This is a genomic window from Clostridium sp. Marseille-P2415 (assembly GCF_900155545.1).
Classification (GTDB): Bacteria; Bacillota; Clostridia; order Lachnospirales; family Lachnospiraceae; genus Lacrimispora.
Map to the genome: position 1 here is coordinate 199155 of NZ_LT732525.1, position 57671 is coordinate 256825.

Here is a 57671-nt window from a genome sequence, read left to right on the forward strand (position 1 = left end):
CCGCCATATCCTGTGACATCCCGCACACCACCTGCAGCACGCCGGGAACAGCCAGCAAATGGTCCTATCTGTTCGTGGATATGGGGGAACTTCTACACCCGTTTTTTACCGGAACGGACCTCCGTAATGTGGATCTGTTTTCCATATCCGAACACCATTTAAGCCGGATCATGGGGAAGAAGGAATACCCGGTGATCCATTCCCTTGTAACGGAGATCATAGAAGAGATGAAGAGAAAAGAGTCGGGTTATGAGCTTATCGTCCGCGGCCTTTTTCTTGCTCTGGCTTCAAACCTGATGCGGATCGCTGCCGCCGGAAGCAAAAAAGAAGACCAGCAGCCGGAAAACGCTCTGGTCATTGCACCGGCACTGGATTTTATCCGGTACCACTATATGGAGGATTTCCCAATGGAAAACCTGGCCGGCTTATGCGGCTTAAGCCCGACTCACTTCCGCAGGCTGTTTTCCTCGGTCATGGGAACCCGGCCTCTGGAACACTTAAATGCTACCCGGATCCGGAAGGCCGCCGACTTGCTGCGCATGACAGAGGAATCCGTCTTAAGCATTTCCGAACGGGTGGGATTCCATTCCATATCAAGCTTTAACCGGCACTTTCTTTCCATCATGGGACAGACACCGCGGGATTGGCGCAGGCAGATGTCCATTTTAAAGGACCAATCGGTATTTAAGTACAACGGATGGATGTACGCAGAGATATTAAAGAAAAAATAAAAGGCAGGTAATCTATGGACCGGGAACAAAGAAACTTTAAAATGGACAATACAAAGGCGCTTTTGATCTTCCTTGTTGTGTTCGGACATTTTCTGGAACTTTTTAAGGGAGATATCAGCGCTTTTCTTTCCCTTCTCATCTATTCCTTTCACATGCCTGCCTTTGCATTCTGCTCCGGATATTTTGCAAAATGGAATCCCAGGCACCTGATTCAGAGAATTCTTTATCCTTATGTCTGTTTCCAGGTCCTTTACCTGCTGTTTGGGAAATTCTTTCTTGGGGATCCCTTTTCCCACCCCTTTACCCGTCCCTACTGGCTGATGTGGTACTTAATGTCCCTGTTTTTCTGGTATTTGCTCCTGCCGGTAATTGACCGGTATCAGCATTTCAGGCTCTGGTTCATTACCGGAGCAGTGGCTCTTGCGCTTTTAATCGGCTTTGTGCCATGGGCCGGATACCGGTTCAGCTTTTCCAGGACCGTTGTCCTTTTTCCTTTCTTTCTAACGGGATACCTATGCCGCAATGTGTGGGAATCCAGCTTGCAGGCTTTGAAAAAAAGGGGTTCTATGGCCGGCTCTCTGTTATGTCTCGTCATGCTGGGATGCATCCTATTGCTGTGGTCAAACCGGTTAAGCATAAAACCGGAATGGCTCTACCATTCCACGTCTTACGCTCTGGGCGGTTATTCCATCCGGATAAGGGGACTGCTCCTCTTAAATGCCGGAATCTGGACCTCATGGCTTCTTTTTTATCTGCCCGGACGCAGGATCCCCATTGTCTCTGCTCTGGGAAGACATACAATGGCCGTTTACCTTTTGCACGGCTTTTTCTTAAAGCTGGCAAAGGCAAACGGCCTCTTATCCGGCAGCCAGGCTGTCAACCTGACGGCCTCCTTCCTTCTGTCACTGCTTCTTTGCTTACTGCTTGGGAATCCTATGACGGAACGGCTGTTTCATTTTCTTTTCTCAGCGGAATGGCAAAAGCATTAAACCTCTGCCTTATTGAAGATTTCCATAAATTCTTCCCCTGTAATTGTCTCCCGCTCCAGTAAGTATTCCGCTATTTCATGAAGCTTTTTCTCATGGTCTTTCAGTATCTGTAAAGCTTTCTGGTGCTGCTCTCTTATAATCCTTATCACTTCACCGTCAATCTGCCTTGCCGTCTCAGGAGCACAGGCAAGGGATGTGTCACCGCCCAGATACTGATTGGTCACGGCTTCCAAAGCCACCATATCAAACTCATCGCTCATGCCATAGCGGGTTACCATGGCCCTGGCGATCCTGGTGGCCTGCTCAATGTCATTGGAAGCCCCGCTGGTAACCGTGTCAAAAACCAGTTCTTCCGCTGCCCTACCTCCGGTAAAGGTAGCAATCTTACTGAGGGCTGCGTCCTTTGTCAGAAGATGGCGCTCTTCCTCGTCTACCTGCATGGTATAACCGAGAGCCCCGGAAGTTCTTGGTATAATGGTGATCTTATGGACCGGTGCCGAATGATTCTGGGAAGCGGCGACCAGCGCATGGCCCACTTCGTGATAGGCAATGATCTTTCTTTCCCTGCCGCTCACAGAAGCGTCCTTCTTCTGGTACCCGGCGATGACCACCTCTACGCTTTCCTCCAGATCCTTCTGTGTCACGGTCCTCCTGCCCATGCGGACTGCCCGGAGCGCTGCCTCATTGACCATGTTGGCAAGCTCCGCACCGCTGGCTCCGACCGTAGCCAATGCGATTCCATGAAAATCCACGTCATCGGATAGTTTTACATTTTTGCCGTGAACCTTCAATATGGCTTCGCGGCCATTTAAATCGGGAAGCTCCACCGGTATCCGGCGGTCAAAGCGGCCTGGCCTTAAAAGTGCCTTATCCAGAGAATCCGGGCGGTTGGTCGCCGCCAGAATCACCACGCCCTTTCTTCCGTCAAATCCATCCATCTCGGCAAGCAGCTGGTTTAAAGTCTGTTCCCGTTCGTCATTGCCGGTAAAGCCGCCTCCGTCACGCTTCTTTCCTATGGTATCAATCTCATCGATGAACACGATGCAGGGTGCCTTATCATTGGCCTGTTTAAACAAGTCCCTGACCTTTGCGGCTCCCATGCCCACGAACATCTCCACAAATTCCGAACCGGATATGGAAAAAAACGGAACATGGGCCTCCCCTGCTACCGCTTTGGCAAGAAGTGTCTTACCGGTTCCGGGAGGGCCTACCAGCAGGGCGCCCTTGGGAAGAGAGGCTCCGATATCTGCATATTTCTGCGGCTTGTGCAGGAAATCCACGATCTCCTTTAAAGCTTCCTTTGCCTCCTCCTGTCCGGCCACATCCCGAAAGGTTTTCCCTGTCTCGGATTCCGCATAGATCTTCGGGTTGGACTTCCCAAAGGTCATGGCATTGCCGCCGCCCATTCTCTTCTGCATCTGCCCGGATAAAAAATTCCCCAGAAATACAAAAATCAGAATTGGAAGGATCCAGGTGATCAAAACGGAAATAATGGGAGACGTCTGTACAACAATGGTCTTTTCAAACTGAACATTATGGGACAGCAGTCTCTCCATCAGCGTATCATCCGGCCAGGGCCCTGTCTTATAAACCTCATACACAGGCTTGCCTTCCCAGTCCTTCTTTCCGGTATCGGATTTAAACTGGATCTCAGTTTCGGTCTTTGCAACCGCCTGGACCTTTCCCGCATCCACCATTTCCAAAAATGTGCTGTACGGAACCTCCGTTACCGATTTTGACTGGATCCAGGGAACCGCCATTGCATTAAACAATACCATGAGAATTAAAACAATTGCATAATAAAAAATAAATGGCTTTTTCGAATCTTTTTGCGAATTGCCACCGTCTTTCAAGCCCATAATGCTCCTCCTTTTCCTCTGTTACTTTTTAAGAGCTGATTCTGCAAATTCACAGGCATTCTGAAAATCCTGCTCATTTGGATGAAGCATTGCGTCCTCATATGCGGATATCAGGGCCCTGATCTGAGGGGTATCGTTTATTACCTGCATCTGTCTGTATTTTTCAAGGATCTGGGGTGCCATCTTACCGCCGCACAAAAAACAGCCCAGATATTCATTATCATCCGGTATAAAAACAGCTACCTGCTTTTCTACCTGTTTAAAATATTCTTTATTTCCGGAAAGCCCGCAGGTTCCAAACAAAGCCACCCGCTTGCAATGCAGCTCCGAAAGAAAATCTATCACTTCCGTTTTGCAGGTTCCGCGGTTGTTCCAGAATCCTACAAAATATGTCTCCGCTTCCTCACCATGCAGTTCCTCCAAGCTGACAATGTCCTTGGATTTTCCAGGAAGCGCTTCAAAAATCTTCATGGCTACCTTCTGAGTATTTCCGGTTTTGCTTGTATACACAACTAAATAGTCCATATATTCAGCCTCCTCTAAGAATAAAATATACCCAATTGGCTTATTTTTCAATAGATAATCGGAAATGTTAATACAATTTATGTAACTTTTATATTTTATACTGTAAAATTTATGACTTAAAACTCCGTAAAAAAACAAAGGCCGGAAAACAGCCGCTCACCGGCCATTCTCCAGCCTTATTCATCTGTACTTAATCCAGGATGCCTGCTGCTTCCTTTATGACCCCGCAGGTTTTTTCAATATCCTCATCCGTATGGACTGCGGACAGGAACAGAATCTCAAACTGGGAGGGAGCCGTGTAAATACCATGCTCCAGCAGGTAATGGAAATACTTTGCATATTTGACCGTATCAGAAGTCAGCGCGGTGTCATAATCCACCACCGGATTTTCTGTGAAAAATACGCTGAACAGGGAACCTGCCTGATTTACCTGGACGCGGGGAAGGCTTTCCTGCAGAGCCTTTACAAGCCTCCCGGCCTTCTCTTCCAGAGAGGGATAGATTTCCGGATGCTCCATCAGGGTCTTTATGGTCACGATTCCCGCTGCCGTAGCAATTGGGTTGCCGGAAAGTGTACCGGCCTGGTAGACCTTCCCTGCCGGGGAGACCACCTCCATGATTTCCTTCCGCCCTCCGTAAACTCCCATGGGCATACCGCCGCCCACGATCTTCCCCAGGGTCGTCATATCAGGCGTAACGCCGTAATAACCCTGGGCTCCGCCAAGTCCCATACGGAAGCCGGTTATGACCTCATCAAAGATGAGAAGTGCCCCATACCGGGTCGTGATATCCCTTAAGAATTCCAGAAAACCGGCCTTCGGAGCTACAAGGCCCATATTGGCGGCTACCGGTTCTACCACCACAGCCGCTATTGCATCCGGAAATTCTTTAAAAAGCTTCTTTACGGATTCCTCACTGTTATACTGGGCGAGCAAGGTGTGTTGGGTATAGGATAACGGTACTCCGGCACTGTCCGGCGCGGAGCCCGTCAGCGCACCGGAACCGGCCTTTACCAGAAGTCCGTCGGAATGGCCGTGATAGCAGCCTTTGAATTTGATGATCTTATCCCTTCCGGTGTAGCCTCTTGCCGCACGGACCGCACTCATGACCGCTTCTGTCCCGGAGCTTACCATACGCATCATTTCTACGGAAGGAATGCACTCCTTGATGAGTTTACCCAAAACCAGCTCTTTTCCGGTGGGCGCTCCGAAAGACAGGCCGTCAAAGCATGCCTCTCTCACAGCTTCCACCACCGGCCCCCAGGCATGTCCAAGGATACATGGCCCCCAGGAATTCACGTAATCAATGTATTCGTTGCCGTCTTCATCATAAATATGGGAACCTGCCGCCCGTTTTACGAATACCGGAACCCCTCCAACGGAACCAAAGGCACGGACCGGGCTGTTTACTCCGCCCGGAAAATACTCCCTTGATTCCTCAAATAATGCGCTCGACTCTTCTATCTTCATTTTGACTTACTCCTTTCTTTATTATTGCCTTTATTTTCCCGGCATAAAGGGATACCCGCAGGGTGTTTCCTTATTATTGCCCTTATTTTCCGGACATAAAGGGATACCCGCAGGGTATATCCTTATATTTCCTCATTCCAGTCCCGGCATATGGCATCCGCCATGCCGCGGATACTGTATGCCTCTGCTATGATATCAGCCTTCTTTCCTTGTTCCATAAGCGCTTTGGCCGTGACATCCCCGATGCATACCACCTTAAGGCCGGAAAGGGCTTCCGTAAGCTCCTCATCCGCATCCGCAAAAAATGCTTTCACTCCCGAGGCACTGGCAAAAGTCAGATAGTGGATGCGACGCAGGGCTTCCTTCCAATGGTCCGTCTTTTTCCTGCTTAAGACCACATCGTACAGCACAACATCATCATAGGATGCCCCAGTCCCGTCCAGAACCTCATTAAGCTCCTTTGAACCTCCGGAAGACCTGGGAATCAAAAGCCTGTCGCTCCGTGATATCAGATCCTTAAGGCCGGCAGCCAGATCACTTACCTGATATTTTCCCGGCGTATAATCGGCACGGAATCCATATTGGAACAGTTCTCCCGCCGTTCCCTTCCCGACCGCAGCGAATTTCACATGGCCCAATGCCCGGAAATCATGGCCGTATTCCAAAAGACCGTGAAAGAATTCCCGTACTGCATTGGCACTGGTAAAGACGACCCAGGTATAAGATGCCAGTTTTTTATAAGCTTCCTTCATGGGCTTACCCGTCCGGCAGGATTCCACCCGAAGGTTTTGCAGACATTCCGTCCACCCGCCAAGGGATTCCAGCTGTCTCCTGAGTTTTCCGGTAAAGGAATCCGTCCCCGTTACTCCGATCCGGCACCTTTCCAAAGGGTATTTCACAGTGGAAGAAAAATCAAGGGAAGCCGCCTCTCCCACCGCAATGATGGCAGGGCTTTCGATTCCTGCCTCCAAAACCTTCTGCCCGATATCTTTTAAGGCACCCCGGACCGTTTTCTGCTCCGGAAGGGTTCCGCTGTGAATGACTGCGGCGGGCGTCTCCCCGGATTTTCCCTGTTCCAGAAGCCCCTTTACGATGAGAGGAAGATTTCCAAGTCCCATAAGGAAAATAAGAGTCCCGGAAAGCTTTGCAAATGCATCAAAATCAGGCGGCAGCGTCCCTCCCTCTGAAAGAGTATGGCCCGTCATGATGTGAAAGCTCCTGCTCAATGCCCGGTGGGTTACGGGAATCCCTGCACTGGCCAGGGCCGCGACCGCAGAGGTGACACCGGAAACCACTTCAAATGGGATCCCTGCCTCAGTTAAAGCCAGGATCTCCTCTCCCCCCCGTCCGAACACAAACGGGTCCCCGCCCTTTAACCGGACAACTGTAAGGCCCTCCCCTGCAAGCTCCACCAACAGCCGGTTTATTTCCTCCTGCTTCATGGAATGGCAGCCGGCCCGTTTCCCCACATAGATTTTCCTGCAGCCGGACCGGACTGAATCCAGAAGGCGTTCCGAAATAAGGGAATCATAGACCACCGCGTCACATATCTCAAGTCTTGACAGTCCCTTTACAGTCATGAGTCCCGGATCTCCGGGACCGGCCCCTACCAGATAGACGACTCCTGTTTTCTTCATTGCATCCTCCTTTTCACACAAGGCCATCGGCAGCCTCCTGTGCCAGTTTATCCAGTTCCTCTGATTTTCCCCACAGGTGGATCCTTTTTATCTCTTCCCCTCTTCTGTTTATCCCAAGAACCTCCATCTGTCCGTCCTTTAACTTGGAATACACTCCGACAGGCTCATGACAGCCGGCATTTAAAAGCCTTAAGATCTTACGCTCCAGCGTCAGGCACATTCTGGCTTCCCCATCCTCAAGATGCTTTACGATATCCTCTGTCCCGGAATCCAGCCGTCCTTCCACGGCAAGGATCCCCTGGCCGCCTGCCGGGATAAAGGTTTCACAGTCAAAATAATGGAAATCATACCGGCCGTCGTCCTGGAGCCCCAGCCGTTTTAAGCCTGCAGCTGCCAGAATGATCCCGTCGAAATCACCTTCCATAAGCTTAAAAAGCCTGGTCTGCACATTGCCCCTTAAATTCTCACAGCGCACCCCAGCCTCCGGCCACATGGTCTTTCCGATTTCCTCTATCTGGATTTTTCTTCTTAAGCTGGAGGTTCCGATTACGATTTCTTTTTTCCCGGAAAATCCGCTTCCGGCCGGTGTCACCAGAACATCTCTGGGATCTCCTCTCTCCGGAACTGCCACGATTCCCAGGCCTTCTTCCAGTTCCACAGGCAGATCCTTGGCGCTGTGAACGGCGAAATCGATCTCTCCCCGCAAAAGGGCCTGCTCGAATTCCGTAACGAATACACCCTTTCCGCCGAATTCCAGAAGCGGCCTGTTAAGAATCCGGTCCCCTTCCGTCTGTTTTAATACCAGTTCTGCGGACAGTCCGGTACCGGCCTTATTTAAGGCTTCCGCCACCAGTTCTGCCTGGACCACCGCCAGAGCGCTTTTTCTTGTTCCGATTCGGATGGTTTTACTTCTCATGCTCAGCCAGCTTCCTTTCTATCAGTTTCTTTGCCTGTTCCCTGGTAAAGGTCCCTCCCTGCCGGATCCCCTCTTCTGCCATGGTTTTAAAAATCTCCATCCGGACAGGCTGGGAATCTGATTCTTCCTTTACCATATCCCGGTACGAACCAAGCTGTTTCGCCAGGCCGCCGAATCCGGGAGGAATGGCCTGCTTGAAAATTCCTTTCAGATACTTGGCAAGGGTCGGGGCGCTTCCTCCCGTGGAGATCCCCACCGTAATATCTTCGTCCTTTATCAGGGCCGGAAAAATAAAACTGCATTCCTCCTGCACATCCACTACATTAACCGGAATTTTCCGTTCCCTGCACAGGAGGGATATCCGCCTGTTTAAGGCTTCATCCGAAGTTCCGGCCACCACGAAATCCATATTTTCAAGGTCAGATTCTTTAAAATCCCGGTGCTCCAATAACACCCTGCCTTCCTTCTCCTTTGACAGCCGTTCCAGTTCATGTGTCATTTGCGGCGCCACTACCGTAATATCAGGCCCATAATCTTTTAAGATCAGAGCCTTCCGGTAAGCAACCGGCCCCCCGCCGGCAATCAGACATTTTTTCCCTTCAATGTCTACGAAAAAAGGAAAATAAGCCATGGTCATCCCTCCTTAATCCAGTTTTCCAGGCCATCCAGTGTTTTTAATACCACCTTTAATTCCTCACTGGAAACATGATCTCTGATCTGATACAACAATGTATCCAGACGCTTCCCCGAAAATGTCTCTTTCAGTTCATCCATTCTCCGGATATACGGGTGGAATACCACTTCCTTGACCGCCCCATCCAGATCCTCTTCCATGATCGCCCTGGCCCGGTCCAGTTCCTTCAGCTTCATTTCCGTATTATTCTTTGAAAGGGTTTCAAAATAATCAATATCATAAAGCGTCAGACCTTCTGCTTTCCGAATGGCCGGATCCATATCAACCGGTACTGCCACATCGATGAACAGCCGTTTCTTCTTTTCGGAAAGCTTACCGGACAATTCCTCATAAGTCACCGTATAATGGGGACCCAGAGTCGCGCTGATGACGATATCCATCTCATCCATATACCGGTAGCGGTCCTTGTAATCTATTATTTTTACCCGGTCGCTTTTCACCTCCAGGGTAAAGTCCGACTTATGGCTTCTGACCGTCCCAATGACTTCAATGCCAGGTTTGCTTAAAATGTTTTTCGTTATGGTATTTCCCATCTTGCCGGTCATACCGATCACCATCACCTTTTTTTCCCCGCCTTCTTTCTCAAAATGGAATACCTCATTGGCCACAAGTGTGGCGATCGAGAGCGGAGTTCTGGACAAGTTGGTGTCTGTCTTGATCCGTTTGGCAGAAGTGACCGCCTTTTGGAACAGCACATTGAGTTCATAATCCACCGCGCCCTGGTCTTTGGAAATCTGGTAGGCGTCCTTTACCTGCCCCAAAATCTCATCTTCACCTAAAACCATGGAATCAAACCCGCAGGCAACCTTAAAGAGGTGGCCGATGGCGCTTTCTCCACTGTAAATATTTAAGTATTTAAGCAGCTTCTCCAGCCGGATCTGCTTAAAATCGGCCACCTCCTGCTGAAGCTCCCTGATTGCATTCTTCTCTCCTGAAACATAGATCTCACTGCGGTTGCAGGTACAAAGCACAACAACTCCTGTCACCGCTTCCTTCCTACTGATCCGCTTTATAAATTCCGTCTTTTCCTCCGCACCGAAGGAGAATTGTTCCCGGATATTCACAGGAGCCTTTTTATGGCTCACACTCATACAATACATCATTCTTCCAGCCTTCTTATCATTAAAATCTGAATCAATCAAGCGGATATTCGCAATCCGCTTCGCTACTTACCTGATTCGGTTAAACTCTTCCTTATTCTATCACACCCGCGCCGAAAAGAGCAATGTGCTGTTTCGGATCTGTGAAAAGAAAAAGAAAAAAGAGGAAGAAATGAGATTCCGGTCCATTCCCCGACTCCCATATCTGCCTCCCAGCCTTTTTACTTATTATCTTCAATTAATTTAACAATAACAGGTTTCTGCTGTAACCCCTGAAGACGGCCGGCCTCTTCCCCGTTCTTAAAAAGGATCAGTGTGGGATATCCGGTCACGCCGTACTCTTCTGTCAACTCCCTGTTCTGGTCAAAATCAACCTTTAATATCGTCAGATTGTCACCGAATTCTTTCTCCACATCTCTTAAAACAAATCCGAGCATCTTGCAAGGCCCGCAGGTTGTTGAGAAAAAATCCGCAAGCACAAGGCCCCTGCCTGCCAATTCTTTAAATTCTTCGCGGTTCACTTCTTTTATCATATGGATAACACCCTTTCTGTCTTTTATTATATCAAAAAATGGTGATAAATTAAATTCTAAATATTTATTTATCGATAAATATCAGTTATCATAAGTCCTTCCGGCTCCGCACAAAATGAGCCGCCTCCTGGGCCGCAACAGCACCGTCGGCACATGCCGTGATCACCTGTCTTAAATTCTTTGTCACACAATCCCCTGCACCAAAAATGCCTTTCACTCTTGTATGCATCTTTTCATCCACTTCCAGATAGCCATCGGAATTTAATATATTAAGATCTCTTAAATATTCCGTGGAAGGTGTAAGTCCGATGTACTCGAACACGCCGTCACAGGAAACCGTATGCTCCTCTCCGGTTTCGGCGGATTTAAAATGAACACCGGTCAGCTTCGTATCCCCGGCAAAACCCAGGATTTCCTGGTATGGATAAATGGTCACATGATCCATGGAATGAAGCTCTTCACAGGCTATGGGATCCGCCGTTAAATCAAGCATGGTAATAATGGTTAAGGATTTAACAAAGCCTGCTAAAAAAATGGATTCCTCCACCGCTGAGTTCCCGCCGCCGATCACCACCACATCCTGATCCCGGTACCGGGGCCCGTCACAGATGGCACACCAGCTGATGCCATTTCCGCAGAACCGGTCCTCTCCGGGAACCTCCAGCCGTCTCGGCCTTGTTCCGGTCGCCAGGATCAATGCTTTTCCGGTAAACTCCTTGTCTTTCTCAACGCAAAGAACCTTTTTCTCACTTCCAATGCCTTGAATCTCTCTGACTGTCCCATAATCAAATGTGATGTTGTCAAACTGCCGGGTATGCTCAAACATCTGATAAGCCAGCTCTGCACCATTTATGGTACCGACGCCCGGATAATTCTGGATCTCGTTGGTGTTGATGATCTGTCCGCCCGGTGCCAGCTTATCCAGCAAAAGCACGCTCTGGCCTGCCCTGGCCGCATAAATGGCTGCCGTCATGCCGGCCGGACCGGCCCCCACGATTATAACATCGTATTGTGCCATTTTAAGATTCTCCTTTCTCCGCAGATATGAAAACAAAGAGAGGCGCATCCAGGCTTCCCTTTTCTCTATTTTATCATAACTCTGCTTTCATAAAAAATAACATTCGATATATTTCTAAATATTCTGAGTATTTTATCACAACAACAAAAATGCTCCCCTGGCCATAGATCGGTCACCAGGGGAGCTGCCGTTTCAAAGCACCTTGCTTAAAAACAGTTTCAGTCTGTCATTCTTGGGATTTGCAAAAAATTCCTTAGGTTCGTTTTCCTCCAGGAAATAACCGCCATCCATAAACATGACCCGGGTCGCCACTTCTTTGGCAAAACCCATTTCATGGGTAACCACCACCATGGTCATCTTCTCTTCGGCTAACTCCCGCATCACATTCAACACCTCGCCCACCATCTCCGGATCAAGAGCAGAGGTGGGTTCATCAAACAGCATCACATCCGGGTTCATGCAAAGGGCGCGGACAATGGCGATGCGCTGCTTTTGCCCGCCGGATAACTGATTGGGATAAGACTCAGCCCGGTCGGCAAGCCCTACCTTATGAAGAAGCTTTAAAGCCTGCTCTTCCGCTTCCTTCCCGCTGCGTCCCTGAAGCTTCATTGGCGCAAGGGTCAAATTCTTCAAAATCGTCATGTGGGGAAATAAGTTAAACTGCTGGAATACCATCCCCATTTTCTGGCGGTGCCTGTCAATGTCGGTCTTCTTATCGACAATGTCAACGCCCTCAAACAGGATATGGCCTCCGGTCGGTTCCTCCAGGCGGTTTAAGCAGCGAAGGAATGTGCTCTTTCCGGAACCGGAAGGCCCGATGACACATACCACATCTCCTTTATAAATGTCAACGGAAATGTCCTTAAGCACTTCCATATCACCAAATTTCTTTCCCAGATTCTGTACCTGAATCAGAGGTTGTTCCATATTGTTAATGCTCACTTCTGTGCAGCCTCCTCTCCAGTAATTTTACGAGATGTGAAAATACCATAACCATAACCAGATAAATAATTGCCACTGCAATCAGAGGCATAAACGCGGAATAGGTACGGCTCTTAATGATATCGCCGCCCTTTGTCAGATCCTGCAGTCCTATGTAACCTGCCACAGAGGTTTCCTTTAAAAGAACGATAAACTCATTGGCAAGGGTAGGAACCACGTTCTTAAATGCCTGGGGCATGATGATGAACCACATGGTCTGGGCGTAATTAAAGCCCAGGCTGCGGCCTGCCTCAAACTGTCCTCTTTCGATGGAACTGATGCCGCTTCGAAAGATTTCCGCCACGTAGGCGCCGGAGTTGATTCCGAACGCCAGAATCGCTGTGAACACCTGGCCCGGATCATGGAACGAAAAGATGACAAAATACATGATCATAAGCTGTACAACGACCGGCGTTCCACGGATTACCGTCAGATAAACGCTGCAAATGGCATTTAACAGTTTCAGTTTATGGGTGTTTTCATAGGTTGAACGTATGATCGCAACCAGAAACCCCAGCACAATACCGATCAATACTGCAAAAAACGTGATCTTCAACGTGTTCTGCAGACCGTCGGTAATGTATTTCCAACGGTCATCTATGATAAAATTCTGATAAAAATCATCTCTTAGGTTTTCCCACATGGCACTCTTCCTTTTTTTATTCTGCGGTGATGTATTTATCTATGATCTTCTGTAATTCACCGGATTCCTTTAATTCTTTGATGGCACCGTTCATCTTCTCCACTAATTCCGTGTTGCCTTTTTTCACTGCGATCGCGTACTCTTCCTCTGTAAATGCCTCATCTAAGATCTTTAATCCTGCATTTTCTTTTACAAATACCTTTGCCGGCTCGCGGTCAATGATAACCGTATCAATTTTTCCCTGGGTAAGAGCCATGACGGCATCCATTCCCTTGTTGAAACGCTGGATTTCAGCTCCATCAATATCAGCCGCATAAATATCTCCGGTGGTACCTGTCTGAACGCCGATCTTCTTACCGGTCAGATCATCCGGAGCTGCGATCTCACTGCCTTCCTTTACGATGATAACCTGAGCTGCTTCTGCATAGGTATCCGTAAAATCCACATTCTTCTTACGGTCTTCATTAACGGTCATACCGGCTGCGGTAAAGTCAGCCTTACCGGACTGAACGGCCGGAATCAGGGAATCAAAAGCCATATCCTGGATTTCCAGTTCCATGCCTAACTTGTCTGCGATCGCTTTTGCAATATCCGCATCAATTCCTACGATTTCATTATTTTCATGGAATTCATACGGTGGGAATTCCGCATTGGTCACCATTACCAGCTTTCCGCCTGCTGCTTCGCTTTCGGCAGTTTTTGTTTCGCCTGCTTTCGTTTCTGTGCCTGCATTTCCGGTTGCTGCTGCCGTTGTCTCCGTCTTGGTACCGGAACCGCCGCAGGCAGTTAATACAGCTGCCATACAAACGGCTGCTGCTATCATGATCAAATTCTTTTTCACAATGATTCCTCCTCTTATATGCACAAACCTGCATAATTATAAAATAAAGTATCAGTTATACATTATATAGCATTTTCGGAATTAATCAAGTACTTAAAAAGAAGAAGATTCTTATTTTTCCAAGGTAATTCCAATTGTCTTGCATGTTTTCAGACAATCCTATATAATATGATTTAAATAGAAGCAGCATAGAAACGAAGGAAATGACTTATGAAGGATATTCTTGAAAAAACAGCATGGCCCATGAGCCCGCCGGAACCTTATTCCCTTTTTCATATCTCATTTATTGCCATAGGGCTTGCTGCTGCGGTTTTGTTGTCTTATTATACCGCCAGAAGAATAAAAAGCATGAAGCTTCCCTGCCTGCTTTTTTTCTGCGGTATTCTTCTGGCCGCCACCGAATGCTGGAAACAGCTTTTTTTATATTATGTGGTAAACCGGCAAACCTACAACTGGTGGTATTTTCCATTTCAGCTGTGCAGTCTTCCCATATATTTCTGCCTGGTCCTCCCGTTTGTCCCTTCTAAGGACAAAAAAACGGTCCTCTATACCTTTATGCAGGATTTTAACCTGTTAGGAGGCATCATGGCACTGGCAGAGCCGTCCGGACTTTTCCATCCCTACTGGCTTTTAACGCTTCACGGGCTGGTCTGGCACCTGCTGTTAATTTATATAGGACTTGTCATCGCATTTTCCCATCTGTCAGATAACTCGCTTATGGGATTCGTACGAACGCTTCCCCTGTTTTTTGCCTGCTGCATCATTGCTTCTATTATAAATAGAACTGCAAAGCCTTTGGGGCAGGCGGATATGTTCTATATATCGCCTTACTATCCTTCCGCCCAGATCGTTTTTCATGAGATCGCTTTAAAATACGGGATATCCGCAGGCAATGCCGTTTATCTTTTTGCAACCTGCCTGGGCGGCTTACTGTTTCACATTATCTTTGGAAAATTTCATTTACACCCTTCCCAGGCCGAAGCATAACGGCGGGGAACATTCACATAAGATCTAAGGAGGAATATTTACATGTCAGATACAACATCAAAAAGAGTGGAAGAAGCACTTCACAGGCACACAAAGGGTTATAATTGCGCGCAGGCAGTTTCCTGCGTTTTCTGCGATAAGGCAGGCATTGATGAGGAAACCATGTTCCGTTTTACCGAAGGCATGGGCCTTGGTATGGGCGGAATGGAGGGCACCTGCGGCGCCATCGGAGCTGCCGCCATACTTTCCGGCTTAAAGAACAGCTCTGCCCATTTGGACCGGCCGGACTCCAAGGGAGTCTCCTATAAAGCGTCTAAAAAATGCCTGTCAGATTTCAAGGAGCAGAACGGCAGTGTAGTCTGCAAGGATTTAAAGGGCGTGGAGACTGGAAATGTCCTCCGTTCCTGCAATGACTGTATTGCCGATGCAGTTAGAATCATCGCGCAGGAATTGTATGGGGAAGATGATTGAATATAGAATATCTGCTATGACCAAAACAGGAATTGTTAAAAAATTCAGGGCGGATCCGGAAAACCGGTTCCGCCCACATTTCATTTTAATCCTGTCATGGATTGGTTTTTGCACACATCAAATAAACATTAATCCGGCAGCTTCCTTGCCTTCTTTACATCTTTTAAGAACCTTTCCCATTCATCCTCATGAGCCACAAAGTACCGCGGACAGTCCTTTCCCGTGGCATCGTAATGCCGGATCACATCCTTTTCAGTCAGTCCCAGATTCTTACAGAGCCAGGCTGTCAGCTTCACCAGCGAATCATAGGTCGCATCATTGAACTTCCCTGTCTCATCCGGATGGCAGCATTCGATGGAAACCGTATCCACATTTTTTTCCTTTGAAGTGGAATAAGCCATCTCGTAGATGGGGATCCCCTGAAGGACCTCTCCATCCAGCCCTATAATAAAATGGCTGCTGGCTGATATCTTCCTGATCCCGGTCTGATCCTTCAGACTGTTGAAATAATTCATGTTCTGCTTGGCTGTGGTCCCCGGATTCGCCACATAATGAATCACAATTTCATTGACCCGCTTCATTTCCGTTCCGGGCCTGGAATAAGGATTTGGATCCAGGAAATCCTGTTCCACCCACTCCGGCATCCGGATTCCTTTTAAATCCACATAATTTCTTGCAAACAACTGGCTCATCGCCCATAGGATCCCGGCTAAAACAATAGTCAGCACAAGAATCCTGGCCCCTATGTAAAGCAACCGCTTTCTTTCCTGCTTCTTCTTTTGCTTCTGCCTCCGGTCTCTGGCACGGCGGCGGCGTTCCAGATCATCCTGGCTTTCTTTTGCTTGATTTTTCATGTCTTGACTCCTGATTTGCCCTTTTCTTAAGTTTACGTCTTTCCTTAAGGAAAAGTCAACCCAAAACAGGGCATTCTTATCCCACTCTTAAGCTCCGGGGCCCATCCGGACAGTCTCACATACATCCTGCAGCACCCGGTGAAGCTTCCCCTGTGCGGTTTCATCACACAGAACTACGATTTTATCTCCTGCCGCAAGCTTCGTCTCTCCTCCCGGAACAAACTCAGCCTCTCCCCGCATCAACGATACCAGAAGGCAGGTCCCGGGCCACTGGATTTCGGAAACCTTCCGGCCCTCCGCCTCGCTTCCATGAAAGATCATGCCTTCTACCAGAACCTTTTCCCCTGTAAGGTATGACATTTTATCCGGATTCAGCCTCGAAAGGAGGCGGTGAAGAAGCTGGTCGTATACCGGCGCGCAATGGACCAGGTCCGGAACCACATAAGCAGCCAGGGACACCATGGACAGGGTCAGCAAATGGGAAAAGGAGCCCGTCATTTCACTGATCAGAATGATTCCCGTTATGGGCGCACGGACTATGGCAGAAAAATATCCTGCCATTCCCAATATGATGAAATTCCCCAGAAGCCCGTCTAACGAACCGGACACCATTCCGGCTGCACTGTAATAAATGTTTCCGATCACAGCCCCCAGCACCAGAAGGGGGAGAAAGATTCCACCCGGAGCACCGGAGCCAAAGCTTAGCATGGAAAAACCGAATTTTAAAACCAAAAGCAGGCACAGAGCTCCAAACATCATCTCACCTGACGCTAAAGCCTCCACAAGAGTATGACCGCCGCCCAGTACGTAAGGATAGAAAATACCAAACACCCCGGCTAATAAAAACGGGACCATAAGCCTTACGGTCTGACTGGGTATCTTCCGGTACAGATCCTGTGTTCCGGAAAGACAGGTGTTATATACTATGCCCAGCCCTCCCATGACCACACCGAGAAGAATGACATGTCCATAGATATGCAGTGGTATCATCCGGGTGACCTGAAAATCAAAAACAGGCCGCAGTCCAAAGACATTTCTGGAAACGAAATCGGCCGTGATGGAGGATGCCATGGTAGACAGCAGGACCTCCGGTGAGAAATGTTTGTGAATCTCTTCCAGGGAAAACAGAACTCCTGCAATGGGCGCATTAAAAGCGGCAGAAAGCCCTGCACTGGCACCGCAGGTGATCAGCAGCTTTTCCTCTGTTTTCGCCCTCCCGGCCAGACGGGAAAATCCCTTGGCAGCCATAGCGCCCAGCTGAATACTTGGGCCTTCCCTTCCCAGAGATAGCCCGCAGCCCAGAGACAACAGGCCGCCGGCCAGCTTGGCAGCAAGGACCTTCCACCAGCAGGGATCCAGTTCCCCGTTCATTTCCCCTTCCACCTGCGGAATTCCGCTTCCTGATATAAATGCCTCCCATTTAAGCAAAAGGGCCACAACAAATGCCGCGGCTGCCAGAATAAGAAACCATACCGGGATAAACCAGGTATGAGCCTTTCCGTAATTTAAAACCGAGTGCAGCAATCCATCCGCATAGCTTAACAGATACCGGAAAAACACAACTATGGCACCTGATATGGCTCCAATAACAATGCCTTCCAATATTAATGCATAACGAAAACTGCGGTAACGGTTTATGGTTTTCTTTACCGTATGACCTTCAGTTTGCATCTTTTTCCTCCTAGTATTTGATTCCTTGGTAAACAATTACCCTATAGACAATATAAAATTATATCGCCTGAAATTCCTGATTGCAAGGAAAAAGCCATATTTTTATAAAATAAGCCGGCTCTCGCTTCCTGTCATAAAAAGCGGGGGCCGGCTTATTCTGTTCTATTTATGCCTGGCATTCAGGCTACATGACCTACTAATTCCTCGGGGGAAGCTGCTGCATTATGGCAGACGATTTCTACCTGCCTTCCAATGCCGATGATCATGACGCCCATCAGTGATTTTCCGTCAATAACCAATTGGTTATATTTGACTTCAATATCAAAGTCGCATTTTTCTGCTCTTGCTACAAATGCAACCAGCTCTTCTACTGTGGAAAATGTATATTTCATATGTCTCATCTTAAGCACCCCCTTTCCCTTGATACTATCATTCTATCTCTTTTTTTAACAAAAAGGAATGAACTTTTCCGAAAAAAATATGCACTTTTTCAGATACATTCCTATTATTTCCATAGTATATGAGCCTATACGAGAAAAATTTAAAAATTTTGTTAAAACTACTACACAAATCTGCATTTATCGTGTATAATCGTATCGTTCGCTTTTTATCAAAAAGCAATATTTAATAAGGAAGCGTATCGAAGTGGTCATAACGAGCCGCACTCGAAATGCGGTAGTCCGCAAGGGCTCGTGGGTTCGAATCCCACCGCTTCCGCTAACAAAAATCCCGCATAAGCCAAAGGTTTATGCGGGATTTTTTATGCCTTTTTGTGGTGCCCGGTTTGGTTGACCGAATATCCATTTACTATTAATTTCTTCATTAGCGCCTGTATATTGAACAGGCAGTCGATTTTATTTACCTCCGCACTGGTCTGATATACTTGAAAAACCGTTCCGGATCGTGATACATGTAAATGATTCTGCCGGGGGAGGTATCAAAGCAGTAACCTGTGCCTGAAAAATCAAAAGTTGACATTGCTTTTTCTATCTTTTCCTCCACACTGCGATTTTCCTGCTCATAATCAAACGGCCCATGTTCAAAGACAATATACTCGGCTTCTGGAACATCGATCATAAGCATTTGTGTCGGTATTTCACCTTCATAATCAATAGAAAGTCGTACACCATAACACTCTGTACGTGGAATACCCCAATCGCAGAGCCTGCCCTCCGGGTCATTGATGTACGCCATAATCTGGCCGCTGCCGCTGTTAACTTCGCTCCCGCCATCGTCATCCAATTTACCCTTGATACTATCAAGCAGGCCGCAGATGGTTTCGCAGTCCTGTCCCGGAATCAGACTTTGCTTTTGCCAAAAATCCCAATACCCATTACTCTCATAGTTTTTAATGTGTAAAAATTTGTGTGGGGGAATGGTTACAAAATAAATTTTAACATCATCTGTAGATTTCAACATACCAATCTCTCCTAATCCGAAAAAGTAGCGGTCGAAAGGGTTTATTTTTGTACGAAGAACGACAGGATCAGGCTTTTTTCGGTATTCACTTGGAGTTACACCATATGTTCCCTTGAAAGCTCTGGTAAAAGCTTCATGTGATGAAAAACCATAATCAAAAGCAATATCCAAAATGCCTTTTTCACTATCCCGCACCTCTTTTAGTGCAAAGGCTAATTTTCTATGCCGCAGGTAATCCCTAAATTGCATACCCGATATTTCTTTGAATTTCCTCGTTGTATAAAATTCGGAATAACCCAGCCTGCGGGAAAGAAAGCGTAGTGTTAAGGCTTCATCATTATAATTTTTAATACATTTATCAATTTCATCAACGATTATTTGAATTTGTTTCTGCCACTCGTACATTCGTCTGTTCACCTCGTTTCGACCACCCTACATTTATTATAAAGAAATAGAGACGTTACTGCTTGATTTTACTTGCTGTTATTTTATTATTATCTTTTAAGTTTTGCATCTTATCGTCTGGCTTACAATATTACATTATATCACATAAGCTTGACATCACTTACGGACAATTTTGAATAGCGCCCTCTGCAAAACAGATGGCCATCTCCCCTCGCCGTCAGCAAGAGCATTTCACACCAAGTTAAAATTTTGAATTTATATTTGAAGAAATGTAAAAAATAATTTTAGAAAACTATAAGAATTGAATATCGTCTTCATTAAGGATATTGATTTAATATATAATCCTCTGATATTTTATCTACAGTTTAAGTTGAGTTTAAACTGCTTGCTTATACTGGCTTTGTTACCGGACGGCAGACGACTTTCCATCTTATCAGAAAGGTATACTCAATTATGAAAATATTAATTACAACAGACTGGTATGAGCCAACCATCAACGGAGTGGTGACTTCCGTGTTAAATTTGCGAAAAGAGCTTGTGCGGCGCGGACACGATGTCCGTGTCCTTACCTTGTCACAGACCATTCATTCTTTTGAAGTGGATGGCGTGACATACATCGGCTCAGTGGATGCCGGAGTTATCTATCCCGGGGCTCGTATAAAGGCAGCTTTATTTAGCAGCTTCGTGCAGGATCTTATCAATTGGCAGCCGGATATTATACACTCCCAGTGTGAATTCTCCACCTTCCTTATTGCCCGGCGGATTTCTAAAAGCTTGAATATTCCTGTTATCCACTCATACCACACCGTTTATGAGGACTATACCCATTATTGCCTGCCAAATAAAAAATGGGGACATCTCCTGGTTGCCTCGTTGTCGCGCTGGGTCATCAGGCAAACGGCAGGTGTGATTGCGCCCACGGAAAAAGTGCAGACACTTTTAAACCGATATGGTATTAACCATAACATCCATGTGGTTCCGACGGGAATTGATATAGCGCAATTCTCGAAAGCCCCCTCCTTCCAAAGATGTCTCGAAATCAAAAAGCAACTCGGCATTCCGTATGAAAACCGGATTTTGCTCTATGTCGGCCGCCTTGCTAAAGAAAAGAACCTTGAGGAACTGCTGCAATATTACGCCAAATGCAATATTCCGGAGATGACCTTTTTAATCGTAGGCGACGGCCCTTATCGTGATATATTGGAACACTTATCATTGGAACTTGGCATTCGGAATTCTGTTCAATTTACCGGTATGATTCCCCCGGAGCTTGTCAAAGATTACTATCATCTCGGTGATCTGTTTATCAGCGCTTCTACCAGTGAGACTCAGGGGCTTACGTACATTGAAGCCCTGGCTTCCGGTCTGCCGGCTCTTTGCCGCAAAGACAAATGTCTGGACGGTGTCATATTAAATGGATGCAATGGCTGGCAATATGAGGATGAAAATGATTTTTTCGAAAAACTGACTTCTTTCTTTGCTGATACCAAAATACAAAAAAATATGAAAATAAATGCCGCCGGATTGGCTCATCAGATATTTTCCTCAGCAACATTTGCCGAAAAAGTCGAGCATATCTATTTTGATGTGCTTAGAGATTTTCCTGAGAGTTGGAAAATCACCCGTCAGAAGGCGTTATCATGAAAATGAGCTTAGTCAAAAAAACCATCGGTATTATTTCTGCCGTCAGCCTGTTTATCTGCATAATTTTTTCAGTTTACGCCATTCATAATAACCTCTTTACCTCCATTGACGCTCTGCAGGAATACCTTGCCGGCTTTGGCGCCCTAAGCGCATTGGTTTTTATCGGCTTCCAAGCAGTTCAGGTCGTCATGCCTATTCTTCCGGGCGGGCTTGGCTGCCTTGCCGGTGTCTTGCTTTTTGGACCTTGGCTTGGCTTTCTCTATAATTATATCGGCATATGTATTGGTTCTCTTGCGGCGTTCGCCATAGCCCGTACCTTCGGAAAGCCCATTATACATGCTCTTTTCAATGAGAAGATAATTACGAAGTATGACGCATGGACAAACAAAGAAAGCCAATTTGCAAAATGGTTTGCCATTGCAATCTTTTTTCCGGTAGCTCCCGATGACTTTTTGTGTTACTTAGCCGGGACCACAAAGTTGAGCTGGAAAGAATTCACGGCCATTATTCTGCTCGGCAAACCGTTCTCAATTGCCCTTTATAGTTTGGGGCTCAATGTAATTTTGCAGTCTATTGTATCTATCGTGCAATAGGAAAGGAGTTATTCATGCTTATCACCTTATATTCCGGCTGCCTTTCGCTGGTACAAAAAAGCGGTGTCGGACGGGCAGTCCTACACCAAAGGGCCATGCTGGAGCGCATCGGCTTTAAGACAACAGATAAATTCACCAAAACCGCTTCGGTTGTGCATATCAATACCGTATTTCCCGATTCTTTTGCTGCGGCATGGCTGGCCCGTAAACGGCATAAGAAAATCATTTATTACGGGCATTCCACCATGGAAGATTTTAGAAATTCATTTAAAGGTTCTAATATTTTCGCACCCTTGTTTAAACGGTGGATTATCCGCTGTTATGAACTCGGGGATGTTATTATAACTCCCACTGTCTACTCAAAAATGCTGCTTAAAAGTTATGGAATCAAAACCCCGATCTATAACCTGTCCAATGGAATTGACACGGACTTTTTTGCTTACAGTCCGACTAAGCGTGCCGCATTTCGGGCAAAATACCATCTCCTTCCTTCTGATAAAGCGGTTATCTCCGTTGGCCACTATATCGAACGCAAGGGCCTTTTAGATTTTATAGAGCTTGCCCGCAGCATGCCAAAGGTGCGCTTCTTTTGGTTTGGATATACAAACCTGAATCTCGTTCCAAAGCATATCCAAACCGCTATTAAAAGCGCACCTGAAAATTTGAGTTTCCCCGGATATATAGAGCGCGATGAACTCCGGGATGCCTATTGCGGCTGTGACTTGTTCACCTTCTTCTCTTATGAAGAGACCGAAGGAATTGTTGTGCTGGAAGCTCTCGCCTGCGGTATCCCTGCTCTTGTCCGGGATATTCCTGTCTATGAAGGATGGCTGGCTGATGGAAAAAACATCTACAAAGCGAAAGAATTCAAGCAATTTGCCGAGAAAGCAGCTGGCATTTTAGATGGTACTTTACCTGACCTTACAGCTTGTGGCCTTCGCGTCGCTCAGGAACGCAATCTGACAGCGGTCGGCAAAAAGCTTATAAAAATATATCAAAATGAGAACATTTTACCTCGCCTTTAAACTATCAGTTGTACAAAGCACTGCCCCTGTCCCACGCTCCAAGGTGGCTTTATCAATAACCCCAAACACCCGGGTAAGCTGGCTCTGCGGGGTGGCCGTTTTCTTGATTTCCATAGGGTACAGCTTGCCGCTGTCCTCCATCAGAATGTCGATCTCCTTGGTATCCTTATCCCGATAGTAATAAATAAAGGCTTCCCGACCGCAGTTCTGATAGCTCTTGACAATCTCCGATACCACAAAATTTTTAAGAATCGTACCGCTCATGGCGCCGTTCATCAGGGTATCTCTGTCGCTCCATTTGGTCAGGTATGCCACCAAGCCACAGTCATAGAAATAGAGCTTGGGCTTGGTTACCATGCGTTTAAGCATATTGTTGGAATAGGGATGAAGATAAAACACAATGCCCAGTCTCTCTAAAATACCAAGCCAGTTTTTGGCGGTGACCTGATCGATACCGGCAGCGTCAGAAATGGTCTTGTAATTAAGCATCTGCCCGCACAGGGCTGCAGCAGCCGTGATAAAATCCATAAACCTGAGCGAATCTATGGCACCGGAAATCTCTTTTCTGCCCACTGACAAGGGCAGGCATACCGCCTCTGAAAATACGCTCAAAGAGTGCGGGAGTATCAACGGAACTGCGCTCCTTTATTCGCTGTGACAGTTGCTCCAGATCCAGTACAAAAGGTGCAGTGGCACCACCGTAGATTTCCGCCTGTGACATCGGAGCCATATGGAGCAGGCAGACACGCCCGGCCAGCCTATTTTGGTTGGTTCAACTATTCGAAGTTGACTTCATGGAAAAATATGTTATAATAATTACTGATCACTCGGAGGGCGAGTCATTCATCAGAAATGACAAGCTGGATAAGATGGCAGGATGGAACACCTGTTATCTTATCCGGCTTTTTTTGTTTTTAGAGAGGAGGAACTAATGGATTTACTAAATGGAAATGTAAAACAAATTTATTTGAAATATTTAACGGCTTCTTTTGGAAGCGCTTTAATCACATCCGTCTATGGATTGGTGGATATGGTAATGGTCGGTCAATACCACGGCCCAACCGGCTCTGCAGCCATGGCGGTGATTGCGCCTGTTTGGAATATTATATATAGCTTTGGTCTTCTTACGGGCATAGGCGGCTCCATTCTTTTTAGTTCAAGCCGGGGGAAAAGCAGTGATTCCGGCAAAGGAAATGAATATTTCTCAGCGGCGGTTATTCTCACAGCGTTGTTTGCTGCAGTACTGTGGTGTTCCCTCATCTTTTTTGAGGATCAGCTATTGCTTTTATTTGGCGCCGATGAGACACTTATTCCTTTAGCGAAAAGGTATCTGTTTCCTGTAAAGTTCTGCGTGCCGGTGTTTCTTTTTACCCAACTGCTATCCGCCTTTTTACGAAATGATTCCAATCCCGGACTCGCAACGAAAGCCGTTATGATCGGAGGTGTTTTCAATATTATCGGAGATTACTTACTTGTATTCACCTTTGATTTAGGAATTATCGGCGCGGGTATCGCTACGGTTGGAGGCGCCAGTCTGTCGCTTGCGGTGATGATAACGCATTTTTTCAGCGCCGGAAATACGCTGAAGTTCGTATGCCCACCCCGTTTGCCTGCAAAGGCAAAACAAATTCTCATGACAGGCTTTTCAACATTCTTCATTGATATCGCCATGGGAATTCTGACCATGCTGTTCAATCGGCAGATCATGAGATATTCCGGGGCGAATGCTCTCGCTGTATATGGAATCATTGTAAACATCAGCACATTCGTACAATGCTGCGCTTACGGCATCGGCCAGGCCGCTCAGCCGATTCTATCCATAAATTTCGGCGCGCAGAAGCTTGATAGAATCCAAAAGCTGATCCGCTACAATTTGATCACTGTGGGAGTTGTAAGCGGCATCTGGACCTCGCTTACCATGGCGGTTCCCAACTCGTTCGTCTATTTATTTATGACTCCGACTGAGGAGGTTCTTCAAATTGCCCCATTGATCATACGCTGCTACTGTCTGTCGTTCCTGCTGCTGCCTTTCAATATATACTCTACATATTATTTTCAATCTGTTATGAAGCCGGGTACCTCATTTGTGATTTCCGTCGCACGGGGCATGGTCATCAGCGGAACTCTCATCCTTATTCTACCAATATTTTTTGGTGGAAATGCTTTGTGGGCCGCCATGCCGGTGACAGAATTGATTGTGGCCGCTTTTGTTATGTATTCCATGAGAAGGATTTTAAAGAGCGAAAAAGCGGTAAAATAATCTGGGTACTGCAAAGCGAAGAGCAGACCGAATCCTGCAAAAAGATCCGGTCTGCTCATTTTTTCTGCTTTTGGCTGCGATAATAACAATATTGAAAAGTATTATATCCTGCATCTTTACGGGTATCTCACCTTATTCCCCCGCAGGCAATGGACAAACCGATTTCCGCTCTATCAGCTCCCCTTTCAAAATCATCCGTACCGCCGCCTTTCCATTTTCAATCTGCCCGGTCAGGCACTCCACACACTGTTGTGCCAGACGGTCAATGGGCGCATTGTAAGTAGTCAGTGACGGCGTCATGTATTGGGTCATGAAAATGTTGTCAAATCCCACTACGGATACATCCTGTGGGATCACAAGTCCGCTTTCAATGATGCCACTGTAAATTCCGATTGCCAATATGTCCAGGCTGGCAAAAAAGGCTGTGGGCCTGTCCTCTCTGGAAAGTACATCCTGGGTACACTTATAAGCTTCCTCTATCGTATTCACATCGTAGATAAAATACTTCTTATAATTTTCAATCCCGTACTCTTCCATGGCCTTCTTGCAGCCATTATACCGCTCCCTGAACCTCTGCCGGCTGAAATCACCAAACATCCCGGCAATCTTTCTGTGCCCCATGTCAAGAAGGTATTTCGTCATCAGGTATCCGCCATATTCATTATCAACAGTAATGCAGCTGATGTCCTCGGTAAAATTCCTGTTCACGAGCACCACCGGCACTTTATTTTCCTTCTGAAAATGCACTAAATGACGGATATCATCCTCCACGCTCATGCACAGAACTCCATCGATCCCCCTGCTCCCCAACATTTCCATATTGCGTTTTTCACATTCAATATCCTCATTGTTGTTATACAGGATTATGGAATATCCTTTTTGTGCGGCATACTTCTCAATGCTTTTCATGATCATCGGATAGAAGAGACTGTTGATATCCGGAACCAGAAGCGCTATGGTGTAAGTCTTTCCTTCCCTAAGGGCCTTGGCCATAATGCTGGGCTTATAATTCAGTTCCTCCACCGCCTTCAGTACCTTTTGACGTGTCTCTTCTTCTACAAATATCCGGTTTGACAAGGTTCTGGATACTGTGCTGGGCGATACCCCGGCTAATTTCGCAACTTCTTTAATTGTACTCATGATTGTCTCCCTTTTTCTCAGCTATACAATACTATATAACAGAAGATGCTTCAAAATCAAGTATATAGGGATCAAAAATTCGTACAAATCATGAGTTCTTCCCGGAATCCATATCCGGTTAATAACCGGCCAGACCTGGCAGCCACATGGAAACTGCCGGAATAAAGGTGACAAGCATAAGAACCACAAAAATTACGGCATAATAGGAGAACAGTGGCTTCATGACGCCTTCCAGTCTGAGCTTAGCCACCTTGACTCCTACAAACAGGATGTTTCCAACCGGAGGTGTGATGGTTCCGATACACAGATTGTAGGTTATCATGATACCAAACTGCAGAGCACTCATTCCAAAGGACTGGCAGATTGGCAGGAAAATAGGCGTGAAAATCAGTACCGCAGGCGTAATATCCATAAAGGTTCCGACAAATAGAAGGAACACGTTGATAATTAAAAGTATCACTACCGGGCTTTTGCTGATTCCCAGCAGGGCGGATGAGATTGCCTCCGGAATTCCTGTAAACGTCATGACCCAGGCCATGATATTGGATGCGCCTACCAGAAAAATGATAATGCCTGTCATTTTTGCACTGTCAATAAGGATGCCTGTCAGCTCCTTTAAGTTAATAGTCCTGTAGATAAACAGGGACAGAATCAGGCTGTAGGCCACTGCAATGGCAGATCCTTCCGTGGCAGTAAACACACCGGCAATGATTCCGCCGATTACGATAACAATCAGCATCAGGCTGGGGATAGCCTGCCAGGTAATCACCATGGCTTCCTTGAAGGTTAGCTTTACAGAGCTCTTATACCCGTGTTTTTTTGCATAGAAGAATGCAACAGCCATACACGCAACGCCCCATAGGATACCTGGGATATAACCGCCCATGAACAGCGCAGCCACCGAGGTGCCGCCGCTGACCAGAGAGTATGTGATCAGTACATTGCTCGGGGGAATGAGCAGCCCCGTAGGCGCCGTGGCAACATTAACTGCTGCGGCAAAATTATCGTCATATCCCTCTTCTTTTTCAATAGGGCCGATAATGGAACCCATGGCGGAAGCTGCCGCCACACCGGAGCCTGATATAGCGCCGAACAGCATATTGGCAACCGCATTGGTATGGGCCAGTGAACCCGGCACCCGCCCTGTAAGGACCTTGGCAAAATTAATCAAACGGAGGGCGATACCGCCTTTATTCATGATATTTCCGGCCAAAATGAAAAATGGGATGGCTAAAAGTGTGAAAATCGAGATACCGGAAAAAATACGCTGGGTTGCTGTCAGTACGGTGGCCCCGAAATTCAGGGTGGGCAGGATAGCCAGAATAGATGAAATGCCCAGAGAAACCGCAATCGGGACACCTGCCAGCAGCATGACGATCAGGACGACTGCTATGATCAGGCCGGAAAATAATGCTATACTCATATGGATTCCTTTCTACTGTGCTTTTAACTGTCCGCACAGATTTGCTATATTGATGATGCTGTAGACCGCTGTCAGTACTCCGCTGACAGGCATGATGCTGTACACATAACCCATAGGTATTCCCAGGGATGCTGTCACCTGGGTCATGGTGAGCTTTGTTATGGATATGCCTCCGTAAATCAGCACCAATACGGTAAATACGAGTATGATGCACTCTGTCGCCACTGCCAGCAGGATTCCCTTTTTCTCTGTGAGCTTATCAGCAAAGTATGCAAGGCGCATATGGTCCCGCTCTCCAAAGACCAGGGTTGCAGCAAACATGGACATCCATGCAAAGCTGTAGGTCAAAAGTTCCTCTGAAAACGAACTGGGATTGTTGAACACATATCTGGTAACCACCTGGTACACAGCAATAACCGTCATAAAGCTGAACATGACTGCACATACGGCACTCAATATTTGATCCATGGTCTTTTTTAACTTACTCATTCCGGCTGCCTCCTTTCCCGTCCAGGGCCGCATTCTGAATGGACTGGATGGAATCATAGATGGGTACTAATCTCGGGTTATTCTTCAGCACTTCCTCATGGAGAGGCAGCACCTTCTGCCTGAACGGCTCCATATCTGTCTCAATGAACTCCACGCCCATTTCCTCCGCCTGTTTTTTCACATCCTCGATCTGGCCGTTCCATGCCTGGACCTCCGCCTGAGTGCTGATTTTAGCCGCCTCGTCAAAGACCGCCCTCTCCTCAGGCGTCAGGCTCTCCAGGAATTTTAAGTTTGCCACCAGCAGATCCGGCACGATCTGATGCTGGTTATACGTATAGTACTTTGCAACCTCCCCGTGTTTCATGGTGGTAAGTGCCATCTCGCTGTTCTCGGCACCGTCAATTACTCCTTGTTGAATGGCTGTATATACCTCGCCGTAGCTCATAGGCACGGCAGCGGCTCCCATCATGTCCATCATTCTCACGTTGGTGGGACTGGACTGTACCCTGATTTTCATTCCCTTTAAATCATCCGGTGTGCGGATCGGTTTTGTTGCATAAATGTTCCTCACTCCGGCTGTATACCACGCTACTGCCCGAAAACCGGATTCATCCGTTGATTCGTAGATGCTGTTCATAAAATCGTCATCCTCTATTACAGCATTGAATCCTTCCAGCCCTTTAAACAGATAGGGGAGACTGAATATCTGGTATATATTGTTAAATGTTTCCAGGTTACTGGTGCTGCTCACCACATATTCAATAGCCCCTGTTTGCACCAGTTCAATGGCCTTTTGGGAAGAACCCAAAAGCTCATTCGGGAAAATCTGTACTTCGTATTTATCCCCCAGATTCTTTTCCACATAATCCTTAAATGCCAGTAATCCAATATTATCGGGATGAGTTATCGGCTGACTGTTGGATATCCTGATGATGCGCTTTCCGTTATCCACAGTTCCACATCCTGTCAGACTTACCATCATGATTAAACTCAGAATAAGTGCTGCCACTGTTTTTGCTGCTCTCATAAGATTTCCTCTCCTTAATGTTATAATCAGAGCTTCTTAATATGAAACCCGCCGTCAATATCAATATAATTGCCTGTACTGTAGATGAATTTCTCACTGCAGAATGCGCTGACCGCATCGGCAATGTCCTGTGGCGTACCCCACCTGGCAATGGGGAATACCCCCTGGTCAATTAAGTCGCTGTACTTCTTGTGAACCACCTTTGTCATATCCGTATCAATTACGCCCGGACGGATCTCATATACCTGTATGGCGTTTGCTGCCAGACGGTCCGCATACAAGGTGGTAAGCATGGCCACGCCTGCCTTTGAAACGCAGTATTCTCCCCTGTTGATGGAGGATACAGTGACGGAGCTGGAACTGATATTTACAATCACGCCGCGGCGGCGGCTCTTAACCTCCTGCTTAAGCATCTGCTTTGCCACCAGCTGGGTCATAAACATGGTACCTTTTGTGTTGGTTCCTACCACATAGTCAAAGCTTTCCTCCGTCATCTCCAGAAGGTCCTGCCTCACCTTAGGAGCAACCCCTGCATTGTTCACCAGTACATCGATATCTCCATACCTTTCCACTGCCTGTCTAAGGAATTCTTCCCTGTCTCCTCTGTCGGTGGTGCTTCCCTGCACATACAGGTAATCTATGCCCAGGCAGCCCAGCTCATCCAGATTTTCCTTATAATCCTCAGGGCTGTTCACATCCAGGATAGCCACGTTATAACCGTCAAGTCCCAGCTGGCGGACAATGCCAAATCCAATCCCCCTGCTTCCTCCTGTTACAATTGCTGTCTTTTTCATTTCTGTCTTCCTCCTACTTCAGTTCCCCAGAGCTTTCCTGGGCCCAGTGCTCTGCTACCATTTTAGGTGCATAAACAAACATCATGTGCATTTCCCCGGCTCCGGTGTTCACAAGTCCGTGGGATTTGCCGCTTTCAATGTAAATGGTATCTCCTTCCTTCACCTCCTCGGTTTCGTTGTCCACAGTCATCTCCCCCCGGCCTTTCAGGATGGTATATGTCTCCACCGTCACGTGGTCATGAATGGGAACCGAGCCGCCCTGGTAAATCACTACATATCCCTGGCAGAAATAATCACCGTTGATTGCCCCGTTTTCCCCGATCATTACCCTTGTCCTTCTCCCTGCCGGAAATTCCGTTCCCTCGATATCTTCGAATATGTTTACCTTTTTCATCCTTTTACCTTCCTTCATACTTTGGCGGGCGCTTTTCAAGAAATGCCGTAAGCCCTTCTATAGCATCGTGGGTAGTATATATAAATCCCAGGGCCAGGGCATCCCTCTGCGCAATGTCCGCAGGCTGTTTGTTGGCAGCGTCATATACGAGGCGCTTGTCAATCTTCATGGTCACAGGCGCTTTAGAAGCCAGTTCCCTTGCCAGCTCCTCCGCTTTTTCCCTCATCACCGCCACATCTTCATATACCTCTGCCACAAGGCCGTAGTCCAGCGCCTCCTGAGCCGTAATCATCCTGCCCCTTAAAAGCATGTTCTTGGCTCTGCTCTCACCAATCAGCCTTGGCAGGCGCAGTGTACCGCCCCAGCCTGGTATCATGCCGATATTAATCTCCGGCAGTCCGAATTTAGCATTGGCGGAACAGATACGGATATCACAGCACATGGCAATCTCCAGCCCGCCGCCCAGGCAGTATCCGTTAACAGCGGCCACAACGGGGATATCCATGGTCTCAATTTTGGAAAACAGCTTATGGCCTATCTCGATGGAATATCTGGATTCCTCCGGTGACATCTTCACCAGCCTGGCGATATCAGCTCCTGCTACAAAGGACTTCTCCCCTCCCCCCGTGATAATCAAACAGTGAATGCTCTTGTCTGCACGAACCTGGTCTGCCAGTGTATCCATGTATTCCACAATGGGCACACTGAGGGCATTCCTTGTCTGTGGTATATCCACCGTTAAGATTGCGTAACCTTCTTTTTTCTCTAATCTGATTCCTTCTATCATCACATTCGTCCTCCTATTCTGATAATCCCATACGCTCCGGGCGGAAAATTCTCTCATCCATAAGGCTTGGCTGCTCCGGCATCAGGGGAACAAAATCCATCTGGTCCAGGATATCCTTCTGAAGGTCTGCCCCTGGTGCAATTTCCTTAAGCACGAGCCCTTCCCCGGTCATCTCAAATACGGCCCTCTCCGTCACATAGAGCACACTCTGATTTGTCTCACGGGCATAATCTCCGCTGAATGTAATGTGTTCCACGTCCTTTAAAAATTTCTTGTGGCGTCCTTCCTTAAGGATATTAAGCTTTCCGTCCCGGATCTCCGTCTTCAGTCCCCCAGCAGTAAATGTCCCACAGAACACACACTTCTTGGCTGTCTGGGAAATGTCAATAAAGCCGCCGCATCCCGCTATGGTGGGACCGAATTTACTCACATTCACATTTCCGCGGCTGTCTGCCTGGGCCAGTCCAAGACAGGTCAGGTCCAGTCCGCCTCCGCTGTAAAAATCGAACTGGGAAGGGCCGTCAATCATGGCTTCGGAATTGTAAGCCACTCCGAAGATGGCTCCCCCGGCAGGCACACCGCCGATGATTCCCTGCTCGATGGTCATCTTTATATAGCCGGAGATTCCCTCCTCTGCAGCCACCCTTGCCACGCCGTCCGGCATGCCGAAACCAAGGTTAATCACGCTCCCCCCGGCCAGTTCCATTGCGGCTCTTCTGGCCACCACCTTTCTCTGGTCCAGAACCATAGGATCCATGCTTTCCACAGGCATCTTCACATCGCCTGTAAGGGCAGGATTGAATTCGCCCTCTATGGTCTGCTGCTGGCCCGGATTTACGACAACGGCATCCACCAGGATACCCGGTATCCTCACATCCTTAGGGTTTAAGGTCCCTGCCTTGGCCGCAAACTTAACCTGACAAATCACGATGCCGCCACAGTTGTGTACAGCTTGTGCGATGGCCATGGATTCCAGATAGGCGGGCTCGTAAGCCAGGGAAATATTCCCCTCTTCATCACCGATGCTTCCCCGAATCAGGGCAACCGTCACCGGATATGTCTTGTAGCGGAGCCACTCCTGTCCATCCATCTGAATCAGTTCCACCAGGTCCTCCCTGGTCACATCGTTTAACTTTCCCCCTGAAATACGAGGGTCCACGAATGTCTTCAATCCTGTCTGAGTGACCACGCCCACACGCTTTGCAGCGATCTCACGGTACTGCAGGGTTATGATTCCCTGGGGAAGGTTATAGGCCTCAATCTGATTCTCATTGGCCATCTGCTGCATCTTGGGCGACCAGCCCCAATGTCCGCCTACCACCCGTTTGACCATTCCCTCATGGACAAAGCGGCTGATGCCTCCCTGATCCTTGTCACCGATCCCAGCTGAATGGGTCAATGTCAAATCCCGCGGCTTTTTCTCATTAAGAAACCGCCTTTCCAGGGCTTCAAACAACGCATTCGGTTCCATGATACCTCCTCCATTGCCTGACACAGCCACGCTGTCACCGTCCTTAATCAGCTTCACCGCTTCCTCTGCCGACATAAATTTACTCATATTCCTCTCACCTTCCTATATGTTATTTTTTCTTTCAGGTCTGCCTTCCATGAAATCGTTGTCATCGAAGATTCGATGAATCGCTCTGAAAATATACTCCTTCCCTGTATCTCTTCCATACGGCCTCGAACCAGCAGTCATCCTCCGGTATGGGCCGCACCTTCCTCCACAGGAAGCGGCTGCTGTCATCAAAATACTCCAGTTCCTGTATCATTTCAGAAAGCCCCTGATCTTCCTCTAGAAAGCGGAAACACTCTGGAAGGTCTTTCGATGGCTTTTCACCGTTTTCATCATAAATCAGGTATGATCCCCTGCTCTTCCCGCCGTGGGCAATGTAATCATCTATTGCCTCCAGATAAGCTTTTTGACTGGCAAGGAGATCACGAAGCCGGTAGAGGCGTCCTAATTCCCCTGAACCAATAATTCCCGAGGTTTCCAGCCTCTGCCTCTGGATCCGGTTTTCTCTGAGCGCAGTCCGGATCCCCTCCCTGGAACGGATATGTGCCCCATACCGCGACATACGGACTCCAAGCTTCTTCCTCTCCTCCTTCATATCCATGATGCATTCCTTCGTTGCTAAAGCTTTCGTGCCAAAATCAACAGATGCCATGATTTGCTGCCCGCATCGGCTGGCTATCTCCTTTCCGGATAATGGCTGTCCAATATAACAGTTGACGATATACTCCGCTGCCCTCATGCTTCCCACCTGTCCTGAATTAAGGGCGCTCCCCCCGGGCCGGTAGACACCATGGCTCCCATTGACCTCTCCCACCGGAAAGAAATGCTTTAAGTTGCTCTCCCACCACCAGTCACCTGACAGACCCCCATTATTGTGCTGAGCACATACCGCAATCTCTAATTTTTCCCGATACAAGTCAATCCCATGACTTCTGTATAATTCAATTGCGGCTGGATTCATACTTTCCAGTCTTTTAATGGGAGCCTCCTTTAAACCGCCGGAGCTTTTCAGGTAGTCATACGTTTCAGAATGCAAAAGTGCCGTGTGAAAATGTCCTTCCTTCTCACTGCCGGAAGGATTCCTCTGATAATCCAGGAATACCTTCCGCCCCTTTATAACCGTCTCCTGATATACCAGGATATCAATGAGGGACGAACCATATTTCCTGGTCTTTCGCGGATCAAATGGCCACTGGTATCCTTTTAGGAAAATTGCATATAACATACTTTCGGGACAGTCGAAATATTCATCCAGGAATTCCCGTTCTCCACTTCCATCCTGCTCCGTTGAAATATACCTTGGAATGACCTGCTGGTAAGTACCTGACAGGTTCCACCGAAACTTAACCGAGGCTATGCCATATTGGGATTCCGTCAGGTTTTTTCCCCTGGCGCCGGCCCTTAGTGCAGTACCGGTTCCGCCGGTCTGGCTGACCGGGTACACGGACATATCATATAACCCTGCCTCTCCCCCTGTGGCATAAACGATATTCTCCGAGGAAAATACCACATACCTCTGTTCCGGCTTTACAGCCCTTCTATTCAATGCGAGGACACCTCTGGACCTGCTCTCCATTCCGTACCGCTCAGTCAGTATCTCAATCACTTGATACCCGTCAAATACAGGGATGCCGTATCCTTCCACTTCCTTCCACAGTGCCTCTGTCATAAACTTTGAGGTCAGCGGGCCTGCTGATGTGCCTCTTCTGAATGGATCATGGTCTGTCTTATAGCCTATATATTCGCCGGCTCCGTTGTGGGGAAAGGGGACCCCTATGTCTGCCAGATGGCAGAACCCTCTCACGGATAGCCCTGCCTCAGCCAATGCCAGATCTCCGTCCATACAGCCACCTTCAAAAAGGGTCTGCGCCATCTGGCGCACGCTGTCAGACTCGCCGGAGCAGGTCGTCAGCTTGTAATAGGTCTGTTTATCAGAACCCGTATTCCTGGAAGTGCCCATCCTTTTCCCCTCGGTTATAATAGCAATATCCCTTTGCCCCTGCTTATAGAGCGAGGCTGCTGCGTTCAGTCCTGCTGCGCCGCTTCCCACTATGATGGTCTGAATGATATACAGAGGGAGTATTTTCCCGTCTAAGCAAACTTCTTCTTGTTTCACCAGTCTGGCTCCTTTCATGAAATCGTTTGTGCAAACGTTGTCTTGCAATTTCAAAATACCATTTTTGTATTAATTAGTCAACACTTTTTGCTTATTCTTTTATTTATTATATATTTTTTATATTTTAAAGCCTATTTTCATCTGTTTTAATATGATTCATTGGTTATTTTTCATATCATATTGCAAGAAATCGTTATCATTACTTTTTTAACATCTTGAGTACTTATAAGCCAATTTATAAATCTAGTACAAATACTAATAATTCATCCTCTTAATAAAACCCATAATCTCATTTAGATTGCGATAAGATACAAAAAACAGGGACCAGTCACTTGCTGATCCCTGTTTTCTGTATCTTTATTGTCAAGAATTTTCTTACAACACGATTCTACCTGAGTACCACTCCTATAACTTTCGTATAGCACATTCCTGCTACATTTCCTCATAAGGAATTCTGCAAACCGAATTACGGATTTGCAGTCTCCCTGTCATTTTCATAACCTTTCTCCTGGTTCCCTCTTTTTCTGTTATTTCCTGGATCAGAAGATTTAAGGCCATCTGAGCAATTTCTCTGGCAGGATGTTCGAAAGAAGTCAACGGTGGCACCATATATTGGGAAAAGATAGTGTCATCATATCCAATCACTGAGATATCAGATGGAATTTTAAGTCCTGAACGGTCAACTGCATAGTAGGCCCCTGGCACCAAAATATCACTGAACGCAAAAATAGCAGTAGGCCTGTCCTCACCAGAGAGCATAACCATGGTTTTCTGATATGCGTCTTCAACGGAGCTGACATCCCGAATCAAATAACGATCATAACCAGTCAGTTCCCTTTCCTTAAAAGCTCGTAAAAAACCATCAAGCCGCGCCTCATTATACTGCCGTTTTTTGTCGTCCATCATACAGGCAATTTTTCGGTGCCCTTGATCCAGCAGATAGCTGCCCACTGTATATCCGCCATCATAATCATCACCAAGGACACAATTAATTTTTCCCTCATCAAACTTTCTATTAATCACGACCATCGGAATCGTATCGGTAAAACATCTGATGTGTTCCAAACTGTCGGACGAAGGCAAAAGGATGATACCATCAACAAACAGTTTTTCCAATGCAGTAAAATACTCTTTTTCCCGTTCCACCTGCTCCAGAGCATCACAAAGAATGATGGAATAGCCTTTGTGATAAGCAAACTCCTCTATATATTTCACGATTTTGGGATAATAAGGGTTTTGAATATCGGGAATCACCAAGCCTAAAAGTCCGGTTTTCGACTCTTTCAGACTTCTGGCGGCGAGACTGGGTTTATAATCCAGCTCTCTGACAGCCTCCATTACCCGTCTTCTTGTTGCTTCCTCAACAAATATTTTCTGCGATAACGCTCTTGATACAGTACTGGGGGACACCCCTGCTAATTTGGCGACATCTTTTATATTTGCCATTTTGCTTTTCTCCCATCAGATTACATTTTACCCCCAGTATAATACATTTCTTATTATTTCACAATCACAATGAACAATCTGTCTGATTAGTGTCCGCCTTTTGCCACATGTGCATCATGGTCATAAATAGTCTGGTGTACTTTTTCATGCCGGGCTTCATCAATCATGCACAGACCCCCTCCCCACTGACGTTTATTCGTCCACTCCGTATCAGGTCCCGACCAGAATGGATCAGAAGGCGAAAGTCCTAATGGCAAAAAAACAGTTGTACACAGATACAGGCTGCCCGTTGATATATATACCTCACCAATTTCTCTCTGGGCTCCGCACCATCCGATCTTAAGCCAGCCATTTTCATCAAACGTCCCAGGTCTCATCATATTTTTGATGACAGCAGTCAGCGCACAGCGCACTTGCATAGGGGTAACTTCTTCAGGCAGATTATGGCATAATGCCATTTGGGAAAGGTGCTGCATCGCTCCAAACCGATAAGCAAGGGAGCGCCCTACAGCCGGAAATGTTCCTTCAGGGCTGATCAATCTTTCTAAAATGCCCGCATAACGCTTTGCGCGGGGAACCACACAATCGCATAAAATACTCCAGTCCTTATCGGCAGGCGCCATAATCCTTGCCACATCATAATACATAGGCTGTATTACGAAACTGTTGTAATAGTTCATACAATACTCTTCCCCATCCCCGTACATGCCATCACCCTTGTACCAAATTTCATGAAAATGCAAGGCGGAATCCAGATGATTCATGTCATAAGGTTTTCCCATTACATAAAGCAGGGTTTCTATCATGGCAAGAAACATGTAGAAGTTATTGAAACCCGATTTTATTTTCGTGGATTCGGCCATACAGTCCGCTATATTTTGCTTTTGCCGATCAGTCAGCGGATCCAGAAGGACACTTTTTGCCCGTATCAGCCCATGAGCAAAGAATGCCGCGTCTACCAAAGGTTGTCTCCCCTCTTTAAAATTCACAAAATCCGGTGATTGGGGATCTGTTGTGTTAATAATAGCCTTGCGGGTAATTTCAACGTATTTCAGCCGTAAGGCTTCTTCCTCACCTGTTAATCCCTCACAGGCCAGCCATGCCGAAATTCCATCCAGGGTTCTTCCAATCGCTTCCAAATGTGTGAATTTCCTTCGAATATCCACCTCTGATTTCTCTTCTACCCGGCATTCACAAGGCATATCCTTATGAAGCCTGCCTTCCGCCGCCGCTTCAAGAACGGGAGCTGCTATTTGAAGCATTATCTTTAACCAATATTTTCTATCATCCATGTTATCTTCTCCTTATATTTTAGTTACATAATTTTAGCAAAACACCATTTTGAGTAACAAAAGCACTAGTTACGGGAACGCATATTTTCATATTCTCTTAATTCTAATACATTGGCTCGAACATTTATGATCATCTGGTATGTATAAACTTTACAATAAAATTACCCCTCCAAATATAGCTTCGAGCTTGTAGTTTTTTATTACCCCCATTCACCATTTATTAGTTTTACAATTTTCGCATTGCTGACAAAAATCAATGAAACAGTTTGCACAAACGTTTTCATGAAATATTTTATAACATATGCACAATCATATGTCAATATCGCATTTAATAGTTTGTTATTAACTTATAATATATTCACCTGAAACTATTTTCCTCCAGTCAGCGTTTCATCAGTAAAACTATTCCCAGCCGGCAGGCTGCTGACTTCCCCGTCTTTTCTTTTTGTAAACTTTATAAAATCTTTATCTTTTTCTGTTAGCCTTATTTCTGCAAGCCGGATTAAGTATTTTAGAAGAGAAAGGAAGATCAAAAATGCACGATTTAATTCTTGAAACAAAAAGCCTGATTAAAAATTTTGGCAAACAGCCTGCTAGGGCAAACAGCACCGCGCTTTCTGATTTAGCTTCCGGTTATTTTTATGCCCGGCGTTCATTTGCCCGGTCATATTGTACCTTCGGAATTTTATTTACAGCAAATGGCGAAAGGGATTGTCCCGGCCATCTTAGTTTATACATTCGTTACTGTTTGTAGTATAATATGGTTTAACAGATGGGAAAGCCGTAAAAGCTATGAATAATATTTACGTGGAGGCGATTTAGTGGGCAAAATTCTAATCATAGACGACGAAAAAGAGCTTGTGATGCTGCTTGAAGATGAACTAAGGGCAAGAGGTCATGATGTATTAGCGGCATATGACGGCTACGAGGGAATAAGGCAGGCAAAAATCCAGCCCGATCTTGTCATACTTGATATAATGATGCCGGGCATAAATGGATTTGAGGTTTGTCGTGCAATCCGGGATGACGTATTATGCCCGATCATCTTTTTAAGTGCAAGGCAATCGGAAGCAGACATGATCAAGACATTCCGGTTTGGGCCTCTATATTGTCAAACAATTGGTTGAACAACTTGATGGTTCTATCAGGATATACAATACAGAATCCGGTGGGGCCTGTGTAGCATTCCGGCACAAGGTTTTTAGGAATTTTGAATCTTGTAGATAAAGAAAAAGCCGGAACGGCAGAAAATTGAATTGACAAAAGCCGTTCCGACCTTATTCCATCGGCATTTTAAGTATTGCCAGAAAACTCTATCGTTCCGCTGAATCCCCCGTCACTATGCAATCATTATTTTTCAATGTTTTGAATCCGAAATGAATTGCATTGACCGGACATGCTGCCGCACATTCCCCGCACCGTATGCATTCCACTGAATTTGGATTTTTCAACGGATTTACATCCATTTTGCAGGCTTTGCTGCACTTTCCGCAATCTACACATCGGTGCTTATTTACTTCCAAATGATAGATACTGATCTTATTCAGCAGCCCATAGATAGCACCTAACGGACATAATGTTTTGCAGAAAAACCGGTAAACGAAAAGGCAGCCGAGGATTGTCAATACCAGAATAGTCATTTTTAGGCTAAACAGGGAGCCTATGGTTTGCCGAAGTTCTGTATGTGTGCTTAAGAGCGGAATCCCTCCTTCTAACGTTCCTGCCGGACAGATAAACTGACAAAAGGCCGGTTTTCCAATTCCCATATAATTCGTGACTGCAATTGGCAGCAATATAACAAATACGATCAATACAAAATATTTAATAGAAAGAAATCCTTTCCAAAGCTTAAATTTAGGAACTGGGATTTTATGTAATAATTCCTGAAAAAGTCCGAATGGACATAAAAATCCGCATACAAAGCGTCCCAACAGAACCCCTGTTGCAAGTAATAATCCTACGACATAAAAGCTGAATTGGAATTCCATCGAACCGCTGACCGCCTGAAGAGCACCGATCGGGCAGGCCAGAGTTGCTGCCGGGCAGGAATAACAATTCAGTCCGGGATTACAAAATTGTTTCCATGAACCTTTATACAGTTTCCCGCCGATAAAATTACCCATATGAGGATTCGTAAATCCAAAGGCTGCTGCCTGAATCAACTTCCTTTTCACTGTATTTTTCAGTTTCATGCTTTCCTCACCCCAATCCTATGCATTCGAGGCAAATATTAACCGCTTTATTCAGAACGATTGCCATTTCTCCTCTGCTGATTCCATAAACCAAAAATACGGCGGCTATTATGCATGTAAAAGCCTGCAATTTAAGCTTTATACTATTGCTCATTTAAATATTCCTCCACGAACTTTTTATAGCCCTCTATATCATCCCCAACGATCGGGTCTCCAACAACGTTTCCTTCTTTATCAACAAAAAATGTTGTAGGAACACCTACGATTCCTGACATAAGATCTTTAAAATCATCATTAGCAATAATTTGAGTAAAATCCGCATTTGCTTTCGTTACAATATCAACTGCAAGATCATGATACTTTTTATCACTATCCCCATCAATATCTGAAACCAGTCCCACAATCTGAACGTTATCCGGCATAGACTTTGCCCACTTACCGAGCTCAGGCATTTCTTCTATACATGGTCCACAGAAAGTTCCCCATATATTTACCACTGTTAAATCTTTTTTCGCAAATATAGATTCTGTTACCGTATTTCCATTTAAGTCTTTTGCCGTAAAAGCTGGCATCTTAGGTAAAAGTACTGTATCATTTGATTCAAATTGAATTGGCATAAATTTAAGGTTTTCTTTCACTGTTGTCATATAATTTCTGCATTCTTCATATTGCAGTTTTTCTTCCTCACTCATACCCTCCGTATCGTTTGTTGGTATAGAAAGAAGATAGATATACTTATCGTTTTCTCCAAATTTTTCTGTATTATTAAAACCGGATAAATCATCCAGCGATTTTCCTGAATCTGTTCCCTGTTTATATTCATCCTCTGTTAACAGCACGATATTCATAATACATTTTGAATGAACAGCCATCTTCTTATTAAAGGCATCTTCAACTTCTTTTGTACGATCTTCAGGTTTCATATCAATCATCTCACTGAATAACTTATCTGTAATTGGTTTATAGTAATAATAAATTGATATAATAGGCTGGCCATTCAAATTTTCATTATATGATTCCAGCTCAACGCCCTTATCAATATACTCCTGTGAAATAGAGAAAGAAAGTCCCCGTTCCTTTACATCTGTAACTACTATATCACTTTCTGACTGATTAACACTTTTCGCATCACCCACACTTTTTCCGTCATCTGCATTTTTCCCAGCCTCTACACTTTTCCCGCCATCTGCACTCTTACAGCCAGCTAACATGGATATTCCCATGCAGACAGTAAGCATTATTGTTATCATTTTTTTTGAAACCTTTAAAATCATTTTTGTTTTCTCCTTATTTGTTTATTTTTTACGGCCTGATAATAACATAAAAAATCCGGCAAAAACGTATTTTGTCTTCAATTGAATTGGTATTGTCTTAAAACATTGGCAGTATAGAATTTCACGACAAAATATTTTCATTCACGACATGATGCTTGAAAAAACTCTGTTCTCTGCTATACTTTTCTTATATAAATAGAGGAGGTTAAGAAGGATATGTTAAAAATCATTCTCTGTGATGATGATATGTTCTCACTTACCATTTTTTCAGAACTCCTTCAGGAAGCAATCGACAGGCTTTCTATTTCTGCGATAATCTTATGCAGGGCTTCTTCCACGAAGGAACTTCTTAATTTTCTGAATAAAAATCCGGATGATTATTTTTTCTTTCTGGATCTGGACATGGGAAATGGGGAATTAAATGGTCTGGATCTGTCCCGTATCATCCGCGGGCAATATCCGGCATCCAAGATTGTATTTGTTACCAGCCATATTGAAAAAAGTATGGCTATCCTGAAAAGCGGAATAGAACCCTTTGGATTCATCGAAAAAGATTTTAATCGGAAATTGATGATTCGGGAATTTGAAAACAGCTTACGCCTGGCTGTAAAAACAGATTTGACAGAAAAAATCCCTCCGCAGAAAACAATCGAATTAATTATCGGACTTGATGAAGTAATATCAATTCCGGTTGAAAATATAGCCTATGTAGAAGCTGTGAAAACCGTAGCACACAACATTTGCTATCATACACTGGATGATTCTAAAATCACGGTACGGGATACGATAAAACATGCTCTGGAAATGTTAGGTGATGATTTTGTTCTAAGCCATCGTTCTGTCATTGTAAATAAACAATATATCATAGGAACTGAACATACACAGCTGAAGCTCTCTAACGGAAAGCTCGTCGCCTGTTCTATCAGTAAAAAGAGTTTTTTTACAAATTGGAATAAAAAAAATGGATAAGGAGTTGTTAATCTTATGCCTTATGGAAATTTAAACGATTTATTTATAACCGGTCTTCAAGAAATTATTTACTTTTATCTGCATTTTGCCTGCATCTTACTTGCTGCCCTGTTATCAAAAAAAATGCCGGTCAAAGGGAAGATGCTATGGGCTTCTTTTATTGCTGTANTTACCCATATGAGGATTCGTAAATCCAAAGGCTGCTGCCTGAATCAACTTCCTTTTCACTGTATTTTTCAGTTTCATGCTTTCCTCACCCCAATCCTATGCATTCGAGGCAAATATTAACCGCTTTATTCAGAACGATTGCCATTTCTCCTCTGCTGATTCCATAAACCAAAAATACGGCGGCTATTATGCATGTAAAAGCCTGCAATTTAAGCTTTATACTATTGCTCATTTAAATATTCCTCCACGAACTTTTTATAGCCCTCTATATCATCCCCAACGATCGGGTCTCCAACAACGTTTCCTTCTTTATCAACAAAAAATGTTGTAGGAACACCTACGATTCCTGACATAAGATCTTTAAAATCATCATTAGCAATAATTTGAGTAAAATCCGCATTTGCTTTCGTTACAATATCAACTGCAAGATCATGATACTTTTTATCACTATCCCCATCAATATCTGAAACCAGTCCCACAATCTGAACGTTATCCGGCATAGACTTTGCCCACTTACCGAGCTCAGGCATTTCTTCTATACATGGTCCACAGAAAGTTCCCCATATATTTACCACTGTTAAATCTTTTTTCGCAAATATAGATTCTGTTACCGTATTTCCATTTAAGTCTTTTGCCGTAAAAGCTGGCATCTTAGGTAAAAGTACTGTATCATTTGATTCAAATTGAATTGGCATAAATTTAAGGTTTTCTTTCACTGTTGTCATATAATTTCTGCATTCTTCATATTGCAGTTTTTCTTCCTCACTCATACCCTCCGTATCGTTTGTTGGTATAGAAAGAAGATAGATATACTTATCGTTTTCTCCAAATTTTTCTGTATTATTAAAACCGGATAAATCATCCAGCGATTTTCCTGAATCTGTTCCCTGTTTATATTCATCCTCTGTTAACAGCACGATATTCATAATACATTTTGAATGAACAGCCATCTTCTTATTAAAGGCATCTTCAACTTCTTTTGTACGATCTTCAGGTTTCATATCAATCATCTCACTGAATAACTTATCTGTAATTGGTTTATAGTAATAATAAATTGATATAATAGGCTGGCCATTCAAATTTTCATTATATGATTCCAGCTCAACGCCCTTATCAATATACTCCTGTGAAATAGAGAAAGAAAGTCCCCGTTCCTTTACATCTGTAACTACTATATCACTTTCTGACTGATTAACACTTTTCGCATCACCCACACTTTTTCCGTCATCTGCATTTTTCCCAGCCTCTACACTTTTCCCGCCATCTGCACTCTTACAGCCAGCTAACATGGATATTCCCATGCAGACAGTAAGCATTATTGTTATCATTTTTTTTGAAACCTTTAAAATCATTTTTGTTTTCTCCTTATTTGTTTATTTTTTACGGCCTGATAATAACATAAAAAATCCGGCAAAAACGTATTTTGTCTTCAATTGAATTGGTATTGTCTTAAAACATTGGCAGTATAGAATTTCACGACAAAATATTTTCATTCACGACATGATGCTTGAAAAAACTCTGTTCTCTGCTATACTTTTCTTATATAAATAGAGGAGGTTAAGAAGGATATGTTAAAAATCATTCTCTGTGATGATGATATGTTCTCACTTACCATTTTTTCAGAACTCCTTCAGGAAGCAATCGACAGGCTTTCTATTTCTGCGATAATCTTATGCAGGGCTTCTTCCACGAAGGAACTTCTTAATTTTCTGAATAAAAATCCGGATGATTATTTTTTCTTTCTGGATCTGGACATGGGAAATGGGGAATTAAATGGTCTGGATCTGTCCCGTATCATCCGCGGGCAATATCCGGCATCCAAGATTGTATTTGTTACCAGCCATATTGAAAAAAGTATGGCTATCCTGAAAAGCGGAATAGAACCCTTTGGATTCATCGAAAAAGATTTTAATCGGAAATTGATGATTCGGGAATTTGAAAACAGCTTACGCCTGGCTGTAAAAACAGATTTGACAGAAAAAATCCCTCCGCAGAAAACAATCGAATTAATTATCGGACTTGATGAAGTAATATCAATTCCGGTTGAAAATATAGCCTATGTAGAAGCTGTGAAAACCGTAGCACACAACATTTGCTATCATACACTGGATGATTCTAAAATCACGGTACGGGATACGATAAAACATGCTCTGGAAATGTTAGGTGATGATTTTGTTCTAAGCCATCGTTCTGTCATTGTAAATAAACAATATATCATAGGAACTGAACATACACAGCTGAAGCTCTCTAACGGAAAGCTCGTCGCCTGTTCTATCAGTAAAAAGAGTTTTTTTACAAATTGGAATAAAAAAAATGGATAAGGAGTTGTTAATCTTATGCCTTATGGAAATTTAAACGATTTATTTATAACCGGTCTTCAAGAAATTATTTACTTTTATCTGCATTTTGCCTGCATCTTACTTGCTGCCCTGTTATCAAAAAAAATGCCGGTCAAAGGGAAGATGCTATGGGCTTCTTTTATTGCTGTAATAACGATTATATCTGTAGGAAAGATTGATATAAAAGCGGAATTGTTTCTTTCAATCATGTTATCTGTTTTTTTAGTTATGGAATTGTATCAGATAAAGTTAATTTCATTTCAGATCCAGGATTATCTTCTGTTGTTTGCTGCTTTTTTAATACCAAGGCGTTTATTTGACGCAAGCTTTACTATCTTAGGTTATGGGGTGCAATTTCTGGTAATTTTAACTGTTCTGTTGGTATATGGAAAAGTTAAAGAACATTATTTGAGAGGAAAATTATTTAGTTATTATTCATCTTTTATTTATTTATCTTTAAAACTACTTATTTTTCAAATGTTTTCTGATTACTTGTATGATATTTTCCGTTATAAATTGAACTCAAACCCATTCATGCTGATTATTACTGAAGTTGGTTTAATATTATTGCTAAGTTGTATTACGTATTTGCTGCAGCACAAATTAAAAATGCCTCTATGTCTTTTAAATACTATTGGTAATAGATATTCCGATGTTGAAAAGTACATTATCTGGCTATGCGGTTTGACTGTTATAGCTTTTATGGTTATTCCAATTCCATTCATGTTAACCAGAACATCAAGTGATGTGCTTCTTACCGCTTTATCTATATTTTATATCACTTTGTTAATAACTCAGATTGCATTTATTATTCTTATTTATAAAATTACCGATTATAAACAAACCTTAACGTTCATGGACAAGGCCCATGACAATGAATCCATATATTATACTTCTCTCAATAAAAACCTGGAAGCGATGGCAAATTTACGTCATGATATTAAAAATATTTTTCTCACAATGGGAAATTTTGTAGAGCGGAGTGATGACTCGGAAATGAAAAATTTTTATCGGGAAAAAATTTATCCCTTTGCAACAGAAGAAATTGAAAAGAACTATTTGTTTTCCCAGCTTTATCAAATTCCTTCCGAAACATTACGGGCATTCCTGCACTTAAAAATCTTTCAGGCTCATAATATGAATAAGAATATTAAATTGACGATCAGAATTGACAAAGAATCCTTTTATTTAGGAATGGATATCATGGACTTAACACGAGTATTGGGTATTTTACTGGACAATGCCTTTGAAGAGTGTGACAATGAGCCCGGTTCATACGCGGACATCCGGATTAAAAACAATACATCTTTATTATCCTACACAATAAAGAATACTATGTCAAAAAGACATTATGAGAGCAGTCCCTCACACAGTAAGTCAAACAAACCTGGACACAGCGGACTTGGATTGACAATTGCGGAACAAATCTTAAAAGGCTATCCGCTGGCGAATTTAAACACATATATTGATGAAACTCTTTTTATACAGAGCCTAAATATTAAAAATGAGGAAATTTTATAATTCATTTTTTAATATATCCAATAAATTTCGGCTATAAATTGTCAATCTAAAGAGGTCACAATTTATATATGGAGGATGCGATTTGCACATTACTGGAACGTAAAAACATCATCAGCTCATGGAGGATGCATTTTTCCGGTATTGCAGAGGCGTCATCTGAACATTTCTCCGGAATACGTGGAGGAAAGTTCGCCAACTTTCAAAAGCAATTTCACAGACGTAGAAGGCTGCAAAAGAAAGCTCATGAATACAGAACATATGAACGGATAACCTGCGGGTTTTCATTCTGGTTGATGTACTCATGGGCATTTTAATTGCATGGGAAAGGTCCTCTTTAACATTGCAGACATCAGGACATTCCGGCAAGTGGCTGCATAAGAATGGAATAAATTCTCTGGCATATTCCGGTGAAAAAATCTGAACAAGAAACTTGCAGTCCTCAGGATCGCTGAAGTTATGGAGCTGGTGAGGAAATATGATGGCAAAAATTCGCGGAAGATATTTTCTACCGAAGCGTTTGAAGGCCAGTCCGTATCTTCAACTTTAATTTTTTTGTATACGCCATGTTTTGAATCACTTACCATCCTATGGATCGAAAAAAGTCTGCAAAATGTTTCCTCATATATGTTCTGCAATAAAATCTGCATATCCAGTTTGCCCTTCTGAGTTCAGGTGCATTCCATCGTCATAAAACCACTCAGGATGTTCTGAAGCAATGCTGGCCCAGTCTAGAATATTTAAGTTCTCGTTTTTCTCCGCCAGTTTTTCAATCATTCCGTTGACATCTTCCTGCCAATATAAGAACTTTCCATAAGCAGTGATCCAGTATACCGTTCGTTCCGTCCCAATAGCATCCAATAGCCTTTGTCCCATACTTTCATCAAATGAACCATTTGCACCAAGGGCTATGATTATGGTATCTCCTAATTCTCCCTGATCGTCAAGTTCGTTTACTACCTTAATGGTATCCCATACTTGGCGAGATTCCTTTGCATCTACTACACAATCAGGTATCACTCTTTGAATTCTCTGGCTTTTTCTTCTTTACCGAGAAAACTTCCTTGCCGGAATAAAGCAACCGCGGACTATTGAATATTGCTAAACATCCGTTCAAAACGTCGTATCAAAGATTCAAGCGGGCCATTCGGCAGGGAAGCAAGTAAACAGCCTGCGATGAGGATTACTGCCGCAACAAGGATATCACCAAAGGGAATTCCGCCAATATCGACACTCGTAACATCAATTCCTGCAATCTGCAGCCCCCATGCAATTACGAACTGGACCGTATACAATGTCAATGCCACACGCCCGACTGCACTGAAAGGCTTAAGTATGGCGGTGCTTTTCTTTGCAATCAGACACATCAGACCCAGTATGATAAGAGAAAGCCCCGTTCCAATCAGCAGTTCGAAAGTAGATCCACACTGGGGAGCTGCCACAAAAAGCGTTTGCCATGGCGGCTGCTGCGTATTCAGAGGCCAGATTGCATACGGATCTGCTTGAGGATTTGTAATACTCGGGAACTGTATGAGCCATGTCTCAAAAGACTGGCACACCCCTGGGAGTACGAAAGATGCAATCAGCTTGAAGGGGATCAATATTGCAAATCCGGTTGCAATGAAACGCAAAGCCGTGCGCGTATTACGAAGATTAAGGCGTCCGATTGCCATGCCCGCAACAAAAACAGGAGCCCAGCCGAGCGCAGACAAGGGACCACCGGCAATATCACTCAGCAAATACGCACCCGAAAACAGGCTTAATCCCAAAAGCATAAGCGGAGGACCCACCAGAAATAAGACGCCGGACATTGTAACAAGCGCGCGTGTTGAACGACGAATCAGGACTAAAGCCAATATAAATAACATGGCATAGGCCGGCAGAACCACTCCAAACGGGCCGTTTAGCATAATAAGAACATATCCAACCAAATCAATAAATACCGCCCGCGCCAGCATTCGTGCCCGGAATACAGACGGCTCTACTTTGCGTTCTGTCATACGCTGCACCATAATGGAATAGGAAATACCTGAGCAAAGCATAAATAGAATCATTGTATTTCCAGACACAAAGCTGTTTATCTGGTTTAAGGCAAAATGCTGTATATACATTCCGATTACTGCCAGTCCGCGTGCAGCATCCAGCGCGATAAGCCGTTTTGACTCTTGTTTTTTGGGTAAAATGGGATTCTCAAGTTCGTTGTTCATCATAAATAAAAGTCCTCCTCTTTCCAATTGTTTTAATTGCTTCAAATTCATCCTTTCGCCTATGAAGCTCGGCATAGTTGTCACTTGTTCAGATTCAGGGAATTTAACCACTGACACCTTAACCGCTTTCTTTGCAGAACCAGAGCCCACACACTTGTCTGTAGTCACCTCCAGAAGGATCGTCATTTTTAAATGAATTCTCTAGCACGGTGAATGAACATACTATAGCAAATAAATCCCGCCATTTGTGAAATTTGGCTTGAGACTTCACTTGATGTCCTGAGTTTCGATCTCCCATATTATTCAAGACATTTTTCATTCGTTCAAGACAAACTTTTTTCATAGTAAATCTGATCAAATATACAGGGATATAGTTGAGAAAAACAATGGACCCGTCTGCTATTTCATAATTGACTTAATGCCAGAATTCTGAAGAATCCTGAAGAATAAGGGGAACTGGTTAAATTTACTGGCTATGTTTATTATAGTTAGACATGATTAACTGATTTGATTATACAGATCAATAAAGCAGCAAAACTTTATTATACGGAGGTAAAGGTTGAAAAAGAATAGTAGAGGGGATCCATTTTCTTAGAAGTACGGCAAACAAGCCATCTTACGGTGGCTGATTGAATTTCCTAGCTCTGCTTTCCGGGATTCCAGATTTTCATAATGCTCTTTGATAACCTTTAATTTACCAGCCTGTTCCGGTGTAATAAAACCATCGATGGCGAGTTCCAGCTGAGAAAGTTTTTTCTTCAGGGAACCATGAATTAAAGGTTCAATATCAAAAGAAGTATCTAAATAGATTCCCAATTACTGTATTAATTTCATACACGGTACATATAACACTTATTTCTGCACTACTGGTAAATCAAACCACCATTTAACACGAAAGTCTGATTTTTATAAAGTTCATAACATTCTTTTGCTTCCTTCAGATGCCCACGTTGTTTTTCTATCTCAAATGCTTTATAGGTCAATGCCGTGGTAAACCGATTAAAGCCTAAGGGTATACTGCTTTTTTTCAGAGACATCTGCAAACGTTCCAAATCGTGTATCCTTATATCCCGTTTCATTGCTGCCGCTAAATAATCCAATTCCCTTTTGGCAGACTGGGTTTCATAGTAAATCTCACTGTACTGATACAGTGCTGCAGACAGTTCAGGCTGATAGGTTTCCAGATAGTAATATCCCAAATTCCGATAATACCTGGCCAATGCTGCTCTGGTATTGCAGAAGCGATGGGCTCTGTTACTTAATTCCAGACATTTTTCTAAATTGCCTTCCTGCTTATATAGCTCTGCGAATGCAAAATACACATCTAAATCCACCGGATTCCACTGCAAAGCACTTTGCAGTGCTTTTTGTTCAGAGCTTAAATCGCCGCATCTGCGGAAAAGTTCAGCCAGACGGTTATACATGCGGTTGAAACTTATTTTCGCACAGTGATATGTTTCATCCCCTGTGAAAAATTCATAATACATGACTTCCACCACATGATTAAAGCTAATAGACCGGCCCGGAATCATCTGTTGAAGTTCCTGGGCCTTATGAATTAAATATTCCAAACGTTTTATCTCTTCAAAAGAATTGTTTTTCTCCTCAGAAAGACTCATTTCTGAGAATTGTTTCTGTAAGCAAGTCATTGCCAGGCGGGCAGGCACAAATTCATTGGCTCTGATGAGTTCAGGATCTTTATACACAAAGCCAGTCATGGTCAATGTATATTAGGCCACACCGCCATACTGATTCCAATCAAAATGGAAGCAAACAGCCCCAGACATACCCGGCCAGCCACAATTGTCATATTGCCATTAAAAGCATAGTAAGTGGATAAAATGACTACAGGGTTAATGACCGGAGAAGCAGTCATAAAGGTGACCGCCACAGGCAGGGGAATTCCTTTTCTGACCAGACTTCGGAACACAGGAATGGAAACACAGTCACAGACCGGAAGCAGAAACCCTCCTATGACGGCCGCAAAGATCCCCAATCCAAGAGATTTAGGGAAGAAGCGCTCCAGCCAGCTTTCTGGAATGAAAATCTGTATTGCTGAGGAAAGTAATATGCCGATCAGCAAAAATGGAACAGCCTGTAAAATCATTCCCAGAAATACATTTGTAATCGTATTGACCGGGAACTGATTGATTTCTAAAACCGGTCTGGCAACGTAATGCAGGGCAAGAAGAAGGAACGTCACAACAAAGAAAAAGTAGACTGGATGCTCTTTTTCCCTGTAAAGCGCTATTTCACCACGGTTATTCTCCAGCATTTTTTTCGAAAAAGACATCTTGATGAAGTTTGGATAACAGCTTTGAAATTCTTCTTCCCCACGCTCAAACTGTATAACAAATATTCTTGATCTGCTCCATTCCCAGCGATTCAGCAGACGGTTCAGCAAAGTCGTTTTGCCGGCATCCAAGAAACCGGAAATAACAAAAATAGGGATAGCCATAAATTATATCCCGTTAAAAATTGCATAAAGCTCATTCCGGTTAAGATTTTGTCCTATAATACAGAGCATATCTCCATCGGAGGTACAGGATGTGATCTGTATCTCTCCTGGAAGGTATTGCAGGCTCATACAGCCTCCTGTCCCCTGAACAATCCCCTTTGCGCGCAGAACTGTTCCCTTTGCGGTCCTTTCCATATTCAGAACACATGCTTTTAATTCTTCTTTACTGAAAATCCGTCTGGTTCGTATGGTGACCGTCTCAAAGGTTTCTTCTGCAAAACGGCTGTGCGAACAATGACGTTGTCCGGCCATAATTTTTTGCCTGCCTGTATTGACACGCTTTTCACTTTTAGTGTTCAGGATTTCATTCAGATCAACCTGTTCCCAAGGATTGGAAATGATAGCAGAATCTGAATTCAGACTTTTTACAATCTTTTGTGCTTCAATAATCCTGTCTGGAAAGATGCTGGTACGGCTCAAAAATATTAGATCTGCATTGCGGATCTGATCTTCAAAAAACTCTCCAAAATTATCAAGATACATTTTGCAGCGTTTCACATCAACAACTGTTATTTTAGCCTTCACTTCTGCATAAGGACGAATACTGGGATCAGAACAGGCTTTCACAACATCTGACAGCTTTCCCACACCAGAGGGTTCGATCAAAATCTTATCCGGATGAAAGCGCTCCATCAATCCTTTTAAGGATTTTTTAAAATCTCCTGAAAGACTGCAGCAAATGCATCCTGAATTTATCTCCTTAATTTCAATTGCTTCAGATTTCAGCAATGCTGCATCTACACTTCTCTCCCCAAAATCATTTTCAATCAGAGCAATCCGTTTATTTTTAAAGATCTCATTGATCATTTTCTTTATAAGGGTTGTTTTTCCAGCACCTAAAAAACCTGATATTACATAAATTTCTACAGGCATGTTACTCCTCCTTTTTTCCTCAAAACCAAACCAGCACTTTTTCATTTCCACATATATTATCAATTTTCTATATGTTAAAGAAATGCAAATTATTCGTATTCCTCTACAAAAGTCAGAAAGCCGATATGGAAGAAAATTACCACAGACCTTCTAAGGATTGCCTGCTGTTTCACAAAATGTTATACTGGACTTATTAAATAAGCGACAGGAGGAACCTTGTGATGGATTCATCTACCATACTGATTGTAGACGACGACAGGGATATACGGGAAATCATTACGGCTTTGCTGGAAAGCGAGGGGTTCTTAACATTACAGGCTGAGAACGGGCAGGAAGCCATATCGTTGATGAGCAAAAATATAGATCTTATTATCCTGGATATAATGATGCCAGGAGATTCCGGGTTCACTATATGCGAAAAAATGCGCCGGATCAGCGCTGCTCCGATTCTCTATTTAAGTGCCAAAAGCCTGTTGCAGGACAAACAGCTTGCTTTTCACGCGGGGGGAGATGATTATCTGACAAAGCCATTTATTCCGGAAGAACTCTTGACACGAGTAAAGGCAATTCTTCGAAGATATCAGATATACCGGGGGAAAAATAACAATTCAAATGATCTGGATGACTTTATTAAGGTCTATGATCTGGCGGTACACCCTGCATCCGGAGAAGTTTTATTAAACGGAATGCCAATTATATTACGTCATAAAGAGTATCAGCTGTTATCCTTTCTTTCTCAGAATCGGGGAAAGGTTTTTTCAGTAAAGGAGCTTTATGAACAGCTTTGGGGAGAATCCTACCTCCAGTCCGCAAACAATACAGTTATGGTACATATTCGAAATTTACGTCAGAAAATAGAAGCCGATCCGCAGCATCCGAAATATATTATAACTGTCTGGGGGGAGGGGTATCAGATTGTTTAAAATGAGACTGGAATTTAAATTGGCGATTTGTACAATTATCTCTTTCCTGATTGCTTCTATGGTTTTCCTTGCTGTTCGAAAAGCAGGAAATATATGGATTGAAAACAGCTTCCGGGATTTTACCTTTGTGGAGAAACAGCAGAATCTTGAATTAGAGAGCCTGCAGGAATATATCAGTAAAAATCATGTCTCAGCTCTGGATTACCATCAAGTGTCTCACTGGGTGAAGAAACGTGAGCTCACTGCGATTTCCCTGTATTATGGAGACCGGTTGATTTATGATTCCACAATCTCCTATCATGCCGGGAATTTATCAAGCGGCCGGTTGACCTCTCCCCTTCCCTGGCAAAAAACTTACCCGCTTCATTTCGATGATATTGAAGTTACTGCTGTTATCAGTACTTTCTCGCAGCACCGTTTTGAGGACAAGCTGAACATGATCAGCCTGGCCGCATTTTTTATTACCTTCCTCCTTCTTATGCTTTTCTATGTACAGAAAAAGGTTGTTTATATCCACCGCCTTGTACAGGAGATTAAAAATATTGAGAACGGAAACCTCAACTTTCCCATTACCATGCGAGGTACTGATGAACTGGCTTTCTTAGCCCAAGATGTTGATAAAATGCGGCATTCCTTACTGAAGCAAATGATTCGTTTTCAAAAAGTGCGTAAAGATCGTGATCAATTTGCCGTACATATGTCTCATGATCTTCGCACACCTATAACAAGCCTTATCGGATATCTTGATTTTGTAAATCAAAAACGCTGTCCCACCAAAGAGATACAGGAACAGTATCTTCAGAAAGCAGAAGAAAAGGCTCTGCAGTTAAGAGAACTTTCTGAGAATATGTTCAAACACTTTTTAACCAGTGTGGATGAATCCCAGTCAGAAGACATACTTTGTGACACCTCCGTTATCAACCAGTTAATTGACGATGGACTCGTACTTCTGGAATCACATTTATTTCAATGCACGGCTTCAAAAAGTGAAGAAGATTCCCTATTTTTTGCCATTCGTAAAGCATCCTTACAGCGTGTATTTGATAATATTTTCTCTAATATTCTCAAATATGCCGATCCTACGGTTCCTGTTGTGATCTCAGGCAGCCGGGCGGACGGCGGCATGGTAATCTCCTTTCATAATCAAATCCGGCAGCAAAAAACCGGCACTGTTTCCAGCGCCGGAATCGGACTTAAAAGTGCAGAAATGATTGTTCAGCAAAACGGGGGCTATCTGCTTGTACATAAAAACGAAGATTCATTTGAATGTTCTCTTTTTATACCGGAAATAACTTAAACGCGGCCTGCGTTAAGAGCCGGCAAATTAATAATACGGGTACAGACTTTTTGGGCGAGTGCTTCATTATGAGTCACCACAATCATTCCCATATTACGTTCCTTTACCACCGAAAGCACCAACTGCCAAATTTGTGCCTGCGTAATCACATCCAGCATGGTGCTGATTTCATCCGCAAGGAGAAATTTTGTTTTTGGTCCCAATATCCGTGCAATACAAAAACGCTGCAGCTCGCCGCCGCTTAATTCATTGGGCCAGCGGTCAAGCCACTGTTTTTCAATTCCTATTTTTTCCAGAAAGGAATCATCAGGAATCCATGACTCTTCCAATATCTGCTTCATCTTCCACCGGATATTCACCGCTTTTTCCGGATGCTGGTAAATAAGCTGCACCGGACAGTATCCTGTTAACGGCAATTTTTCACCCTCAAAAAGGATTTCCCCCTCTGTTGGATGGAGATATCCCGCAAGGAGTTTTGAAAGTGTACTTTTTCCATAGCCGGAAGGTCCAACAAGGCCAACCCGCTCTCCTTTGTCCACTGAAAAACTCACATTTTTCAGAATCAAATCTTTGGAGGAATAACCAAAGCTTACATTTTTAACTTCAAGTAGCATGCTTGCACCTCACCTCTCCTCCTCGTAATTCACGCATTTCCACAGTTCCTGAACATTCTCCTGTCCGATCTTTGCATCTTGGCGCGAACGGGCACCCGCTTGGAAAGCTGCCCGCATAGGGCTGAAGTCCCGATATGGGAACAAACTCATTTTGCGGTAGTGCCTCCCACAGAGCTTTCGTATATGGGTGGCGCAGATGCTCTTTGCCTGCAACAAAATCATGAACAGGTGCAATCTCTATGGTTGTTCCCGCATAGAAAACTGCGATTTTATCCGCAACACTAAGGGCCAGATCGATATCGTGAGTGATCAGCATGACTGCATTTCCTGCATCAGCAATCTCCCGGAAATACCGCATGGTTTCTTCCGCCACTTCCTGATTAAGCCCCGGAGTCGGTTCGTCTGCAATAATAAGGTTCGCATCCGTCATGACTGCCGTGGACACCAGAACTCTTCGGGCCATGCCGCCGGAAAGCTGGAAAGGGTATTTTCGCGCTGTTTCCGGTACGAGATAAAAGCGTCGGAACACCTCCTCCTGCTGTTTTTGCGTTCCGTAAATCCCGCTGACCTGCCTGCCTACGCGCATCATGGGATCCAGATAACCTACTGACTGGGGAACCAGAGCAATTCTTTTCCCTCTCATTTTTCTCTGCATGCGGGCGGTAAGTTCCTGGCCGCAATACTTCATGGAGCCTGAGCAGGAACTGTTACCGGGCAATATCCCTAATATCGCATGGGCGAGCAGACTCTTGCCGCTCCCCGAAGAACCCACCACCGCCATGATTTCTCCGGAGTTTATCTCTATGTTCAAGTTGGATATGACCCTTAACTCCTGCTGAACCAGCCCCCTGCTGTACATTCGAAAACAGATCGATAGATCTTTTACCTCCAGAATGGGCTGCTTTTCCTTTTTCTGTGACATATATCCTCCTATTCTTGTGCACTATATGGGTCTATGATCGTCCTCAGATTGTCACCTATGGCATCAAATAACAGCACAATCCCCAGCAGGGCTGCTCCAGGCAGTACCGTAAGCCACCAGAATCCTGAAGTCAGGTATCTCATGGACTCAGATAAGATAATCCCCACCGCCGGTTCCTCCGGAGACAGCCCAAACCCCAGAAAAGTAATGGAAGCTTCATGCAGTATTGCGTGAGGAAATAACAGAATCAGACCAACGATGTATTGCGGGACCACATGGGGAAGAATATGCCGCATGGCAATGAACATACGGCTGCGCCCCATCTTGTGGGATGCCTGCACAAATTGCCCATTTTTCACCGCCATAACCTCTGCCCGGACAATCCTCGCTAAATTGGGCCAGTGGCTGACCGCTATTCCAACCATAACGCCCTGATATCCTTTACCCAGCATAAAAGAGATGAGCATAAGCAGAATCAGGTGCGGAATTCCCTGTACCATATCAATGATCCATAAGATAACCTGATCCGTCTTCTTACCCATAACCGCTGAAAGTGTTCCTAAAATAACCGCTATCACAGAGCTGATACCAGCTGCCAATACACCAATCAGGATACTTGTGGAAAGTCCCTTTATGGTACGGGCAAGCATATCACGTCCCATCCAGTCGGTTCCAAACAGATGTAAAAACGATGGGGGCTGATTTTTGTTTTCAAAATTGGTTACATAGGCTTCTGATGGCATCAGAAGCCCTGTCCCCGCTACCAAAAGCAGAATAACAATTGCTGCCAGAATAATTGTTAATGTATAGGTTCGGCGGTTCATAAATACTTTTTTCCCTGAATTTTTTTTACTTTTCATAGGTCGCCTCCCTGATCTGAGGGTCAATCACGGGATAAAGTAAATTTGCAATCATATTTCCGCAAAATACAAATAATGCACTAAATAATGCAATTCCCATCAAAAGCGGTGTGTCCCCGTGAGTACCGGCCAGCACCGCTGCTTGCCCAATGCCCGTATAAGAAAAAACGTTTTCTGCCAGAACTGAGCCACCGAACAGTTCACTGACGGCAGCAAACTGCAAGGTAACGGCCGGCAAAAGAATGTTGCGGAATCCATGGCGGCATATTGCCTGCCATTTTCCTTCGCCTCTTGCCATGGCAAAAAGCATAAAATCACTTTCAAGAATGTCAATCAGCTTCTGACGGGTGTGCAGTGCAATATTTGATATCCCGGTAATCGAAAGAGTCACTGCCGGTAATATCAGATGATGCAGCCTTTCCCAAATTGTCACTTCACTGGAAAGTTTGCCGATTGGTGCGGCAAGGCCAAGCGGAAACCACGCAAGCTTCACCGCAAACACCATCATCAGCAGCAGTCCCAGCCAAAATGCCGGACTGGAAGACAACAGCAGGCAAACTGCTTTTATTGCCTTATCAACCAGACTATGCCTGCAGGCGGCAGCAGCAACACCCAGGAAAAATCCCAAAACACCGGATATCAGCCAGGCAGTTCCCATCAGCATAACAGACTGTGTAAAACGTTCTCCTATCACATCTGTCACCGGCTGCTGAAAATAGTAGGATCTTCCCATATCTCCCTTTGCCAATGCCTTTAACCAGCTTATCAATCTGCCCGCAGGCGGCTCATCAAGGCCCCAATACTCCGCAATTGCCTCTCTTTGTTCCTGGCTGATGGCACTTTCTGATCCGACATAAGCACTGATCGGATCTATGGGAGAAGCATTTGCCAGCAAAAAGGTAACAATGACCACTGCAACCAGTAAGGTGATTCCCCGTAAGAAGTTTTCTACGACCAATTTTGCGATGCCTTTATTCATTACTCTCCAGTTGCTCCCTTCTATACAGGAAATGCGGTCAAGCCGTTACCGGGTATGGCCGCATTTCACTATGATTGTTGAATTAGACGTTATTTTACAGAACTCCAATCCATGATATTGCCCAATACCGCAAAGCCATGATCATGAGGATGGATCTTTTGTTCTCCTATGCTGATTCCATCACGCACAAAATAAAGATGGCTGATATTGGCTATGTAAATATAAGGCGCATCACCAAGAATACTTCCTCCGGTCGTTCCATCCCACTGTGCTTTCTGCCAGAATTGATTGGCCTCTTCCTGTGTGGTTGCAGCTACGGCTGCAGCAAGA

At 44.6% G+C, this 57671-nt stretch carries 59 protein-coding genes, 1 tRNA gene and 1 pseudogene (1 of these 61 only partly in view); 17 read left to right on the forward strand and 44 right to left on the reverse strand.

From position 1 onward, the window contains the following. The coding region (locus tag BQ9856_RS00940; RefSeq protein WP_077609320.1) for a helix-turn-helix domain-containing protein at positions 1-731 on the forward strand (731 nt) is incomplete at its 5' end. 14 nt (positions 732-745) lie between these two features. Further along, a complete protein-coding gene (locus tag BQ9856_RS00945; RefSeq protein ID WP_077609319.1) occupies positions 746-1720 on the forward strand; it encodes an acyltransferase family protein in 975 nt (324 codons plus the stop codon). On the opposite strand, the gene ftsH is transcribed toward BQ9856_RS00945, so the two are convergent. From ftsH to BQ9856_RS01005, 12 genes are all read right to left on the reverse strand, one after another. Beyond that, positions 1717-3579, reverse strand: a complete 1863-nt coding sequence (ftsH, locus tag BQ9856_RS00950; protein ID WP_077609321.1) for an ATP-dependent zinc metalloprotease FtsH — start codon at positions 3577-3579, stop codon at positions 1717-1719. The genes BQ9856_RS00945 and ftsH overlap by 4 nt on opposite strands. A gap of 21 nt (positions 3580-3600) precedes the next feature. Continuing rightward, positions 3601-4104, reverse strand: coding sequence for a flavodoxin family protein BilS (bilS, locus tag BQ9856_RS00955; protein ID WP_077609322.1), 504 nt, complete (start codon positions 4102-4104; stop codon positions 3601-3603). Positions 4105-4294: 190 nt separating this feature from the next. After that, positions 4295-5572: a glutamate-1-semialdehyde 2,1-aminomutase gene (hemL, locus tag BQ9856_RS00960; protein ID WP_077609323.1), complete on the reverse strand. Its 1278-nt coding sequence runs from the start codon at positions 5570-5572 to the stop codon at positions 4295-4297. A 122-nt stretch (positions 5573-5694) separates the two neighbouring features. Continuing rightward, positions 5695-7209 carry a uroporphyrinogen-III C-methyltransferase gene (gene cobA / locus BQ9856_RS00965; RefSeq protein WP_077609983.1) on the reverse strand — a complete coding sequence of 505 codons (1515 nt, stop codon included), beginning with the start codon at positions 7207-7209 and terminating at the stop codon, positions 5695-5697. 13 nt (positions 7210-7222) lie between these two features. After that, a complete protein-coding gene (gene hemC / locus BQ9856_RS00970; RefSeq protein WP_077609324.1) occupies positions 7223-8125 on the reverse strand; it encodes a hydroxymethylbilane synthase in 903 nt (300 codons plus the stop codon). Continuing rightward, entirely contained in the window at positions 8115-8756 is a 642-nt protein-coding gene (locus BQ9856_RS00975) for a precorrin-2 dehydrogenase/sirohydrochlorin ferrochelatase family protein (RefSeq protein ID WP_077609325.1), read from the reverse strand. Before BQ9856_RS00975 ends, hemC begins: the two co-directional genes overlap by 11 nt. A gap of 2 nt (positions 8757-8758) precedes the next feature. Next, positions 8759-9922, reverse strand: coding sequence for a glutamyl-tRNA reductase (hemA, locus tag BQ9856_RS00980; RefSeq protein ID WP_235839088.1), 1164 nt, complete (start codon positions 9920-9922; stop codon positions 8759-8761). A gap of 218 nt (positions 9923-10140) precedes the next feature. Continuing rightward, complete coding sequence (locus BQ9856_RS00985) at positions 10141-10452, reverse strand: thioredoxin family protein (RefSeq protein ID WP_077609326.1); 312 nt, start codon at positions 10450-10452, stop codon at positions 10141-10143. Positions 10453-10540: 88 nt separating this feature from the next. Continuing rightward, on the reverse strand, positions 10541-11470 hold the full coding sequence (locus tag BQ9856_RS00990) for an NAD(P)/FAD-dependent oxidoreductase (RefSeq protein ID WP_077609327.1): 930 nt from the start codon (positions 11468-11470) through the stop codon (positions 10541-10543). Between the two features lie 192 nt (positions 11471-11662). Beyond that, positions 11663-12385 carry an amino acid ABC transporter ATP-binding protein gene (locus BQ9856_RS00995; RefSeq protein WP_200801254.1) on the reverse strand — a complete coding sequence of 241 codons (723 nt, stop codon included), beginning with the start codon at positions 12383-12385 and terminating at the stop codon, positions 11663-11665. Between the two features lie 16 nt (positions 12386-12401). Then, positions 12402-13094: an amino acid ABC transporter permease gene (locus tag BQ9856_RS01000; protein WP_077609329.1), complete on the reverse strand. Its 693-nt coding sequence runs from the start codon at positions 13092-13094 to the stop codon at positions 12402-12404. A 16-nt stretch (positions 13095-13110) separates the two neighbouring features. Continuing rightward, on the reverse strand, positions 13111-13935 hold the full coding sequence (locus BQ9856_RS01005; RefSeq protein WP_077609330.1) for a basic amino acid ABC transporter substrate-binding protein: 825 nt from the start codon (positions 13933-13935) through the stop codon (positions 13111-13113). Between the two features lie 210 nt (positions 13936-14145). Between BQ9856_RS01005 and BQ9856_RS01010 the strand changes: the two genes are divergently transcribed. Further along, a complete protein-coding gene (locus BQ9856_RS01010) occupies positions 14146-14922 on the forward strand; it encodes a TMEM164 family acyltransferase (protein ID WP_077609331.1) in 777 nt (258 codons plus the stop codon). A gap of 42 nt (positions 14923-14964) precedes the next feature. Further along, on the forward strand, positions 14965-15393 hold the full coding sequence (locus BQ9856_RS01015; RefSeq protein ID WP_077609332.1) for a C-GCAxxG-C-C family protein: 429 nt from the start codon (positions 14965-14967) through the stop codon (positions 15391-15393). A gap of 128 nt (positions 15394-15521) precedes the next feature. On the opposite strand, the gene BQ9856_RS01020 is transcribed toward BQ9856_RS01015, so the two are convergent. From BQ9856_RS01020 to BQ9856_RS01030, 3 genes are all read right to left on the reverse strand, one after another. Further along, positions 15522-16247, reverse strand: a complete 726-nt coding sequence (locus BQ9856_RS01020) for a peptidoglycan recognition protein family protein (protein WP_077609333.1) — start codon at positions 16245-16247, stop codon at positions 15522-15524. 87 nt (positions 16248-16334) lie between these two features. Further along, positions 16335-17918: a ClC family H(+)/Cl(-) exchange transporter gene (locus tag BQ9856_RS01025; RefSeq protein WP_077609334.1), complete on the reverse strand. Its 1584-nt coding sequence runs from the start codon at positions 17916-17918 to the stop codon at positions 16335-16337. A 179-nt stretch (positions 17919-18097) separates the two neighbouring features. Next, positions 18098-18319: an HPr family phosphocarrier protein gene (locus BQ9856_RS01030; RefSeq protein WP_077609335.1), complete on the reverse strand. Its 222-nt coding sequence runs from the start codon at positions 18317-18319 to the stop codon at positions 18098-18100. Positions 18320-18549: 230 nt separating this feature from the next. Between BQ9856_RS01030 and BQ9856_RS01035 the strand changes: the two genes are divergently transcribed. Next, positions 18550-18635: transfer RNA gene (locus BQ9856_RS01035), tRNA-Ser, on the forward strand. Positions 18636-18776: 141 nt separating this feature from the next. Here BQ9856_RS01035 and BQ9856_RS01040 read toward each other — a convergent pair. Then, positions 18777-19742: a helix-turn-helix transcriptional regulator gene (locus BQ9856_RS01040; protein WP_077609336.1), complete on the reverse strand. Its 966-nt coding sequence runs from the start codon at positions 19740-19742 to the stop codon at positions 18777-18779. 453 nt (positions 19743-20195) lie between these two features. Here BQ9856_RS01040 and BQ9856_RS01045 point away from each other — a divergent pair, with 453 nt between their 5' ends. The 3 genes from BQ9856_RS01045 to BQ9856_RS01055 are packed head-to-tail and all read left to right on the forward strand — an operon-like array spanning position 20196 to position 23004. Further along, entirely contained in the window at positions 20196-21386 is a 1191-nt protein-coding gene (locus BQ9856_RS01045; protein ID WP_077609337.1) for a glycosyltransferase family 4 protein, read from the forward strand. Then, a complete protein-coding gene (locus tag BQ9856_RS01050) occupies positions 21383-21979 on the forward strand; it encodes a TVP38/TMEM64 family protein (protein WP_139348625.1) in 597 nt (198 codons plus the stop codon). Before BQ9856_RS01045 ends, BQ9856_RS01050 begins: the two co-directional genes overlap by 4 nt. A 14-nt stretch (positions 21980-21993) precedes the next feature. Further along, complete coding sequence (locus BQ9856_RS01055) at positions 21994-23004, forward strand: glycosyltransferase (protein ID WP_077609338.1); 1011 nt, start codon at positions 21994-21996, stop codon at positions 23002-23004. Here BQ9856_RS01055 and BQ9856_RS01060 read toward each other — a convergent pair. Further along, on the reverse strand, positions 22990-23577 hold the full coding sequence (locus BQ9856_RS01060) for a DUF4143 domain-containing protein (RefSeq protein ID WP_235839119.1): 588 nt from the start codon (positions 23575-23577) through the stop codon (positions 22990-22992). The genes BQ9856_RS01055 and BQ9856_RS01060 overlap by 15 nt on opposite strands. A gap of 358 nt (positions 23578-23935) precedes the next feature. Between BQ9856_RS01060 and BQ9856_RS01065 the strand changes: the two genes are divergently transcribed. Then, positions 23936-25264, forward strand: coding sequence for an MATE family efflux transporter (locus BQ9856_RS01065; protein WP_077609339.1), 1329 nt, complete (start codon positions 23936-23938; stop codon positions 25262-25264). Positions 25265-25396: 132 nt separating this feature from the next. On the opposite strand, the gene BQ9856_RS01070 is transcribed toward BQ9856_RS01065, so the two are convergent. The 11 genes from BQ9856_RS01070 to BQ9856_RS01120 form a co-directional block, all read right to left on the reverse strand. Further along, positions 25397-26404, reverse strand: a complete 1008-nt coding sequence (locus tag BQ9856_RS01070) for a LacI family DNA-binding transcriptional regulator (RefSeq protein ID WP_077609340.1) — start codon at positions 26402-26404, stop codon at positions 25397-25399. 118 nt (positions 26405-26522) lie between these two features. Then, entirely contained in the window at positions 26523-27827 is a 1305-nt protein-coding gene (locus BQ9856_RS01075) for a TRAP transporter large permease (protein ID WP_077609341.1), read from the reverse strand. Positions 27828-27839: 12 nt separating this feature from the next. After that, positions 27840-28316: a TRAP transporter small permease gene (locus BQ9856_RS01080; protein WP_235839089.1), complete on the reverse strand. Its 477-nt coding sequence runs from the start codon at positions 28314-28316 to the stop codon at positions 27840-27842. After that, positions 28309-29343, reverse strand: a complete 1035-nt coding sequence (locus BQ9856_RS01085; RefSeq protein ID WP_077609343.1) for a TRAP transporter substrate-binding protein — start codon at positions 29341-29343, stop codon at positions 28309-28311. The genes BQ9856_RS01080 and BQ9856_RS01085 overlap by 8 nt, the downstream gene beginning before the upstream one ends. Before the next feature lie 26 nt (positions 29344-29369). Beyond that, positions 29370-30137 (reverse strand): 3-ketoacyl-ACP reductase, encoded by a 768-nt coding sequence (locus BQ9856_RS01090; RefSeq protein ID WP_077609344.1) that lies wholly within the window; start codon positions 30135-30137, stop codon positions 29370-29372. A gap of 13 nt (positions 30138-30150) precedes the next feature. After that, positions 30151-30531: a cupin domain-containing protein gene (locus BQ9856_RS01095; protein ID WP_077609345.1), complete on the reverse strand. Its 381-nt coding sequence runs from the start codon at positions 30529-30531 to the stop codon at positions 30151-30153. 4 nt (positions 30532-30535) lie between these two features. After that, positions 30536-31318: an enoyl-CoA hydratase/isomerase family protein gene (locus tag BQ9856_RS01100; RefSeq protein WP_077609346.1), complete on the reverse strand. Its 783-nt coding sequence runs from the start codon at positions 31316-31318 to the stop codon at positions 30536-30538. A 13-nt stretch (positions 31319-31331) separates the two neighbouring features. Continuing rightward, positions 31332-32876: an acyl CoA:acetate/3-ketoacid CoA transferase gene (locus BQ9856_RS01105; protein ID WP_077609347.1), complete on the reverse strand. Its 1545-nt coding sequence runs from the start codon at positions 32874-32876 to the stop codon at positions 31332-31334. A 61-nt stretch (positions 32877-32937) separates the two neighbouring features. After that, the gene (locus BQ9856_RS01110) at positions 32938-34950 is read right to left on the reverse strand and encodes an FAD-binding protein (protein ID WP_235839090.1); all 2013 of its coding nucleotides are present in this window, start codon (positions 34948-34950) and stop codon (positions 32938-32940) included. A gap of 432 nt (positions 34951-35382) precedes the next feature. Further along, positions 35383-36396: a LacI family DNA-binding transcriptional regulator gene (locus tag BQ9856_RS01115; RefSeq protein WP_077609349.1), complete on the reverse strand. Its 1014-nt coding sequence runs from the start codon at positions 36394-36396 to the stop codon at positions 35383-35385. 86 nt (positions 36397-36482) lie between these two features. Next, positions 36483-37688 (reverse strand): DUF2264 domain-containing protein, encoded by a 1206-nt coding sequence (locus tag BQ9856_RS01120; RefSeq protein ID WP_077609350.1) that lies wholly within the window; start codon positions 37686-37688, stop codon positions 36483-36485. A gap of 535 nt (positions 37689-38223) precedes the next feature. Here BQ9856_RS01120 and BQ9856_RS01125 point away from each other — a divergent pair. From BQ9856_RS01125 to BQ9856_RS25605, 3 genes are all read left to right on the forward strand, one after another. Beyond that, the gene (locus tag BQ9856_RS01125; protein ID WP_077609351.1) at positions 38224-38442 is read left to right on the forward strand and encodes a hypothetical protein; all 219 of its coding nucleotides are present in this window, start codon (positions 38224-38226) and stop codon (positions 38440-38442) included. Between the two features lie 67 nt (positions 38443-38509). Further along, positions 38510-38815: a response regulator gene (locus BQ9856_RS01130; protein WP_077609352.1), complete on the forward strand. Its 306-nt coding sequence runs from the start codon at positions 38510-38512 to the stop codon at positions 38813-38815. Next, positions 38808-38915, forward strand: a complete 108-nt coding sequence (locus tag BQ9856_RS25605; protein ID WP_442855455.1) for a hypothetical protein — start codon at positions 38808-38810, stop codon at positions 38913-38915. Before BQ9856_RS01130 ends, BQ9856_RS25605 begins: the two co-directional genes overlap by 8 nt. An 86-nt stretch (positions 38916-39001) precedes the next feature. Here BQ9856_RS25605 and BQ9856_RS01140 read toward each other — a convergent pair whose 3' ends face one another. From BQ9856_RS01140 to BQ9856_RS25030, 3 genes are read right to left on the reverse strand one after another with little or no spacing between them, the layout of a single operon-like run. Next, entirely contained in the window at positions 39002-39880 is an 879-nt protein-coding gene (locus BQ9856_RS01140) for a 4Fe-4S binding protein (protein WP_077609354.1), read from the reverse strand. 7 nt (positions 39881-39887) lie between these two features. Then, on the reverse strand, positions 39888-40034 hold the full coding sequence (locus BQ9856_RS25025) for a CD1871A family CXXC motif-containing protein (protein WP_077609355.1): 147 nt from the start codon (positions 40032-40034) through the stop codon (positions 39888-39890). Continuing rightward, entirely contained in the window at positions 40024-41154 is a 1131-nt protein-coding gene (locus BQ9856_RS25030; protein WP_235839091.1) for a TlpA family protein disulfide reductase, read from the reverse strand. The genes BQ9856_RS25025 and BQ9856_RS25030 overlap by 11 nt, the downstream gene beginning before the upstream one ends. 216 nt (positions 41155-41370) lie before the next feature. Between BQ9856_RS25030 and BQ9856_RS01155 the strand changes: the two genes are divergently transcribed. Beyond that, on the forward strand, positions 41371-42123 hold the full coding sequence (locus BQ9856_RS01155; protein ID WP_077609356.1) for a LytR/AlgR family response regulator transcription factor: 753 nt from the start codon (positions 41371-41373) through the stop codon (positions 42121-42123). Positions 42124-42376: 253 nt separating this feature from the next. Here BQ9856_RS01155 and BQ9856_RS25035 read toward each other — a convergent pair whose 3' ends face one another. Together BQ9856_RS25035 and BQ9856_RS25040 are read right to left on the reverse strand one after the other, a co-directional pair. Beyond that, positions 42377-42523: a CD1871A family CXXC motif-containing protein gene (locus BQ9856_RS25035; RefSeq protein ID WP_077609355.1), complete on the reverse strand. Its 147-nt coding sequence runs from the start codon at positions 42521-42523 to the stop codon at positions 42377-42379. Beyond that, positions 42513-43643 carry a TlpA family protein disulfide reductase gene (locus tag BQ9856_RS25040; protein ID WP_235839091.1) on the reverse strand — a complete coding sequence of 377 codons (1131 nt, stop codon included), beginning with the start codon at positions 43641-43643 and terminating at the stop codon, positions 42513-42515. The genes BQ9856_RS25035 and BQ9856_RS25040 overlap by 11 nt, the downstream gene beginning before the upstream one ends. 216 nt (positions 43644-43859) lie before the next feature. Here BQ9856_RS25040 and BQ9856_RS01170 point away from each other — a divergent pair, with 216 nt between their 5' ends. Then, complete coding sequence (locus BQ9856_RS01170; protein WP_077609356.1) at positions 43860-44612, forward strand: LytR/AlgR family response regulator transcription factor; 753 nt, start codon at positions 43860-43862, stop codon at positions 44610-44612. A 15-nt stretch (positions 44613-44627) separates the two neighbouring features. Further along, the gene (locus BQ9856_RS01175; protein ID WP_077609357.1) at positions 44628-46151 is read left to right on the forward strand and encodes a GHKL domain-containing protein; all 1524 of its coding nucleotides are present in this window, start codon (positions 44628-44630) and stop codon (positions 46149-46151) included. A 618-nt stretch (positions 46152-46769) separates the two neighbouring features. On the opposite strand, the gene BQ9856_RS01190 is transcribed toward BQ9856_RS01175, so the two are convergent. The 6 genes and pseudogenes from BQ9856_RS01190 to BQ9856_RS01215 form a co-directional block, all read right to left on the reverse strand. Further along, positions 46770-47168: a hypothetical protein gene (locus BQ9856_RS01190; protein ID WP_077609360.1), complete on the reverse strand. Its 399-nt coding sequence runs from the start codon at positions 47166-47168 to the stop codon at positions 46770-46772. A 68-nt stretch (positions 47169-47236) separates the two neighbouring features. Continuing rightward, entirely contained in the window at positions 47237-48358 is a 1122-nt protein-coding gene (locus BQ9856_RS01195; RefSeq protein ID WP_200801229.1) for a DUF418 domain-containing protein, read from the reverse strand. 636 nt (positions 48359-48994) lie between these two features. After that, positions 48995-49159, reverse strand: a pseudogene (locus BQ9856_RS01200) (IS110 family transposase); the annotation flags it as partial. Positions 49160-49218: 59 nt separating this feature from the next. After that, on the reverse strand, positions 49219-49926 hold the full coding sequence (locus BQ9856_RS01205; RefSeq protein WP_159441915.1) for a tetratricopeptide repeat protein: 708 nt from the start codon (positions 49924-49926) through the stop codon (positions 49219-49221). Between the two features lie 149 nt (positions 49927-50075). Next, a complete protein-coding gene (locus BQ9856_RS01210) occupies positions 50076-50813 on the reverse strand; it encodes a permease (protein ID WP_077609362.1) in 738 nt (245 codons plus the stop codon). 3 nt (positions 50814-50816) lie between these two features. Next, positions 50817-51746, reverse strand: a complete 930-nt coding sequence (locus BQ9856_RS01215; RefSeq protein WP_077609363.1) for a CobW family GTP-binding protein — start codon at positions 51744-51746, stop codon at positions 50817-50819. A 221-nt stretch (positions 51747-51967) separates the two neighbouring features. On the opposite strand from BQ9856_RS01215, the gene BQ9856_RS01220 reads away from it, so the two are divergent. Both BQ9856_RS01220 and BQ9856_RS01225 read left to right on the forward strand, forming a co-directional pair. Further along, complete coding sequence (locus BQ9856_RS01220; RefSeq protein ID WP_200801255.1) at positions 51968-52669, forward strand: response regulator transcription factor; 702 nt, start codon at positions 51968-51970, stop codon at positions 52667-52669. A 1-nt stretch (position 52670) separates the two neighbouring features. Then, the gene (locus BQ9856_RS01225) at positions 52671-53966 is read left to right on the forward strand and encodes a sensor histidine kinase (RefSeq protein WP_235839120.1); all 1296 of its coding nucleotides are present in this window, start codon (positions 52671-52673) and stop codon (positions 53964-53966) included. Here the strand turns inward: BQ9856_RS01225 and BQ9856_RS01230 are convergent. The 5 genes from BQ9856_RS01230 to BQ9856_RS01250 form a co-directional block, all read right to left on the reverse strand. Beyond that, positions 53963-54580: an ABC transporter ATP-binding protein gene (locus tag BQ9856_RS01230; RefSeq protein WP_077609366.1), complete on the reverse strand. Its 618-nt coding sequence runs from the start codon at positions 54578-54580 to the stop codon at positions 53963-53965. The genes BQ9856_RS01225 and BQ9856_RS01230 overlap by 4 nt on opposite strands. Next, positions 54570-55502 (reverse strand): oligopeptide/dipeptide ABC transporter ATP-binding protein, encoded by a 933-nt coding sequence (locus BQ9856_RS01235; RefSeq protein WP_077609367.1) that lies wholly within the window; start codon positions 55500-55502, stop codon positions 54570-54572. Before BQ9856_RS01235 ends, BQ9856_RS01230 begins: the two co-directional genes overlap by 11 nt. Positions 55503-55510: 8 nt before the next feature. After that, a complete protein-coding gene (locus BQ9856_RS01240) occupies positions 55511-56362 on the reverse strand; it encodes an ABC transporter permease (protein WP_077609368.1) in 852 nt (283 codons plus the stop codon). Further along, a complete protein-coding gene (locus BQ9856_RS01245) occupies positions 56352-57341 on the reverse strand; it encodes an ABC transporter permease (protein ID WP_077609369.1) in 990 nt (329 codons plus the stop codon). The genes BQ9856_RS01240 and BQ9856_RS01245 overlap by 11 nt, the downstream gene beginning before the upstream one ends. Before the next feature lie 89 nt (positions 57342-57430). After that, on the reverse strand, positions 57431-57671 hold the end of the coding sequence (locus BQ9856_RS01250) for an ABC transporter substrate-binding protein (protein WP_235839092.1). 1364 nt of this gene lie beyond the right edge of the window; 241 of the gene's 1605 nt are visible here — the last part of the coding sequence; the start codon falls outside the window, past its right edge; it ends in the stop codon at positions 57431-57433.

Bases quoted from the DNA above. Each gene is read 5' to 3' on its own strand.
- hemC (WP_077609324.1), bottom strand. From the start codon at position 8,125: ATGAGAAGTAAAACCATCCGAATCGGAACAAGAAAAAGCGCTCTGGCG.
- ftsH (WP_077609321.1), bottom strand. From the start codon at position 3,579: ATGGGCTTGAAAGACGGTGGCAATTCGCAAAAAGATTCGAAAAAGCCA.
- BQ9856_RS01230 (WP_077609366.1), bottom strand. From the start codon at position 54,580: ATGCTACTTGAAGTTAAAAATGTAAGCTTTGGTTATTCCTCCAAAGAT.
- BQ9856_RS01050 (WP_139348625.1), top strand. From the start codon at position 21,383: ATGAAAATGAGCTTAGTCAAAAAAACCATCGGTATTATTTCTGCCGTC.
- BQ9856_RS01220 (WP_200801255.1), top strand. From the start codon at position 51,968: ATGGATTCATCTACCATACTGATTGTAGACGACGACAGGGATATACGG.
- BQ9856_RS25025 (WP_077609355.1), bottom strand. From the start codon at position 40,034: ATGAGCAATAGTATAAAGCTTAAATTGCAGGCTTTTACATGCATAATA.
- BQ9856_RS01170 (WP_077609356.1), top strand. From the start codon at position 43,860: ATGTTAAAAATCATTCTCTGTGATGATGATATGTTCTCACTTACCATT.
- BQ9856_RS01105 (WP_077609347.1), bottom strand. From the start codon at position 32,876: ATGAGTAAATTTATGTCGGCAGAGGAAGCGGTGAAGCTGATTAAGGAC.
- BQ9856_RS01020 (WP_077609333.1), bottom strand. From the start codon at position 16,247: ATGAAAAATCAAGCAAAAGAAAGCCAGGATGATCTGGAACGCCGCCGC.
- BQ9856_RS01040 (WP_077609336.1), bottom strand. From the start codon at position 19,742: ATGTACGAGTGGCAGAAACAAATTCAAATAATCGTTGATGAAATTGAT.
- BQ9856_RS01245 (WP_077609369.1), bottom strand. From the start codon at position 57,341: ATGAATAAAGGCATCGCAAAATTGGTCGTAGAAAACTTCTTACGGGGA.
- BQ9856_RS01210 (WP_077609362.1), bottom strand. From the start codon at position 50,813: ATGGCTATCCCTATTTTTGTTATTTCCGGTTTCTTGGATGCCGGCAAA.
- BQ9856_RS01090 (WP_077609344.1), bottom strand. From the start codon at position 30,137: ATGAAAAAGACAGCAATTGTAACAGGAGGAAGCAGGGGGATTGGATTT.
- BQ9856_RS01030 (WP_077609335.1), bottom strand. From the start codon at position 18,319: ATGAGACATATGAAATATACATTTTCCACAGTAGAAGAGCTGGTTGCA.
- BQ9856_RS01125 (WP_077609351.1), top strand. From the start codon at position 38,224: ATGCACGATTTAATTCTTGAAACAAAAAGCCTGATTAAAAATTTTGGC.
- BQ9856_RS01075 (WP_077609341.1), bottom strand. From the start codon at position 27,827: ATGAGTATAGCATTATTTTCCGGCCTGATCATAGCAGTCGTCCTGATC.
- BQ9856_RS01010 (WP_077609331.1), top strand. From the start codon at position 14,146: ATGAAGGATATTCTTGAAAAAACAGCATGGCCCATGAGCCCGCCGGAA.
- BQ9856_RS01100 (WP_077609346.1), bottom strand. From the start codon at position 31,318: ATGATAGAAGGAATCAGATTAGAGAAAAAAGAAGGTTACGCAATCTTA.
- BQ9856_RS01115 (WP_077609349.1), bottom strand. From the start codon at position 36,396: ATGGCAAATATAAAAGATGTCGCCAAATTAGCAGGGGTGTCCCCCAGT.
- BQ9856_RS01085 (WP_077609343.1), bottom strand. From the start codon at position 29,343: ATGAGAGCAGCAAAAACAGTGGCAGCACTTATTCTGAGTTTAATCATG.
- hemA (WP_235839088.1), bottom strand. From the start codon at position 9,922: ATGATGTATTGTATGAGTGTGAGCCATAAAAAGGCTCCTGTGAATATC.
- BQ9856_RS00975 (WP_077609325.1), bottom strand. From the start codon at position 8,756: ATGGCTTATTTTCCTTTTTTCGTAGACATTGAAGGGAAAAAATGTCTG.
- BQ9856_RS25030 (WP_235839091.1), bottom strand. From the start codon at position 41,154: ATGATTTTAAAGGTTTCAAAAAAAATGATAACAATAATGCTTACTGTC.
- hemL (WP_077609323.1), bottom strand. From the start codon at position 5,572: ATGAAGATAGAAGAGTCGAGCGCATTATTTGAGGAATCAAGGGAGTAT.
- BQ9856_RS01215 (WP_077609363.1), bottom strand. From the start codon at position 51,746: ATGCCTGTAGAAATTTATGTAATATCAGGTTTTTTAGGTGCTGGAAAA.
- BQ9856_RS00945 (WP_077609319.1), top strand. From the start codon at position 746: ATGGACCGGGAACAAAGAAACTTTAAAATGGACAATACAAAGGCGCTT.
- BQ9856_RS01025 (WP_077609334.1), bottom strand. From the start codon at position 17,918: ATGCAAACTGAAGGTCATACGGTAAAGAAAACCATAAACCGTTACCGC.
- BQ9856_RS01080 (WP_235839089.1), bottom strand. From the start codon at position 28,316: ATGAGTAAGTTAAAAAAGACCATGGATCAAATATTGAGTGCCGTATGT.
- BQ9856_RS01015 (WP_077609332.1), top strand. From the start codon at position 14,965: ATGTCAGATACAACATCAAAAAGAGTGGAAGAAGCACTTCACAGGCAC.
- bilS (WP_077609322.1), bottom strand. From the start codon at position 4,104: ATGGACTATTTAGTTGTGTATACAAGCAAAACCGGAAATACTCAGAAG.
- BQ9856_RS01120 (WP_077609350.1), bottom strand. From the start codon at position 37,688: ATGGATGATAGAAAATATTGGTTAAAGATAATGCTTCAAATAGCAGCT.
- BQ9856_RS01055 (WP_077609338.1), top strand. From the start codon at position 21,994: ATGCTTATCACCTTATATTCCGGCTGCCTTTCGCTGGTACAAAAAAGC.
- BQ9856_RS01155 (WP_077609356.1), top strand. From the start codon at position 41,371: ATGTTAAAAATCATTCTCTGTGATGATGATATGTTCTCACTTACCATT.
- BQ9856_RS01225 (WP_235839120.1), top strand. From the start codon at position 52,671: ATGAGACTGGAATTTAAATTGGCGATTTGTACAATTATCTCTTTCCTG.
- BQ9856_RS01175 (WP_077609357.1), top strand. From the start codon at position 44,628: ATGCCTTATGGAAATTTAAACGATTTATTTATAACCGGTCTTCAAGAA.
- BQ9856_RS01235 (WP_077609367.1), bottom strand. From the start codon at position 55,502: ATGTCACAGAAAAAGGAAAAGCAGCCCATTCTGGAGGTAAAAGATCTA.
- BQ9856_RS01070 (WP_077609340.1), bottom strand. From the start codon at position 26,404: ATGAGTACAATTAAAGAAGTTGCGAAATTAGCCGGGGTATCGCCCAGC.
- BQ9856_RS25035 (WP_077609355.1), bottom strand. From the start codon at position 42,523: ATGAGCAATAGTATAAAGCTTAAATTGCAGGCTTTTACATGCATAATA.
- BQ9856_RS01195 (WP_200801229.1), bottom strand. From the start codon at position 48,358: ATGATGAACAACGAACTTGAGAATCCCATTTTACCCAAAAAACAAGAG.
- BQ9856_RS01000 (WP_077609329.1), bottom strand. From the start codon at position 13,094: ATGTGGGAAAACCTAAGAGATGATTTTTATCAGAATTTTATCATAGAT.
- BQ9856_RS00990 (WP_077609327.1), bottom strand. From the start codon at position 11,470: ATGGCACAATACGATGTTATAATCGTGGGGGCCGGTCCGGCCGGCATG.
- cobA (WP_077609983.1), bottom strand. From the start codon at position 7,209: ATGAAGAAAACAGGAGTCGTCTATCTGGTAGGGGCCGGTCCCGGAGAT.
- BQ9856_RS01045 (WP_077609337.1), top strand. From the start codon at position 20,196: ATGAAAATATTAATTACAACAGACTGGTATGAGCCAACCATCAACGGA.
- BQ9856_RS25040 (WP_235839091.1), bottom strand. From the start codon at position 43,643: ATGATTTTAAAGGTTTCAAAAAAAATGATAACAATAATGCTTACTGTC.
- BQ9856_RS01140 (WP_077609354.1), bottom strand. From the start codon at position 39,880: ATGAAACTGAAAAATACAGTGAAAAGGAAGTTGATTCAGGCAGCAGCC.
- BQ9856_RS01065 (WP_077609339.1), top strand. From the start codon at position 23,936: ATGGATTTACTAAATGGAAATGTAAAACAAATTTATTTGAAATATTTA.
- BQ9856_RS01095 (WP_077609345.1), bottom strand. From the start codon at position 30,531: ATGAAAAAGGTAAACATATTCGAAGATATCGAGGGAACGGAATTTCCG.
- BQ9856_RS01240 (WP_077609368.1), bottom strand. From the start codon at position 56,362: ATGAAAAGTAAAAAAAATTCAGGGAAAAAAGTATTTATGAACCGCCGA.
- BQ9856_RS00985 (WP_077609326.1), bottom strand. From the start codon at position 10,452: ATGATAAAAGAAGTGAACCGCGAAGAATTTAAAGAATTGGCAGGCAGG.